Genomic DNA, 54,797 nt, shown 5'->3' on the forward strand with positions numbered 1-54,797 from the left:
ATGGCGTACGAGTCGGGGCTCGTCGCCCCCGGATCGGTGACCTCGGCCTGAGCGCCATCCGAGGGGGGCGGTCCCGTCAGCGGAGTGAGATCGCGGCGGCGACGGCCGGGCCGAAGGCGCCGCCCAGCTGGTAGCAGAGGTCGCGAAGGCGGCCGACGGGCTCCGCCAGGTGATGGAGGCCCTCGGCGACACGGACATCAAGTAGCAGACGTCATCACAGCAGCCCGGCCGTCGCCAGGTGCTTGCCGACCCGTTCGGTCTCCGCCGGTGAGAGCGGGATCTGCGGCTCCGCCGTGGCCGCGCAGTCGATCACCCCGCGCAGTCGCAGCGCCGCCTTGAACGCGCCGAGCGCCGACGAGCTCCCGCCCATCCGCGCCGGATCCCCGGCCGCCACCATCCCGAACAGCCCGCACAGCCGCTCCTGTTCGGCCCGCGCCCGCGCCCAGTCGCCCTCCCGGCACGCCCGGTGTAGGCGCACGTATCCGCCGGGGTCCACGTTTCCGAGGCCGGGCACGACGCCGTCGGCGCCCATCGCGAGCGCCGAGTCGGCCGTCACCTCGGAGCCGGTGAGGACGCTGAACCCGGCGAGCCCCGGCTCCGACCGCTTGCCGAGGACGACGCTCCGGAAGGCGCCCTCGTCGCCGCTGGAGTCCTTCAGGCCCGCGAGGACGCTGTCCCTGGCCAGTTCGAGGACCAGGCCTGCGCCCAGCTTGGTGTGCACCGCCATCGGCAGGTCGTACGCGAAGACCGGCACCGCGCAGCCCTCCGCGACGAGGCGGAAGTGGCGGGCGATCTCGGCCGGGTGGGTCCGCGTGTAGAAGGGCGCGGTGACCACGACCGCGTCCGCGCCCGCCCGGGCGGCGGTGCGGGCGTGGTCCAGGACGCGGGGCGTGGTCATGTCGATCGCTCCGGCGAGGACGGGCAGCCGGCCGCCCACGTGCCGGACGACCGTGTCGACGACGAGGGCCCGCTGCCGGTCCGTCAGGTAAGCGACCTCCGAGGTCGAGCCGAGCACGAACAGGCCGTCGACACCGCCCGCGACCAGGTGGTCGACGAGTCTGGTGAGGGAGGGGGTGTCCACCTCGCGGTCCGGTGTCAGCGGGGTGCAGACGGGCGGGACGACACCGGTCAGCGGAGTGGGAAGGGTCATGGATGCTCCCTCGGTGCGGTGACAGAGGCCGGGCCGGAAGCCGCTCCGGAAGCCGTGGCGGCGGCCGTTCCGGAGGCCGTGGCCGTGGCGGCGGCCTGGGTGACGAGTTCGTGGGTCGACTCTCCCTCGTCGACGGGGTGGAAACAGCGGAACCGGTGCCCCGCGCCCGCCGACCGGGCCTCCGGCATGGCGGTGGCGCACTCCTCGTCCGCCTTCCAGCAGCGGGTGCGGAACGGGCAGCCGCTCGGTGGCCGGGTCGCCGACGGCACGGGACCGGCCAGCGGAATCGGGTCGATGGGGTCGAGCAGGCCGGGCGTCGCGGAGAACAGGGCGCGGGTGTACGGGTGCCGGGCGCGGTCCAGGATCTCCGCGGCCGGCGCCTCCTCGACGATCCGGCCGAGGTACATCGTGACGACCCGGTCGCTCATCCTGCGGACGGTCTGGATGTCGTGGGACACGAACACGAGAGCGAGGCCGAGGCGTTCCTTCAGGTCGAGGAGGAGGTTGAGGATCTGGGCGCGGACGGACACGTCGAGGGCGCTCGTCGGCTCGTCGGCGACCAGCAGGTCGGGTTCGAGCGCGAGGGCGCGGGCGATCGCCACGCGCTGTCTCTGGCCGCCGGACAGCTGGCCGGGCAGCCCGTCCGCGAGGGCCTTCGGCAGACCGACCAGGGCCATCAACTCCCGTACGCGTTCGTCCCGTTCTCTGGGCGTCCCGCGCTTGTGCACGTCGAGAGGGTCACGGAGGATCCGCCCGACCGGCAGCCTGCGGTTCAGGGCGGTCGAGGGGTCCTGGAAGATCATGCCCGTGTGGGAGCCGATGGAACTCCGCCTCTCGGCGGGCGTCATCCTCCACAGGTCGTGGGCGCGGAACGAGACGGTTCCGGCGGTGGGCCGCTGGGCGCCCACGAGGACCTTGGCGAGGGTCGACTTGCCGCAGCCGGACTCTCCTACGATGCCGACGGTTTCGCCTCCGGCGACGGTGAGGGTGGCGCCGGTCAGGGCGTACACCTTGTCCCGGGAGAACAGGCCGCCCGACCTGGCCTTGTGTACTACGTGAACGTCGTCCAACTCGACGATGGGGGTGGTCGTCATTTCGGGTCACGCTCCGTCGTGGCTGGTCGCGCAGTTCCCCGCGCCCCTGGGAGGCGCCCCTGCGGGGCGCTCCCCCCAGGGCGCGTCCGCCGGGTGGTGGCAGGCCGCCGAGTGGGCCGGTGTGCCCGCCAGCTCCGGTGTCGTCGTACGGCACACCTCGCTCGCCAGCGGGCATCTGTCCGCGAACCTGCACCCCTGGGGGAAGTCCGCCGGGGACGGTACGACCCCCTTGATCTGGGTGAGGCGTTGTGCCGCCGACTCCAGGGAGAGCACCGAGCCGAGCAGGCCGCGCGTGTAGTGGTGCGCGGGGGACTCCACGAGGTCCGCCGTCACGCCCGTCTCGACGATCTGCCCGCCGTACATCACCACGACCCGGTCGGTGACGTCGGCGACGAGCGCCAGGTCGTGGGAGACGAGGATCAGCGCGAAGCCCAGCTCCTCGCGCAGCCGCAGCAGCAGCTGGATGATCTGCGCCTGCACGGTGACGTCCAGCGCGGTCGTCGGCTCGTCGGCGACGATCAGTTTCGGGTCGCGGGAGAGGGCCATGGCGATCAGGACGCGCTGGCGCTGGCCGCCGGACAGCTCGTGCGGGTAGCTGCGCAGGGTGCGTTCGGGGTCGAGGCCCACCATGTCGAGGAGTTCGCGCGCGGTGCGGCGGCCACCTCGTCGTACGACCTGTTTGAGCTGGGAGCGGACCGTCATCGCCGGGTTCAGGGACGACAGGGCGTCCTGGTAGATCATCGCCATGTCGTGGCCGAGCAGGCGGCGCCGGGCGCGCGGGGGCAGGACGGTCAGCTCCTGTCCGTCGAAGGTGATGCGGCCGCCGACCCGGGCGCCCTTCGGCTCCAGGCCCATCACTGTCAGCGCGGTCAGTGACTTGCCGCAGCCGGACTCGCCGACGAGGCCGAGTACTTCACCGGGGCGTACGTCGAAGCTGATGCCGTCGACGATGTCCACGCCCTCGTGGCGCTGCGGGAAGGAGATGGTCAGGCCGGTCACGGCGAGGACAGGGGCGCCGGTGGGGAGGGGGCGGGCGCGGGAGCGGAGGCGGTGCGCCGCCTCCGTGAGGCCGGGGAGTTCGAGGACCCGGCCGCTGCCGGGCTCGGGGGTCTCCAGGCGGTCCTGCGTGCGGGCAGGGCCCACGACGTCACGGCCGGACGGGGCCGCCCAGGCGTCCGACACGCCCTCGGAGAGGATGTTCAGGGCGAGGACGGTGAGCAGCATCAGGAGCCCGGGGAAGACCGTCGCCCACCAGCCGCCGATCAGGACCATGTTCTTGCCGTCGGCGATGACGCTGCCCCAGGACGGGTCGGGCGGCCGCACACCGGCGCCGATGAAGGAGAGCGAGGCCTCGAAGACGATGGCCTCGGCGACCTGCACGGTGCAGAAGACCAGGACGGGCGCCGCGCAGTTCACGGCGACGTGGCGGATCAGGATGTGTGGGGTGCGGGCGCCGAGGACCCGTTCGGCGACGACATAGTCCTCGCCGTACTGGTCGAGGACATTGGCCCGTACGACACGGGCGATGGGCGGGGTGAACAGGAAGGCGATGGCGCAGATCAGGACGAGGATGCCGCCGCCGAACACCGCGACGAGCACGGCGGCGAGCGCGATCCCCGGGAACGCCATGACGACGTCCAGGCAACGCATCAGCGTCTCGTCGACGGCCTTGCGGGAGGTGGCCGCGATCGCGCCGATGAGGGCGCCGGCGACGAGGGCGAGCAGGGTGGCGCCGAGCCCGATGGCCAGCGACCAGCGCGCCCCGTACATGAGCCGGCTGAGGATGTCGCGGCCGAGGCTGTCCTGGCCCATCCAGTGGTCGGCGGAGGGGTGCCCCGTGCCGTCGGTCTGGGGCTGCTGGTCGAGCGGGTCGTGCGGGGCGATGAGCGGGGCGAACAGGGCCACCAGGACGACGAGGCCGACGACGCCGACCGCGATCCGGGACAGCACGGGAAGTTTGCGGAAGGAGCGGATCCGCAGGCCGGGCACGGCGAGGCGCTCGGTCAGCTCCTTGCGTGAGGTGAACATCAACTCGACCCCCTCAGGCGTGGGTTGACCAGGAGGTGGAGGACGTCGATGACGAGGTTCACGACGACGAAGCCGACGGCCGTGGTGATGACGACGCCCTGGACGACGGCCGGGTCGCCGTTCTTCACGGCGTCGATCATCAGCTTCCCCATGCCGGGCAGCGAGAAGATCGTCTCGATGACGACGGCGCCGCCGAGCAGATAGCCGACGCGCAGGCCGAGGACGGTGAGCGGGTTGATGAGGGCGTTGCGCAGGACGTTGCGGCCGACGACGACCACCGGGGGGAGGCCGTTGCCGATGGCGGTGCGGACGTAGTCCTTGTCGAGCTCCTCGACCACGGCGGTGCGGATGATGCGGGTGAGACCGGCCGCCACCGGCAGGGAGAGCGCGAGCGCGGGCAGCGTCATGGTCTTCAGCCAGCCGGTGAGGGAGTCGGCGGGGTTGATGTAGCCGCCGGTCGGGAACCAGCCGAGGTCCACGGCCAGGTACTGGATCATCAGCAGCGCCAGCCAGAAGCCGGGCGCCGCGACACCGGTCAGGGAGACGACGCGGATCAGCTGGTCGGGCAGCCGGTCGCGGTAGATCGCCGCGGTGACGCCGAGGGTGAGGGAGAGGACGACCGCGATGCCGAGCCCGAGGAAGGTGAGCTGCATGGTGAGCGGCAGAGCGGTGGTGACCTGGTCGACGACGGGGGAGCGGTTGAGGACGCTGATGCCCATGTCGCCGTGGAGCAGGTCGCCGACGAAGGCGACGTAGCGGACGGGCAGCGGGTCGAGGAGCCCGTTCTCCTCCCGGAACGCGTGCAGTTGCTCGGGTGTCGGGTTGGCGCCCTGGAAGAACGCGGACGCCGGGTCGACGTCCGAGAAGCGCATCACGAGGAACACGAAGAGCACGATGCCGAGCAGCAGCGGGACGAGCAGGGCGACGCGGCGGGCCAGGATTCTGAGGACTGCGGTCAAGGCGTACGACTCCTCACCTCACGTGCCGGTCAAGCCCACTTGGCCTGGAGGAGGTTGATACCGGGATAGGGCTGGGCCTTGACGCCGGTGACCTTCTTCGGGTCCCAGGCGGTCATGAGTTCGTTGTGGACGACGGGGTAGAGGACGGCCTGTTCCGCGACGACGTCGATGTACTCCTGGATCATGGTCTTCTTCCGGCCGGCCTCGGGCTCGCGGGTGGCGGCGGCCATGTCCTTGAAGAGCTTCTTGGCGACGGCGTCGTCGGCCCACCGCGCGTACCCCATCCAGAGGTTCTCGGGGCCGTAGTTGTAATGCATGATCAGGTCGGCGTCGAGCCCGAACTGGTTGGGGTTCGAGGCGGCCGCGACGATCTGGAAGTCCTTCTTCTGGTCCAGTTTGGTGAAGACGGCGGTGGTTTCCTGCGGGTCGAGGGTGACCTCGACGCCGAGCTTCTCCCAGCCGTCCTGGATGGTCGGCAGGCAGTCCACGATCCAGCTCACGTTGACCGCCATGAGGTTGATCTTCAGCGAGCCGACGCCCGCGTCCTTCAGCAGCTTCTTGGCCTTGGCCAGGTCGTATCCGTAGACGGTCTTGGCGGGCCGGTAGGAGGGGTTGGCCTCGTTGAGGAAGGAGGTGGACGCCTTGCCGTGGCCCTTGAGGGCGGCCTGGATCATCTTGTCGCGGTCGATGGCGTAGTGCAGGGCCTGCCGGACACGGACGTCGTCGAACGGCTTGTGGGCCGTGTTGAAGAGCAGGAAGAGATTGTTCATCCCGGCCCCGCCCTCGACGGTCATCCCACCCTTCTTCAGCTGCTCGATGTTGGCGTACGGGATGTTGTCGGCGATCTCCGCGTCCGCGCTGCCGCCGGAGATCTTCGCGACGCGCGGCGCGGCGTCCACGATGGTCAGCCAGTTCATCTTCTTGAAGGCGGCCTTGCGCGGGCCGTTGTAGTCGTCGAAGGCCTCGAAGGTGGTGTTCGACTTCGGGTGGTGCGAGGCCTGCTTGTACGGTCCGGAACCCACCGCCTTCCCCTTGGTCGCGTCGTCCCAGGCGCCGGGTTTCCCGAACACGTGCTTCGGCATGATCTTGGCGAGGGAGAGCCGGGCGGCACCGTCGGGGAAGGGAAACTTCAGCACCAGCTCGACGGAGGTCGCGTCGACCTTCCTGACCTCCTTCAGCCAGCTCGCGAAGAAGCCCTTGGCGAGCGTCTGGGTCTTCGGGTCGAGGATGCGGTCGAAGACGAACACGACGTCGTCGGCGGTGACGGGCTTCCCGTCGTGCCACTTGGCCCCCGGCCGCAGGGTGAACTTCCACGTCGTCGCCTTGAGGTCGTTCGGGATCTCCGTGGCGAGCGCGGCGTACGGCTCACGGGTGATCGGATCGGTCCCGAGCAGCCCCTCGTAGATGTGTTCGTTGCCGGCCATCGCGAAGGCGGACGCGGTCTGGGTCGGGTCCCAGCTGCCGTCGTTCCCGTACCCGATGACGGCCGTGAGCGTCGACCCGCCGCCCTGACCGCCGCCCCCGGTCTCATTGGTCGACTCGGGTCCCGAAGAGCAGGCGGAGAGCGTGGTCGTGACGGCGGCGGCCGCGCTCAGCGCACCCGAGTACTTGAGGAAGGCCCGGCGGTCCGGCAGGACGGCGCGGCGCACGGTCGGAGAGGGCAGATCGGTCACTGTGTCTCCCTTGCCTACCTGAGAGGTCCCACGTCCTACGTCATGGGTGGCGTGGCGACGATAGGAGCGGGCGGGGGGCGGGTCAAGACTCCACGCAGCGCGCCCGCACGGGTGGGAAATCTGGGGTCAGGACGTGCGGTGCCCGCCGGTGCGTCCGCCGCTGCGCCCGCTGGTGCGCCGCCGGTGTGTCCCGGTGTGTCCGCTCACGGGCCGGACGGCGCCGCCGTCGTGCCGCGCCGGTTTGTATCCTCGGCAGGCTTAACCCGACCTGCGAGAGGCGACACCATGACCACCGAGCTGAGCCCCGACGCCCCGGCCCCCGACGCCCCGGCCCTCGCCGGGCTGCTCGAGCGGGCGCGGCGGGACTACGAGGAGCTCGCCGGGCGCGGGCTCTCCCTCGACCTGACGCGGGGCAAGCCGGCGCCGGAGCAGCTCGACCTCGCCGAGGACCTGCTGAGCCTGCCCGGGGGACGGCACACCTCCGCCGACGGCACCGACGTGCGCAACTACGGCGGGCTCCAGGGCCTGCCCGAGCTCCGGGAGATCTTCGCCGAGCTGCTCCAGGTGCCCGCCGGGCAGCTGCTCGCGCTCGGCAACTCCAGCCTGGAGCTGATGCACGACTGCCTCGTGCACGCCCTCCTCGGCGTGCTGCCCGGCGCCGAGTCGCGCTGGGTGGACCAGGGGCGCATCGCGTTCCTCTGCCCGGTGCCCGGCTACGACCGGCACTTCGCGCTCTGCGAGCGGTTCGGCATCGACATGATCCCCGTGCCGATGACCGCCGAAGGCCCCGACATGGACGAGGTCGAGCGGCTCGTAGCCGGGAACCCGGCGGTCAAGGGCATCTGGTGCGTGCCGAAGTACAGCAACCCCGACGGCGTCGTCTACAGCGACGAGACCGTCGCGCGGCTCGCCGCGATGCCCACCGCCGCCCCGGACTTCCGGATCTTCTGGGACAACGCGTACGCCGCCCACCACCTCACCGACGAGCCCGCCGAGATCGCCGACCTGCTCGCCGCCTGCGCCACGGCCGGGCACGAGGACCGCGCCTTCGTCTTCGGCTCCACCTCGAAGATCACGGCGGCGGGCGCGGGCGTCGCCTTCTTCGGCTCGTCGCCCGCCAACGTGAAGTGGCTCCTCGCCAACAACCAGAAGCGCTCGATCGGCCCGGACAAGGTCAACCAGCTGCGGCACGTCATGTTCCTGAAGGACGCGGACGGCGTACGCGCCCACATGGAGCGGCAGCGCGCCCTGCTGCAGCCCAAGTTCGAGACGGTCGCCCGCATCCTGGACGCGGAGCTCGGCTCCACGGGCCTCGCCTCCTGGACGTCGCCCAGGGGCGGCTACTTCGTCACTCTCGAAGTCCCGGACGGCTGCGCCAAGGAGGTCGTGCGCCGCGCCGCCGAGGCGGGGATCGTCCTCACTCCGGCCGGGGCGACGCACCCGTACGGGAACGACCCGCGCGACGCCGTCATCCGCATCGCGCCCAGCTATCCGAGCCTCGCGGAGCTGGAGCAGGCGATCGAGGGGCTTGCTGTGTGCGTGCGCCTCGTCGGCTACGAGAAGCGGGCCGCTCGCTGAGTTCAGGGGGGCGGGCGTGTGGGGACTGTGCGGGTTCGTTGTGGCTGGTCGCGCAGTTCCCCGCGCCCCTTGCGGGGGCGTGTGCCGGTCTGGAGCCCGCGGGTTCGTTGTGGCTGGTCGCGCAGTTCCCCGCGCCCCTTACGGGGCGACCCCGCGGCGGAGCCGCTGGCGATGCCGCCTGCGCCTCTTACGGGGCGCGAGCCTGCGCCCTTACGAGGGCGTGGTGGGGGCCCCTTCCAGGAACGGGGTCAGAAGACCCGGTACCGCCCGCTCCGCGAACACCAGCCCCTCCGCCTCTCCCACGTCGTACGCCGCGTACGCCTGCGCGCCCGCGGCCGTCGTCGCGCTCAGGGTGACCAGGCCCGCCCGGCGCTGGAGCACGGACTGCTTGACGGTCCAGCCGATGACGCCGCCGCGGCGCAGCGCCACCGTGGAGCGGCGCAGCGTGCCGGAGCGTACGACCAGGTAGTCGGCGTCGAGCGCGTGCCCCAGGCTGCGGTACGCGTCGCAGGCGAGCGCCACCGCCACCGGCACCAGGACCACCGCGACGCCCGCCCCCAGATACGTCAGCGTCGGCAGCCCGATGAGCGCCCCGAGCAGCAGCAGGACCAGCGCGGGCGCCAGCGCCGCCGACACCGCCCAGCGGATCCGCCGGGACCGCGCCGCCCGCGGATGGGCCGTGAGCCGCGCGGCGGTGGGCGTCACCGGCTCCCGCAGGACGCGCGCCGCCACCTCGTCGGCGAGCCGGCGCGGCGCGGCGGGCAGCAGGGTGCTGGGGCCCGCCTGGTCCTCCTCGTCACGCCGGGACAGACCCGTGGCGACCGCGTCGACCCGGGCCGCGCCCGACAGCCGCAGGCCCAGCGGCTCCACCACGTCGACACCGCGCAGCCGGGCCTCCTCCAGGGAGACCGAGCGCGTCGTGAGCAGCCCGCGCCGCACCCGCAGCGTCCCGCCGGGCTCCCGTTCGAGGCGGTAGTTCCACCACATCTCGACCCACAGTCCGAGCGCCCCCACCGACCCGGCCGCGAGCGCCCCCGCGACCAGGGCGAGCACGATGCCCGCCACGGACATCCCCCGGAACAGGTCACCCACCCACTCGATGACCTCCTCCTGCACCCCGAACCACTCGCTGACCTGCATCACCGCGCCGCCCGCCGCGGCGGCGAGCGCGGAGGTGACGAAGGACAGCGGGGCGTACCTGATCCAGCGGAAGTCGAGGGCGGCGATCGTGCCCTCCGCGTCCGACGCGGCGTCGGGGGCCGCCCGGCTGAGCAGTTCGCGCCGCAGCCGCTCGCCCTCGGCCCTGCGGACGGGGCGGAGTTCGAGGGTGGCCTCCTGGGCGGAGCTCTGCTCGCCGGTGCCTATCCGGACCTCCACCAGGCCGAGGAGGCGCAGCAGCGGGTGGGCGACGAGGTCGACGGAACGTATCCGCTCGCGGCTCAGGGAGCGGTGCTTGGCGAAGAGGATGCCGCTGCGCAGCTCGGCCCGCTCGGGGCCGACGCGGTAGCGGCTGTGGCGCAGCCGCAGCGCGTCGAGCCAGACGCCGCACGCGATCACCAGCAGACTCAGCCCCACCGCCCAGGCGATCACGGGCCCCATGTCCACCCAGCCCTGGAAGCTGAGGGTGACCGGCAGGCCGATGGCGGTCACCACGCCGCCGGTCATCTGCACGGTGACGAGCAGCGAACGCCGGTCGAGCCGCCGCCAGCCGGGCTCGTCGTGGGCATCGGAGGCGTCACGGACATCGCCGACACCGGGGGCACCGGAGGCCGTGGGGGCACCGGAGGACTCGGCCACGCCGCTCACGTCGCGTCCCCCGGCGTCGCCTGGGTGACGAGGGCGAGCCGCTCGGCCAGTTCGGCGGCGGTCGCGTGGTCGAGCCCCTTGACCTTCAGGGCGCCCTTGGCGGACGCCGTGGTGACCGTCACGGTCGTCAGCCCGAAGACCCGCTGGACGGGCCCGCGCATCGTGTCGACCGTCTGGAGCCGCGACATCGGCGCGATCCGGCCCTCCATCCAGAAGAAGCCGGTCCGCACGTACACCGCGTCCTCGGTGACCTCCCAGCGGTGCACCTTGTACCACCACAGCGGGAGCAGTGCCCCGGCCAGCAGCCCCGGCACCGCGATGACCGCGGCGGGCAGCAGCAGCCAGAAGCGGGCCGGTGCGATGAGCACGGCGAGCAGGACCAGGAGGCCCACCGGGACGGCCGTCGTCAGCAGCAGTTGCGTACGCCACCAGGCGACGGCGCGGCGGTCCAGGGAATGGCGCGGCGGCCGCAGCCGCACACCCGCCCTCTCGTCTCCTTGGTCAACAAGCATGAGACGAAAGGTACTTGCTTGCACAAGACGCCTGCTCACCGGCTGTAGCGGCACTCGGCCGGTTATCGACCGTCACCGTCACCGTCACCGCGTACCGCGTACCGCGTCCGGGGGCTCAGTGCTGCTGCGCCTTCTGCGGCGTCACCTCGCTCGGCCGCACGATGACGTGCCCCTCGCCCTCCAGCTTCAGCTGCACGGCCTCGCCCGAGCCGCCGCGGATCATCGACCCGATGGACTGCGAGCGGTGCAGGGACGTGCTCAGGCCGGCGGTCCAGCCGACCACCGCGTCCGTGTCGACGTACACGGGCTGCTGCGGCGACACGGGGATCACCAGCGGATTCCCGTCGCAGACCAGGCCGAGCCGCCCGCTGCCGGTGAAGACGCTGTTGAACAGCCCGCCCCCGGCGATGCCCGAGCCCTTCACGGTCTTGATCTCGTACGAGAGGGTCGCGTCGAAGCAGAGGACGTTGCGGCCGTTGACCGTGAGGACGTCGCCGGGCTCGATGTCGACGATGAAGCAGTTCTGCGCCTCGTGCGCGAACCACGCCTCGCCCATGCCCCGCACGGCCATCAGTGGCAGCCCCTCGCCGGTCACGGCGCGCTTGAGCATGCCGCCCACGCCCTGCCCCTTGCGTTCGAACTGCAGGTCGCCCCGGTAGGCGATCATGGCGCCCTGCCGGGCGAGCATCTCGCCGTCCACCGCGTACTTGACGGATTTGGCATTCTGGAGCGTCATGCCGGGGGCGAGGGCCGGCTGGGCCATGTGGTCACTGGAGAACAAGTCACTCTTCATGTCCACATTTTGAGCTACGCCTTGTGCGCGCGAAAGCGCAGCGCGCCATTGCGCGGGTGCAGGCCGACCACCACATCCCTGAAGCCCGCGGCCTTCAGGCGGTCGGGGAGCCCTGCCGGCGACACCGTGTTGCTGGTGTCCCGGAGGTGCAGCACCCGGAACGCGAGGCTCGGCTGCCCGTCGCTGCCCGCGAAGACACCGCCGGGGCGCAGCACGCGGAACGCCTCGGCGAAGATGCGGTCCTGGAGTTCGTCCGTCGGGACGTGGTGGAGCATGGTGAAGCAGACGACGGACGAATACGCCGCGTCGGGCAGCGGCATCGCCGCGCCGTCCGCGTGCAGGATCCGCGCGCGGTTCCCCCACTTCCGCTCCAGGAGCCGCGCCGTCTCCCCGTCGATCTCGACGGCGGTGAGGCGGGGCGTCAGGTCGACGAGCGCGCGGAGGTTCGCCCCGTACCCGGGGCCGATCTCCACGACGTCGTCGCCGAGTTCGACGCCTTCGAGCGCCCACGGAAGCACGTGGTCCTTGACCATCCGCGCCCACTTCTCGGAGCTGCAGAATCTGCGGTGAGCCCAGTTCATCGGCATACGGCGACGCTAGGCCGGGCCCGCCCCGGCCGCCACGGGCTAGGCTGCCGACCCATGTCGCGCAACGGACAGCCGACAGCCGACCTCCGGTCCCACGGCACCGCGCTCTTCATCGGCGACTTCCCCATGCCCCGCGGCCACGCCCTCCCCACGCATCACCACACCGAGCACCAACTAGCCTGGCCCGCGCGGGGACTGCTCCGCATCCGCACCGGCCGCGGCTCCTGGCTGCTGCCGCCGTCCCTCGCCCTGTGGATCCCCGCGGGCCTGCCCCACGCGCCGGAGTCGGAGGGCGACGCACTGATGGGCAGCCTGTACCTGCCCCCGGCCCACTGCCCCGCCTCCACCTCCTGGACGGGGCCGACGGTCCTGATGGTCGGCCCGCTGCTCCGCGCGCTCCTCGACCACTTGGTGCGCGACGACCTGACGCCGGAGGCCCGCGCCCGCGCGGAAGCGGTCCTCTTCGACACGCTGCACCCGGTGCCCGTGACGGACGTGTCCGCGCCCGAGCCGACGGATCCGAGGGCCCGAGAGGTCGCGCGGGCGCTGGCCGCCGACCCGGCGGACGGCCGCGAGCTGGCGGCCTGGGGCGCTCAGGTCGGTGCGAGCGCCCGCACCCTGGCCCGCCTCTTCACCACCGAGACGGGCCTCGCCTTCGGCCAGTGGCGCCAACGGATGCGCATGCGTGCCGCGATGCCGCTCCTGGCCGAGGGCCTGCCGCTGGAGGCGGTGGCCCACCGCGTCGGCTACGCCTCCGCGAGCTCCTTCGCCGCCGCCTTCCACCACGTCGTGGGCCTCACGCCCCGCGCATACTTCCCGGTGCGGCAGGAGTGAGGGACTACCGGCCGGCACACTTCGCCCCACGCCGAAACGTCACGCCCTTACGGTCGTGGCATGACGACGCTTCTTCGGTACGAGGAGTTCCGCGACCTGCACCGCGCCGGTGCGCCCCTGCTGCTGCCCAACGCCTGGGACCACGCGTCGGCCGCCGCGCTCGTCGCGGCCGGTTTCCGCGCGGTCGGCACGACCAGTCTGGGCGTGGCGGCCGCGGCGGGCCTGCCTGACGGGGCAGGCGCCACCCGGGCGGAGACGGTCCGGCTGGCCCGCGGCCTGGCCCGCCTCGACGCGCTGATCAGCGTCGACATCGAGGGCGGCTTCAGCGACCACCCCGGGGATGTGGGGTCCCTGGTGGCCGAGTTGGCGACCGCAGGGGTCGTCGGCATCAACATTGAGGACGGCCGCCCGGACGGCTCGCTGCGGGACCTCATGCACCAGTGCGAGATCCTCCACGCCGTACGAGAGGCCGCGACCGGCAGGCTTTTCGTCAACGCCCGCACCGACACGTACTGGTTGCCGGGCGCGGGGAAGGCCCCGGAGACCGGGGAACGACTGGCCGCTTACCGCAGGGCGGGCGCGGACGGGGTGTTCGTCCCGGGCCTGCGCGACCTGCGCGCCATCGCCGAGCTGACCTCGGCCCTCGAAGACACCCCGCTCAACACCCTCCACGCCCCTGAGGGACCTTCCCTGCCGGAACTCGCCGAGGCGGGCGTACGCCGGGTCAGCTGCGGGTCGCTGCTGTTCCGCGCGGCACTGGGCGCGGCGGTGGCGGCGGCGCGGGACCTGTCGGTGAGCGGTGAGATCCCCTCGTACGCGGAGACGCAGGCGCTGTCCGACGCCTTCGCATAATGTCTCGCCGGTGGAGATCAGCGAACTGACCGACGCGGAGCGGCGGGTGTGGGAGGCGTTTCCGCACGGGCGGGACGTCGACTTCCGTACGACATGCGAGGAGGGCCCCGAATTCGGTGCCTACTGGGGGCCCGAGCGCACCGTCCGGGCGGAGGTGCTGCGAGCGCTGCTCCTGAACGGGCCCCGGCGCGACGGGGAGACGCCGGTGCTCCGGCTCGCCGGGGCCCGGATCAGCGAGCGGCTCGATCTCCAGTACGCGGACGTCGCGGGACCCGTGCACATCTGGGCCTGCTACTTCGACGACGTACCCGACCTGTACGGGGCACAGCTGCGGCAGCTCAACCTGAGCCGCTCCGTCCTGCCCGGCCTGCACGCCATCGCACTGCGCGTCGATGGCTCACTGCGCATGTCCAAGTGCCGGGTGCGGGGCCCCGTCCGGCTCGGCGGCGCGCGTATATCGGGGGCGGTCTTCCTCAATGGTGCGCACGTGGGGGAGCAGGGCGTCGCGCACTCCGAGCCCGTCCTCGCCCTGAACCGCGTCACGATCGACGATGACCTCCAGGCCGACGAGGGTTTCACAGCCCACGGCCAGGTCCGCCTCGCGGGGGCAGTCGTCGCCGGGTACGTCTCGTTCGACGACGCGGTGCTCAGCGATCCGGGAGGTACGGCCCTGCACGCGTCGAACCTCAGCGTGGGGACGGACCTGCACGTGGCGCGGCTGAAGGCATCCGGACGGCTCAACATGCCCGGCGCCCGTATCCCCGGCATGATCGATTTCGAGGGCGCCCGCCTCTCCGATCCGGGCGGCACGGCCCTGCGCGCCAGCAACGTGGTCGGGGGTTCCCTCTATCTGGCCGAGGCCGAGCCCATACAGGGTGTCGTCACCTTGCGCGGCTGCCAACTCGACTTCCTCCACATCGCCCCGGAGACCTGGCCGGACCAGGTCCGCCTCGACGGCCTGACGTACGCCAGGCTTGGCCCGCACGAGCCCGCCGAGCGCCGGCTCCAGGTCCTGGAACGGGACACCGACGGCTACGTCCCGTACGCGTACGAACAGCTCACCGCCGCGTACCGCCGCAACGGCGACGACGCGGCCGCCCGCACGGTGCAGCTCGCGAAGCACCGCCGCCACCGGGCGACCCTGCCGTGGTACGCCAGGGCCTGGGGCCACCTCCAGGACGTGACCGTCGGCTACGGCTTCCGGCCCACGCGGGCGGCGGCCTGGCTGCTGTCGCTGCTGCTCGTCGGGTCCGTCACGTTCGCGCTGCGCGAGCCGCCCGCGCTGAAGCCGGACGAGTCCCCGGACTTCAACGCGCTCTTCTACACGCTGGACCTGCTGCTCCCGATCGTCGACTTCGGCCAGGAGAAGGCGTACGCGGCGGAGGGGGCGTACCAGTGGTTCGGGTACACCCTGCTTGTTCTGGGCTGGACCCTGGCGACGACGATCGCGGCGGGCATTACGAGGGCGATCAGTCGTCAGTAGGCGCGACCATCGCCACGAACGCGGACCAGGCACCGGCGCCGATCACCAGGGCGGGGCCCTGGGGGACCTTGCTGTCCCGCACGGGGACGACACCGGGGACTCCGTCGGCGACCTCGACGCAGTTGTCACTTTCATCGCCGCTGCTGTAGCTGCTCTTACGCCAGGGGGTGTTGCTCAGGTCGTACTCGCGCATCGTCTGTAGTCCTCCGACACCGAATCGATCAGGTCCAGGGACGCCTCCGGCGACAATGCGACGGCCCTGAGCAGATCGTAGGACGCTTGTACTCGCTTCACCACTGACGGCTCATCAAGCAGGCTCGACGAATGCACGCCTTCGGTATAGACGGTTGGCGGAGCATCGTCGAACTCCATGAGCTTCATCATCTTGCCCATCCTCGGGTGCGCCCCGGCGGCGAAGGGGACCACCTGAAGCACCACCTTGCGTCCGCGTGACATCGAGCTGAGGTGGGCGAGCTGGCCGGCCATGGTGAGGGGACCGCCGACAGGGATGAGCAGAGCGGTCTCGTGCACGATCACCCAATACACGGGGCGTGTAGCGTCCTTGAGGAGTGCCGTGCGGTCCATGCGTGCCCGGAGCAGTTCCTCGATGTACTCGTCCGTTGCGAACGGGTTGCTTGCTGCGAAGAGTCCCCGCGCGTACTCGGGAGTCTGCAACAACCCGGGGATCAGAGCCGGTTCGAACTCGCAGATCTTGATCGCCAGCCGCTCCAGCTCCGCCGCGTGCGCGAAGTACTCCGTAAAAGGCTGATCCTTGATGAGCTTGCGCCACAACCGTTCGAAAAAGCCACCGGTTTGCAGCACCTCATCAATACGCTGCGCCACATCCAGCTGAGGTTTTCGAATGGCCTGCTCGAACTGGCCGATGTATCCGCCGGATACGAATACCCGTACCCCCAGAGCGGACTGGCTGAGTCCGGCCTCCTCGCGGCGTCGCTTCAGCTCCGCGCCGAAGAACTCCCAGGCCGCCTGCCACGAACCATTGGCCATGGCCAACCGCCTTCCGCTGCCCCGCAGTTGTAGAGGACAGACTGCTGCCGAGTGTAGGTGGCGTGCGTCACTGTGGGGGTGAGAAGAGTGAAATCCGAAGGCGAAGGGGAGCCACGTGAAGGCGGACGGAAAGCACCACGCAGTGGCATGTGTCGAACAGGCGGAGGAAACCGTGAAGGAATTGCGCGCCGCGCTGACGCGAGCGGGAATTGTGCTGCCGTCATTGGGGATCGATCCGACGAGCATCGCCAGGGAGGCCCCGTGTCCGCGGATCGAATTGGGAGGGTGTTCGGTCGACGCGGCGGCCCGCCTCGCGGCCGCGCTGAGGAGCGCGCCATGAACGTGCCGGCGAACCTCCCGGTGGGCGCGTACGTCGTCGACACGCGCAGTGGCCGTGTGGGGCGGGTGATGGGCCACGAGGGCCCGTACGTCCAGCTGCGCCCCTATGGAGGGGGCCGCGAGTGGGACTGCGCCCCGGAGGCGATCCGCACGGCGACGGCGGCGGAGCGGCTGCGCGCGGCGACGGCGTACGCGAACGCGCGAAGCCGGGGCGAGGTGCCCTGACGCTCAGCTGTACTCGGCCACGACGCCGGGCGGAACTCCTTCGGTGAGGTAGCTGTGCGCTCACAGGGTCCTCCGGTGCGGGTGGGACGGCTCTTCGTACGCTACCGCCCCGGTGGCGGAGACAGAGGGCGTACGAGGCGAACCGGACCTGATCGGGCACCCCGGCCCGGAGACCCGGCGCCGTACGCGAGAATGGACCCCATGAGTCTGTTCCGCGACGACGGCATCGTGCTGCGCACCCAGAAGCCGGGTGAAGCGGACCGCATCATGCTGCTGTCTTCCGGGGGGCGACCCCCGTACCCCCGGCGGGACACCCGAGGGGGCGCGCGATGAGTCTCTTCAGGGATGACGGGATCGTCCTGCGCACCCAGAAGCTGGGTGAAGCGGACCGCATCATCACCATACTCACGCGCAGTCACGGGCGCGTGCGTGCCGTCGCCCGCGGGGTGCGGCGGACCAAGTCCAAGTTCGGGGCCCGGCTGGAGCCGTTCTCGCACGTCGACGTGCAGTTCTTCGCGCGCGGAAGTGAGCTCGTCGGGCGCGGGCTGCCGCTCTGCACGCAGAGCGAGACGATCGCTCCGTACGGTAGCGGCATCGTCACCGACTACGCCCGCTACACCGCCGGGACGGCCATGCTGGAGACCGCCGAGCGGTTCACGGACCACGAGGGCGAGCCCGCGGTGCAGCAGTATCTGCTGCTCGTCGGCGCGCTGCGCGTCCTGTCGCGCGGCGAACACGCGCCCCACCTCGTCCTCGACGCCTTCCTGCTCCGCTCCCTCGCCGTGAACGGCTACGCGCCCAGCTTCACCGACTGTGCCAAGTGCGGCCTGCCGGGACCGAATCGCTTCTTCTCCGTCGCGGCGGGCGGCTCGATTTGCGTCGACTGCCGGGTGCCCGGCAGCGTCGTACCGTCCACGGAGACGCTCACGCTGCTCGGCGCGCTGCTCACCGGCGACTGGGAGACGGCGGACACGTGCGAGGCGCGGCACGCCAGGGAGGGCAGCGGGCTTGTTTCCGCCTATCTGCACTGGCACCTGGAGCGCGGACTGCGTTCTTTGCGGTACGTAGAGAAAAGCACGTGAGCACGCGAGTACGTCGCGTGCGGTGAACAAGCTAGGTAGGAGAGAGCCCCCCATGGCACGACGCGGAATCCTCGGACGGTCCCGCCGTGAGTATCAGCTGCCCGAGCCCCACCCCTCGGGCGCGCGACCGCCGAAGATCCCCGGTGAGCTGGTCCCGCAGCACGTGGCGATCGTCATGGACGGGAACGGGCGGTGGGCGAAGGACCGCGGCCTGCCGCGCACCGAGGGGCACAAGGTCGGCGCCGAGCGCGTCCTCGACGTGCTCCAGGGCAGCATCGAGATGGGCGTCGGCGCGATCTCGCTCTACGCCTTCTCCACGGAGAACTGGAAGCGGTCCCCGGACGAGGTGAAGTTCCTGATGAACTTCAACCGCGACTTCATCCGCAAGACCCGCGACCAGCTCGACGACCTCGGCGTGCGGGTGCGCTGGGTGGGCCGGATGCCCAAGCTGTGGAAGTCGGTCGCCAGGGAGCTGGAGATCTCCCAGGAGCAGACCAAGGACAACGACAAGCTGACCCTGTACTTCTGCATGAACTACGGCGGCCGCGCCGAGATCGCGGACGCGGCCCAGGCCATCGCGGAGGACGTGAAGGCGGGCCGGCTCAACCCGGCCAAGGTCAACGAGAAGACCTTCGCGAAGTACCTGTACTACCCGGACATGCCGGACGTCGACCTCTTCCTCCGTCCGTCCGGCGAGCAGCGCACCTCCAACTACCTGCTGTGGCAGAGCGCCTACGCCGAGATGGTCTTCCAGGACGTCCTGTGGCCGGACTTCGACCGCCGCGACCTGTGGCGGGCATGCCTCGAATACGCCTCCCGGGACCGGCGCTTCGGCGGGGCCATTCCCAATGAGGAGCAGATCGCGAACAGTTAGGTCCATGGACCGCGAAGGGGCCCGCACCGTCAGCGCGACGGTGCGGGCCCCTCCACGTACGTACGACTACTTGCTCGCGCACTCCTGGCACGTACCGAAGATCTCCACGGTGTGCGCCACGTTCACGAAGCCGTGCTCGGAGGCGATCGCCTCGGCCCACTTCTCGACCGCGGGGCCCTCGACCTCGACGGCCTTGCCGCAGACGCGGCAGACCAGGTGGTGGTGGTGGTCGCCGGTCGAGCAGCGGCGGTAGACCGTCTCTCCGTCGTTGGTGCGCAGGGCGTCGACCTCGCCGGCGTCGGCGAGGGACTGGAGGGTGCGGTAGACCGTGGTCAGACCGACCGAGTCGCCCTTGTGCTTGAGCATGTCGTGCAGCTCCTGGGCACTGCGGAACTCGTCCACGTCGTCGAGTGCCGCGGCCACCGCCGCACGCTGGCGGGTCGACCTGCCTCGAACCGGGGCTCCCACGGTTGCCTCCTCGCGTCACGCTCTGGTCTGGGCCTTGCCGGGCCATTGTGCCAGGTCGGCCCGGAGCCGGGTCAGGCCTTGGCCACCGGCTGGGCCGGTACCGAGCACTCCGCGGGGTCGCCGGCCGCCTCGGCGGCGGCCGCGGCCCGCGCCCTGCGCCTGGCCAGCGGCGTCGCGAGGACCGTCAGGACGATGAAGACACCGATGGTCAGGAGCACGATCGTCGCGCCGGGCGGCACGTCCTGGTAGTACGAGGTGACGGTGCCGCCGAGCGTCACCGCGACGCCGATCGCCACCGAGCCCGCGAAGGTCACCGCGAAGCTCTTGGTGAGCTGCTGCGCGGCCGCCACCGGCACCACCATCAGCGCGGAGACCAGGAGCAGGCCCACGACCCGCATGGCGACGGTGACCGTGACCGCGGCGGTGACGGCGGTGAGCAGGTTCAGGGCGCGCACCGGCAGGCCCGTGACGCGCGCGAACTCCTCGTCCTGGCTGACCGCGAAGAGCTGGCGGCGCAGCCCGACCGTGACGAGAACCACAAAGGCGGCGAGCAGGCAGATCGCCGAGACGTCCTCCTCGGAGACCGTCGAGAGCGAGCCGAAGAGGTACGACTGGAGGTTCGCGTTCGAGCCGCCGGGGGCGAGGTTGATGAACATGACGCCGCCCGCCATGCCGCCGTAGAAGAGCATCGCCAGGGCGATGTCGCCGCGCGTCTTGCCGTACCAGCGGATCAGCTCCATGACGACGGCGCCGACGATCGCGACCGCCGTCGCCATCCACACGGGCGAGGCCGACAGCAGGAAGCCGAGGCCGACGCCCGTCATCGCCACGTGGCCGATGCCGTCGCCCATCAGGGCCTGCCGGCGCTGGACGAGGTAGATGCCCACGGCGGGCGCGGTGATGCCCACGAGGACGGCGGCGAGCAGCGCCCGCTGCATGAAGGCGTAATCGAGGAGTTCCATGGTTCTTGCTCGCCCTCGGTCAGGTCAGCAGGCCGGTACGGACCGGTTCCGCGTCGGCGGTGTGCGGGTGGACGTGGTCGTGGCCGGGCAGGGCGTGCTGGCCGACGGCGCGCGGGGGCGGGCCGTCGTGCATCACGCAGCCGTCGCGCAGCACCACGGCGCGGTCGATCAGCGGCTCCAGGGGGCCGAGCTCGTGCAGGACGAGAAGGACGGAGGTGCCGGCCGCGACCTGCTGGCGCAGGGTGGCCGCGAGGACCTCCTGGCTCGCGAGGTCGACGCCCGCCATCGGCTCGTCCATGATCAGCAGCTCCGGCTCGGAGGCCAGCGCGCGGGCGATGAGGACCCGCTGGTGCTGGCCGCCGGAGAGCGCGTTGACGGAGTCCTTGGCGCGGTCGGCGAGGCCCACCAGGTCGATGGCGCGGGCGACGGCCTCGCGGTCGGCCTTGCGCAGGATGCCGAGGCGGGCCCGGGAGAGCCGCCCGGAGGCGACGACCTCGGTGATCGTGGCGGGCACGCCGCCCGCGGCGGTGGTGCGCTGCGGGACGTACCCGACGCGGGCCCAGTCGCGGAAGCGGCGGCGCGGGGTGCCGAAGATCTCGACGTCGCCGCCGGTGACGGGGACCTGCCCGATGACCGTGCGGACGGCGGTGGACTTGCCCGAGCCGTTGGCGCCGAGCAGGGCGACGACCTCGCCGCGGCGCACGGTGAGGTCGATGCCGCGCAGCACGGGGCGCGAGCCGAGCTCGGCCGTCACCTTGCGCAGGGATATGACGGCTTCGCCGCTGTCCTCGCCGCTGCCTTCACCGGTGCCGGCGTTCTTGCTCATGGCTCGTGCCTCCGTAACCGCAGGGGGTGTCACTTGGCGCCCAGGGCCTTCTGCAGGGCCTTCAGGTTGGACTCCATGACCTGGATGTAGTCGTCGCCCCTGGAGTCGTCGGTGATGCCCTCGACGGGGTCGAGCACATCGGTCTTCAGGCCGGTGTCCTTGGCGAGGGTCTTCGCCGTCCGGTCGCTGACGAGCGTCTCGTAGAAGACCGTGGTGACGCCGTCGGCCTTCGCCATCTTCTGGAGTTCCCTGACGCGCTTGCCGCTGGGCTCGCCCTCGGGGTCGAGGCCGCTGATGGCCTCCTCGGTGAGGCCGTAGCGCTCGGCGAGGTAGCCGAAGGCGGCGTGGGTGGTGATGAAGACCTTGTTCTTGGTGTTCTTCAGGCCGTTCTCGAAGGACTTGTCCAGGCCGTCGAGGTTCTTCACGAGCTTCGCGGTGTTCTTCTTGTACGCCGCCGCGTTGTCCGGGTCGGCCTTCTGCAGGGCCTTGCCGACGCCCTCGGCGACCTCGGCGTACTTCACCGGGTCGAGCCAGATGTGGGGGTCGGCGCCTTCGTGGGAGTGGCCGTGGCCGTGGCCCTCGTGGCCCTCCTCCTCGTGCTCGTCGGCGTGCCCGCCGACCTCGGTGCCGTGCTTCTCCGTGCTGGTCAGCGAGGCGGCGTCGACCTTGGTCTTGATGCCGGACTGGTCGATCGCGTCGTCGACGGCGGGCTGCAGGCCCTTGAGGTACAGGGCGACGTCGGACTCTTCGAGCTCGCCGCGCTGCTTGGCGGAGACGTCGAGGTCGTGCGGCTCCTGGCCGGGCTCGGTGAGCGTGGTGACGGAGACGTGGTCGCCGCCTATCTGCTCCGCGAGGTACTGCATGGGGTAGAACGACGCCACGACGTCCAGCTTGCCGTCCTTGTCGTCCGCGGCGGAGGTGGAGCAGGCGGTCAGCGCCGTGAGGCCGAGGACCGTGGCGGAGGCAAGGGCGGCGGTGGGTATCAGGCGTCGTACGTTCATGACACTCATTTTCAACAAATGTGGAAACGATTGTCAACAAGGGGTCGGTGAGGGGATGTGCGGGTAACCGATTTGATTAGGGGGGTCGGGCCGCCGGTAACCTGAAGCATTCGCTCCCGAAGCCGCTGCTCCGGCAGCACTTGCTTCGTCCGCCGTCGTAATGAAGAGAGCACCGTGGCCGCCGACAAGATCGACACCATCGTCAGCCTCAGCAAGCGCCGTGGCTTCGTTTTCCCCTGCAGTGAGATCTACGGCGGTCAGCGCGCCGCCTGGGACTACGGACCGCTGGGCGTCGAGCTGAAGGAGAACCTCAAGCGCCAGTGGTGGCGCTACATGGTCACCTCGCGCGAGGACGTTGTCGGTATCGACTCGTCGGTGATCCTGGCGAGCGAGGTCTGGCAGGCCTCCGGCCACGTCGCGACCTTCTCCGACCCGCTCACCGAGTGCCTCTCCTGTCACAAGCGCCACCGCGCCGACCACCTGGAAGAGGCTTACGAGGCCAAGCACAACCGCCCGCCGGCCAACGGCCTCGCGGACATCAACTGCCCCAACTGCGGCACCAAGGGCCAGTTCACCGAGCCCAAGCAGTTCTCCGGCATGCTCGCCACGCACCTCGGCCCCACGCAGGACAGCGGCTCCGTCGCCTACCTGCGCCCCGAGACCGCGCAGGGCATCTTCACCAACTTCGGCCAGGTCCAGCAGACCTCGCGCCGCAAGCCGCCCTTCGGCATCGCGCAGATGGGCAAGTCCTTCCGCAACGAGATCACGCCCGGCAACTTCATCTTCCGCACCCGCGAGTTCGAGCAGATGGAGATGGAGTTCTTCGTCAAGCCGGGCGAGGACGAGAAGTGGCAGGAGTACTGGATGGAGCAGCGCTGGAACTGGTACACCGGCCTGGGCCTGCGCGAGGAGAACATGCGGTGGTACGAGCACCCGAAGGAGAAGCTCTCCCACTACTCCAAGCGCACCGCTGACATCGAGTACCGCTTCCAGTTCGGCGGCAGCGAGTGGGGCGAGCTGGAAGGCGTCGCCAACCGCACGGACTACGACCTGACCGCGCACTCCAAGGCCTCCGGCCAGGACCTGTCGTACTTCGACCAGGAGGCCGGCGAGCGCTGGACTCCGTACGTCATCGAGCCCGCGGCCGGCGTCGGCCGCACGATGCTCGCCTTCCTCCTCGACTCCTACATCGAGGACGAGGCCCCGAACGCCAAGGGCAAGCTGGAGAAGCGGACGGTCATGCGCTTCGACCACCGCATCGCGCCGGTCAAGGTCGCGGTCCTGCCCCTTTCGAGGAACCCGGAGCTCTCCCCGAAGGCCAAGGGCCTGGCGACGGCCCTGCGCCAGAACTGGAACATCGAGTTCGACGACGCGGGCGCCATCGGCCGCCGCTACCGCCGCCAGGACGAGATCGGCACGCCGTACTGCGTGACGGTCGACTTCGACACCCTCGACGACAACGCGGTGACGGTGCGCGAGCGCGACACCATGAAGCAGGAGCGCGTCTCCCTCGACCAGATCGAGGGCTACCTCGCGACGCGTCTCGTGGGCTGCTGACGCACCGACTGACATCGGCTGCGGGAAGCCCCCGGTTCCGGGTTATGGAACCGGGGGCTTCCGTGCACACTGAGGCGCATGCCTACCCCCACGACCACGAGCAGGGTCAGACGATGGGACCAGCACGGGCGGGAGCACGTGGTGCGGGTCCAGAAGGCCGGTGTGCAGCGGCAGTTGAGCTGTGACACCTGCGGGTGGCGCAGGAAGGCGCAGTTCCTGCCGTGGCTCAAGGCCGAGGAGCACCTGACGGTGGAGCATCAGGCGACGGTGGATCCGTCGACTCCGGGAGCGTAGTGGCCGCAGGGGTCATCACGAGGATGGTGGTGTCCTGCGGCTGCGGGGTGAGCAGCAGGTTCATGGCGTACGGGCGGGGCGTCGGGTCGTCTTGCCGCGTGATCCCGACGGTCCGCGGGGCGAAGTCCCCGACGGAGCGGCAGGCCCACCAGTCGTCCAGATCCGGCCGTACGGCCGCGAGGCGGTCGGTGAGCCGCTGAAAGGCCCCGTCGCCGGGGCGGCGGTCCGCACGGGTGCGCAGATGCCGGTAGAGGTCCATGGCGACGGACTCCCAGCCGGGCAGCACCTGTTGGTGCCGTGCGTCCCCGACGAGCAGGAGCAGCAGATTGCGCCGCTCCGCGGGGAGTCCGGCGGGATCGGGCCATACCTCGGCGTACACGCGATTCCAGGCGAGGATGTCGTGGGCAGGGCCCAGGATCAGCGCCGGACTGCCGACCCAACTGTCGAGCATGGCGCGGAGGTTCGGATCGTACGAGGCGTGCGGGGCCGCCGCGCCGGGAGCGAACCCGGCGAGGGCGAGGGCGTGCCGGTGGGAGGCGTCGTCGAGGCGCAGGGCGCGGGCGACGGCGTCGAGCACCTGCCGGGAGGTGTCCACGCGCCCCTGCTCCAGCCAGGTGTACCAGGCGACGGAGACGCCGGACAGCGCGGCGACCTCCTCGCGGCGGAGCCCGGGGGTGCGGCGGCGCGCGGTGTGCGGCAGGCCGACGTCACCGGGGGAGAGCCGCTCGCGGTGGGCGCGCAGGAACCCGCCAAGTTCCTTGCCGAGGGGCTTGGTTGCCGTGCCCGTTGCCGTGGTGGTCGCCGTCGTGGTCGCCATGCGCCCAGCGTATGACCTGGAGTCACCCCCATGAACGCCTGTCTGGCTGCGCTGCCCGCCGGCCCTGAGGCTGAACCCATGACGGAATCCACGACGAAAACCACGAGGGAAACCCCCACCATGTGGCGCCGCCGCAACGACTCCTCCGACCTCGCCGCACCCCGCCCCTTCATCCGCGTCTACACGGGCCCGGGCACGCTGGACGCGCTGGCGGCGTCCTACGAGCGCCTGCTCGGCACGGAACGGGACATGTGGTTCACGTACCCCGAGAAGGGGCTGAACCTGGCGGTGGTCGGAGCGTTCCTCCTGGTCGAGGGCACGGAGGAGACGTTGGCCCCCTTCCGCGTCGTCGACGGCACGCTGCTCGTGGACTCGGCCCAGGCGTACCTGACCCGCCTGGCGGCGGAAGGCGCGGAGATCACGGAGCCCCTGATCAAGGTCCCCACGGGCTCGGGCTTCACGGCCCGCCATCGCGACGGCACGGTCATCGAATACGTGGAACACAGGCCGACGGAGGAGGGGTTGTAGGGACGGACGGGGGGCGGAGGTCGTCCTCGTCGGTCAGCGCGTGCTGCCCGGCAGGGCATGGTCGAGAAGGACCTCAGCCGCTGCCCGCGCGTGCCGTCCGTAGTCCGCGTCGCCCAGCACCATGGCGCGGCTGGCGGCCCCGTCTGCGAGGGTGACGAGTTGCTCGGCGAGTGCGGCGGGCTCGCGGCAGCCGAGTTCCGTGACGAGCGCGGTCACCAACTGCACCATCAGCAGCTTCTGTTCGCGGGCGTAGGAGTGGACCGCGCTCCGCGGGTCGGGGAACTCGGCCGCGGCGTCGATGAACGGACACCCGCGTACGGGGGCCGCGTCCGCCGCGGGCAGGACGAACAGTGCGAGGATCCGCTCTCTGGCCGGGATGTCCTCACGCGTCAGCGCGCTTTCCAGGGTCCCGCCGGACGAGGCGAGGTCGTGAAGGTGGGCGACGACCAGGTCGCTCTTGGTCCGGAAGTGCGCGTAGAGGGTGCGCTTGGACACCGGAGCCTGCTCCGCGACCTGTTCCATACCGGTCGCGTTGATCCCCTGGGTCGCGAACAGGTGGGCGGCGGCGGCCAGGATGCGCTCGCGTCCTCCGCGCCCCTGCCGCCGAGCGGCTGTCGTCACGGTACTCATAAGGGAAGTATACGTTCCCGTTTACTTCGAGGGGAGGGGGTGACTACAGTGGCGCCGCAAGTAAACGAGACCGTTTACTTAATCGGCGCTTCTGGGTCTGAGGAGAGCTCTATGAGCAGGCTGGCCGTTTCCCCCGAGTTGAGCGACTACGCGGAGAAGCTGATACGGGGTCGCCACGCGACGCGCGCGTTCCGCCCCGACGCCGTGCCCGACGACACCATGCGTGCGATCTTCGCCCTCGCCGGCACCGCACCGTCCAACTCCAACGCGCAGCCGTGGCGGGTCGAGGTGGTCAGCGGCACGAAGCGCGAACGCCTGGCGGACGCCTTGCGGGCGGCCCACGCCGAACAGCGCACCTCGGCCGACTTCCCGTACTCCGAGGGCATGTACGCCCCCGTCCACCAGGAGCGGCGGGCGGCGTTCGGCGCGGGACTGTACGGAGCCCTGGGCATCGGCCCCGACGACCACGCGGCACGCGCGGCCTACGACGCGGAGAGCCTGCGCTTCTACGGGGCGCCGCATGCCGCCTTCCTGTTCGTCACCGGCGACGGCGGGCCGCGACTGGCCGCCGACGTCGGCGCCTACCTCCAGACGCTGCTCCTGGCCATGGCCGCATACGGCGTGGACAGCTGCCCGCAGGGTCTGCTCAGCTTCTACGCCGACACCGTCCGGGAGGAACTCGGCTCCACCGAGGGGCGATTGCTCGTGGGCGTCTCCTTCGGCTACGCGGACGAGAGCGCGCCGGTGAACCGGGTCACGACGGGGCGGGCCGCCCTGGAGGCGACGACAGCCTTCCACGCCTAGCGCCCGCCCACGGCGGTCCGTGCTGAATGTCGGAATGTCAGAGGAAGGCCCTAGGGTCCTGCCTCGTGACTGAATCCTCCACCCACCTCAGTACGACGGCAGACGCCTACGACGCCATCGCCACCGTGTACGCGGGACTGCCCCGCGACGACCTCCGCAGCCCTTCCCTGGACCACGCGATGCTCACGGCGTTCGCCGGCCACGTGCGGGCCGATGGCGCGGGCCCCGTCGCGGAGCTGGGCTGCGGCCCCGGCCCGGTGACGGCCCTCCTCCGCGACCTGGGCCTGGATGTTCTCGGCATCGACCTCTCCCCGGCGATGATCGACCTGGCCCGCGAGACCTACCCGGACATCCGGTTCGAGGTCGGCTCCATGGACGCCCTCACCCTGCCCGACGGCGAGCTGCGCGGAGTGGTGTCCTGGTACTCACTGATCCACGCCCCGGAGCGGGATGTAGCCGCGTATTTGACGGAGTTCCACCGAGTCCTCGCCCCCGGTGGCCACCTCCTGCTCGCCTTCTTCGAATCGTCGGGCGACCCGCTCACCCCCTTCGACCACAAGGTGACAACGGCGTACCGCTGGCCGATCGACGCCCTGGCAACCCTCACCCACAAGGCAGGCTTCACCGAACTGGGCCGCCTGCTCCGCGAGCCGGGGGAGGGCGAGCGGTTCCGACGGGGGACTCTGCTGCTGCGCAAGGGGTGAGATCTAGGCTGAACCGTGGTGCCGCGTACCGGGCGGACCGGACGAATCCGAAGGAGTGTGCCCCCGTCGTGAGCAAGGACTGGGAAGTTGATGTTCAGTTGCTGCTGGATGTCTCCGACGACAAGTGGGCGGTTCTTCAGGAGGGGATGCTCGCCGAGATGGTGAGCGAGCCGGAGTACGAGTTCGTGCCGACGGCCACCTCCCATGGGTACGCCGGTGATTTCTTCTCGGTCGGGGCCACGTTGCAGGTCAGGGCCGAGATGCCCGGTGAGGCAGCCGATATTGCTGTTGCCGCTGTGCGGCGTGCTCTCCGGAGTGCTGGAGGAGGGCCGGACAATGGCGTCGTGGAGATCATCGTGCGGCAGGGTGGAGTGGATCCTCGGCTGCTGGGGCGCCGGTAGGCGGCAAGTCAGGCGCGCAGGCCGCGGAGTGTGAGGTCGAGGACCGCTGTGAAGTCGTCCTCGATGCCCGGGCGGGACCAGTGTGCCGCGTACGCCGGGTCGTGGAAGCGGCTCGTCGCGTCGAAGACCGCGCGGGCCGAGACCTCGGGGGAGGGGGACGCGAAGTCCCCCTCCGTCACGCCCTCTTGGATGATCGTCGTGAGTTGGGACGTGAGGTCCGCGATGTGGTCGTCCACCACGTCGCTGTTCTCGCCGACCAAGACGGAGTAGGTGGCGAAGAGTTCGGGGTCGTCGCCGGCCTTGTGCTGTTTGGCGTCGAAGAGGGCCGCCAGCCAGTGGCGGAGCTTCGCCTCGGGGGGCTCCGTGCCGGTGACGATTCCGGAGAGCGTCTCCGACGTACGGTCCAGCCAGCGCCGCGTCACCGCGCCGCGCAGCTCCGTCTTCGTACGGAAGTGGCGGTACACCGTGCCGTGGCTCACCCCGAGGGCGCGGGCCACGTCGACGACCGTGGCCTTGGCCGCGCCGTGCCTGCGCAGCACCTCCTCGGTCGCTTCGAGGATGCGCTCGGGGGTCAGGGGAGCCGCGGTTGCTGCCATGGCTAGACCGTACCCGGGGACGGATCAGCGCTCGCTGTCGAGGTGTGCCATCTGGGAGTCCGGGTAGCGGGCGCCCGCCGCCGCGTCCGCGGGGACGGCCGCTTCGATCGCGGCCAGGTCGGTGGCGTCGAGCGTCACGTCCAGGGCGGCGAGCGCCTCGCCCAGGCGGGTGCGGGTACGAGCGCCCACCAGTGGCACGATCGACGCCCCGTGTCGCGGTCCCTGCGCGAGCACCCACGCGATCGCGGTCTGCGCGACGCTCACGCCCTTCTGGTCGGCGATCTTCCGCAGCGCGTCGACCAGGTCGAGGTTGCGGTCGAGGTTCTCGCCCTGGAAGCGGGGGCTCATCGCGCGGAAGTCGTTCGCGGCCAGCTTGCGGTCGCGGGTGAAGTGGCCGGAGATCAGGCCGCGGGAGAGCACCCCGTACGCCGTCACGCCGATGCCCAGTTCCGCGACCGTCGGCAGGATCTCGGCCTCGATACCGCGCGAGATCAGGGAGTACTCGATCTGGAGGTCCGAGATGGGGGCCGTGGCCGCCGCCCGGCGGATCGTCGCGGCGCCGACCTCGGAGAGGCCGATGTGCCGCACGTACCCCTTCTCGACCAGCTCCGCGATGGCGCCCACCGTCTCCTCGACCGGGACGTCGGGGTCGATGCGGGCGATGCGGTAGACGTCGATGTGGTCGACGCCGAGGCGCTGGAGGGAGTACGCGGCGAAGTTCTTGACCGCCGCCGGGCGGCCGTCGTACCCCGACCAGCCGCCGTCCGGGTCGCGCAGGGCGCCGAACTTGACGCTGGTGAGGGCCTGCTCGCGGTGGGCGGCGGGGGCCGTGCGCAGGGCCTCGCCGATCAGGAGTTCGTTGTGCCCCATGGCGTAGAAGTCGCCGGTGTCGAGGAGGGTCACGCCCGCTTCGAGCGCCGCGTGGATGGTCGCGATGGACTCCGTCCGGTCCGCCTCTCCGTAGAGCGCGGACATGCCCATGCAGCCGAGGCCGAGGGCGGAGGTCAGGGGGCCGGTCGTGCCGAGAGTGAGAGTACGCATGCATCCACCATGACATGACAGATGACAGAATTCAATATCTGTCATCTGTCATCTGTCACCCGTTACCTGTCGTCTGTCACCTGTCATGGGTCATCGCGTATGCGACATCTGTCATGCGTCACCGGCTGGGCGGTGGCCGTCTCCTCCTCCAGCCGCTCCGCCGTCCTCCGCGCCGACTCCCGCGCCCACCGCCCGCTCGTCACCGCCCCGAGCACCAGCACCGCGAGGCCGCAGCCCGCGAGGATCCACCAGGCCGGGCGGCTCGCCTCCGTGAAGTCCTTCGCGTACGAGGAGGACGCGACGCCCGACGCCAGGACCGCGCCGATCACCGCGATGCCGAGGGTCGTGCCGATCTGGCGGCTCGTGGAGGCGACCGCCGCGGCGACGCCCGCCTGGGCGCGCGGCATCCCGGAGACGGCCGTGTTGGTGATCGGCGCGTTCACGAAGCCGAAGCCGAGGCCGAAGAGGAGGTAGCCGGCCAGGCGCGGCCCGCCCGTGGACTCCGCCTCGAACGCGGCGAAGAGGATCCCGGAGGCCGTCATCGTCACCCCCGCGATCAGCAGCGGGACGCGCGGGCCGCGGCTGCCCACCAGGCGGCCCGACAGCGGACCGAAGACCAGCGCCATGGCCGCGATCGGCAGCATCCACAGTCCGGCGTGCAGGGCGTCGAGGTCGCGTACGTCCTGGAGGTAGAGCGTCGACAGGAAGAGGAAGCCGCTGAGGGACGCGAAGGCGCAGACCGCGATCACCGTCGCGCCGCTGAACGGCGCCGAACGGAAGAAGCGCAGGTCGATGAGGGGCTGGGCGCGGCGCGGCTCGTACCGGAGCAGTCCGGCGAGGCCGAGCACCGCGACGCCCGCGGAGCCGAGGATCAGCGGTGACGTCCAGCCGGCGCGCGGCGCCTCGATGATCGCGAACGTCAGCGCGCCGAGCAGCGCGATCACGAGGAGCTGGCCGACCGGGTCCGGGCGGCGCGGCTTCGGGGCGCGCGACTCGGGGACGTACCGCAGGGTGAGGAGGAGCGCGGCGAGGCCCACCGGCAGGTTGACCAGGAAGATCGAGCGCCAGCCGACCGTTTCCACGAGCACCCCGCCGAGCAGCGGGCCCGCCGCCATGGAGATGCCCGCGACGCCGCCCCAGACGCCGATGGCGCGGGCCCGCTCGCGCGGGTCGGTGAAGGTGTTGGTGATGATCGACATCGCGACCGGGTTGAGCATGGAGCCGCCGACCGCCTGCACCATGCGGAAGGCCACGAGGAGTTCGAGGCTGGGCGCGAGCGAGCAGAGCGCCGAGCCGAGGGTGAAGACGACCAGGCCCGCCACGAAGATCTTGCGGCGGCCGATCCGGTCGGCGGTCGAGCCCGCGAGCATGAGGAGCGAGGCGAGGACGAGCGTGTACGCGTCGACCGTCCACTGCATGCCCGAGACGCTCGCGTCGAACTCCTTCTGCAAGGTGGGCAGCGCGACGTTCAGGACCGTGTTGTCGAGCGTGACGATGAGCAGGCTGGTGCAGCAGATCGCGAGGATGAGCATCCGTCGGCGGTGGGGGAGTCCGTCGCGGTGGCTGGTTTCGTCACGGTGGTCCGGCTCGGGCTTGCGGTGGCCTCGCTCGGCGTCGCGGCGGTTCGGCTCGGGCTTACGGTGGCCCCGCTCGGCGTCGCGGTGGTTCGGCTCGGTGTCGCGGTGGTTCGGCTCCGTGTCGCGGTGGTTCGGTTCAGCGGGCATCTTTCGACCGTAAATCGCCGGGCGGCCCCCGGCCCGGACAGGGCCGGGGGAGACGAGCCGGTTCAGGCCAGCCGTCGCGGCAGCCGCAGGCTGAGCAGCGCCAAGCCGAGCAGCCCCGCCAGCTGCACCCCGAGCGCCGTCACGAACGCGCTCCGCATGCCGATGTCGGGGACCAGCGCCAGGAAGAGCGAGCCGATCGTCGCCACGCCCACGGCCAGGCACGACTGCTGCACGGTCGCGGCGAGGCCGCTGCCCGCGCCCGCCCGCGCGGCGGGTACGGCCGCGAGCGCGACGCGATAGTAGAGGGCGAGCTGGACGCCCTGTCCTGCGCCGCACAGGAGCAGCCCGGGAGCGAGGGCCAGGGGGTTCAGACCGGGCCACGGAGCCCACAGCACCGTCGCCGCGAGCACCGCGAGACCCGTGGCGTGGACCAGGGCGGCCCGGGGCATCGCGCGGGTTCCCCAGCGGCGCACCAGGCGCGGCACGAGCATCGACGCGGGGATCTGCGTGAGGCCCATCGGGATCACGGTCAGGCCCGCCTTCAGCGCCCCGTACCCCAGCCCCTGCTGGAGGATGATCGCGAACCCGAACATGAAGCCGCTGAAGCCGATGAAGATCGGCAGGCCCAGGACCAGGCTCCTGCGCACGGCGGGCTCGCGCAGCAGCGACGGCGGCAGCAGCGGGCTGCCGCCGGTGCGTTCGGCACGGCTCTCCACGGCCCCGAAGGCCCAGCCGAGCAGCGGCGCCGCGACCAGCAGGAGCACCGACCAGAGCGGCCAGCCGGTCGCGCGGCCCTCCGTCAGGGGCAGCAGGAGCGCGGTCAGCGCGCCGGCGAACAGGACGGTGCCGAGTACGTCGCCCCGTACGGGCCGCTCGGCGCGGCTGTCCGGCACCGCCCGCACTCCGACAAGCAGCGCCACCACCGCGACCGGCACGTTGACGAGGAACACCGCGCGCCAGCCCGTGCCGCCCAGGTCCGCGGCGACCAGGGCGCCGCCGAGGGCCTGCCCGAGCAGCCCCGCGACGCCGCTCACCGCGCCGTACAGCGCGACGGTCCTGGCCCGCCGCTCGCCCCGCGTCGTCGCGTGGATCGTGCCGAGGACCTGCGGCAGCATCAGCGCGGACGCGGCGCCCTGCGCCACCCGCGCCCCCACCAGCCACCACGCGCCGGGCGCGAGCCCGCAGGCCAGCGAGGTCAGGCCGAAGGCGGCCACGCCCCACAGGAAGAGCTTGCGGCGCCCGTACGTGTCCCCGAGGCGGCCGCCCAGGACGAGCAGTACGGCGTACGCCACCGCGTACCCCGCGACGACCATCTCCAGCGTGGCGGGGGAGGCGCGCAGGTCGCGTTCGATGCTGGGCAGGGCGATGTTGACGATGAAGAAGTCGATGCTGGAGAGGGAGGCGCCGAGGAGGACGGTGAGGAGGCCGAGGGAGGTGAGGGGCGAGGGCGCGGCGGGACCGGCCGCACCGGTGGCGGGGGACTTGTCGGTGTGGGTCGTGAGAGTCACGGATACGACGATGTTCCGGCGCCCAGAGGGGTACCAGAGTGTCCTTATCCTGGTACCAGGCGAACCTGGAAACAGGCTGCGCGATGACGCAGCCTGGAACGGTGACCGCCACCGCCACCGCCACTGCCACCGCCACCGCCACTGCCACCACCGGCGCCGCTGCATCTGCCGCGCCCCTCGCCGCCGACCTCCGCCGCCAAGAGCTCGCCGCCTTCCTCCGCAGCCGCCGCGAACGCGTCACGCCCGAGCAGGTCGGCCTGCCCCGCGGCCCCCGCCGCCGCACGCCGGGCCTGCGCCGCGAGGAGGTCGCGCAGCTGGCCTGCGTCGGCGTCACCTGGTACACGTGGCTGGAGCAGGCACGCTCCATCAAGGTGTCCGCGCAGGTCATCGACGCGATCGCCCGGGCGCTCCTGATGGACCCCAGCGAGCGCGCCCACCTCTTCGCGCTCGCCGGCGCCGTCGACCCGCGCCCGGAGGCGGAGTGCACGGCGCTCTCCGCGGAGGTACGACGGCTGATGCGCCGCCTCGGCCCCTACCCGGCCACCGTGCAGAACGGCCGCTACGACGTCCTCGCGTACAACCGCTCCTGGACCCACGTCTTCGGCGACTTCGACGCGATGGAGCCGCGCGACCGCAACTGCCTGTGGCTCCTCGCCACCAGCCGGAGCTGGCGGGAGACCTTCCTCGACCGGGACGAGATGCTGCGCGACCTGATCGCCAAGTTCCGCGGCGCCATGGCCGAGCACGGCGCGGAACCCGCCTGGAAGGAGCTGCGCGACCGGCTTGCCGGGGCGTCCGCCGAGTTCCGCGAGCTGTGGGAGCGGCACGAGGTGGCGACCATGGCGCCGCACGTCAAGCGCTATCAGCACCCCCGGGTCGGCCTGCTCCGCCTGGAACACCGCATGCTGTGGATGGCCCCGCTCACGCAGGCGTACCGCCTGATCGCGTACATCCCCGCCGACGACGAGACGGAGGAGCGCCTGGAGCGCCTCGCGGAGCTCTCCGAGGAGGGCGGCACGGCCGCCTGAGGAGTGAGGGACAATAGAGGGTCCCGTCGTCCGTCCCGGAGATCATCCATGCCCTCCCAGCCGCAGCCCCTGTCGATCGGCCCGCACACCGTGCAGCCGCCCGTCGTGCTCGCCCCCATGGCGGGCATCACGAACGCGCCGTTCCGGACGCTGTGCCGGGAGTTCAGTGGCGGCAAGGGCCTCTTCGTCAGCGAGATGATCACCACCCGCGCGCTGGTGGAGCGCAACGAGAAGACGATGCAGCTGATCCACTTCGACGAGACGGAGAAGCCCCGCTCGATCCAGCTGTACGGCGTCGACCCGGCGACCGTCGGCAAGGCCGTCCGCATGATCGCGGAGGAGGACCTGGCCGACCACATCGACCTGAACTTCGGCTGCCCCGTCCCCAAGGTCACCCGCAAGGGCGGCGGCTCCGCACTCCCGTACAAGCGCCCGCTGCTCCGCGCCATCCTCCGCGAGGCCGTCAGCGGCGCCGGTGACCTCCCCGTCACCATGAAGATGCGCAAGGGCATCGACGACGACCACATCACCTTCCTGGACGCGGGCCGCATCGCGGTCGAGGAAGGGGTCACGGCGATCGCCCTGCACGGCCGCACGGCCGCCCAGCACTACGGCGGCACGGCCGACTGGGACGCCATCGCCCGCCTCAAGGAGCACGTCCCCGAGATCCCCGTCCTCGGCAACGGCGACATCTGGTCGGCCGCCGACGCGGTCCGCATGATGAACGAGACGGGCTGCGACGGCGTCGTCGTGGGCCGCGGCTGCCTGGGCCGCCCCTGGCTCTTCGGCGACCTGGTCGCCGCCTTCGAGGGCACGGGCGCGCCCAAGGCGCCGGACCTGCGCGAGGTCTCGGCCGTCATGCTGCGCCACGCCGCGCTCCTCGGCGAGTGGATCGGCGACGAGGCGCGCGGCGTCATCGACTTCCGCAAGCACGTGGCGTGGTACCTGAAGGGCTTCGCGGTCGGCTCGGAGATGCGCAAGCGCCTCGCCATCACGTCGTCGCTCGCCGAACTGGAGGACGGTCTCGGCGAGTTGGACCTCGACCAGGAGTGGCCGGCGGGCGCGGACGGCCCGCGCGGCCGCACGTCCGGCAACAACCGCGTGGTGCTGCCGGACGGCTGGCTGAAGGACCCCTACGACTGCGCGGGCGTCGGCGAGGAAGCGGAACTGGACACGTCGGGCGGCTGAACGGCCTCCGCGTACGGGCTGCTTGAGCGTCACGCTAGCTGAGCGTGACCGTCACGGGCAGCTCCTTGATCCCGTTGACGAAGTTGGACCGCACGCGCCGCACCTCACCGGCGACGCGGATGTCCGCGAGCCGCGGCAGCAGCTCCTCGAACATGACCCGCATCTCCAGGCGGGCCAGGGAGTTGCCGAGGCAGAAGTGCGGGCTGCCCTTGCCGAAGGTGACGTGGTCGTTGTTCTCGCGGGTGACGTCGAAGCGGTACGGGTCCGGGAAGACGTCCTCGTCGCGGTTGCCGGAGGCGAACCACAGCACGACCTTGTCGCCCGCCCTGATCCGCTTGCCGCCCAGCTCGACGTCACGGGTCGCCGTCCGCCGGAAGTGGTAGACGGGAGAGGCCCACCGCAGGCACTCCTCGACGGCGCCGGGGATCAGCGAGGGGTCGCCGACGAGTCTGGCGCGCTCCTCGGGGTGCTCGATGAGGGCGAGCATGGAGTGCGAGATGGCGTGCCGGGTGGTCTCGTTCCCGGCGACGACGAGCAGCAGGAAGTAGTTGTCGAAGTCGGTCGCGGAGAGCGGCACCCCGTCCCGGGGCGAGCTGTTCACCAGCGCGCTCACGAGGTCGTCCCCGCCCCCGCCCCGCCGCCGGGCCGCCAACTCCCTCCCGTACGCGAAGACTTCAAGAGCGGCAGGCGACCGAAAAGGCAGGTTCCGATACCGCTCGCTCTCCTCGCTCTCCAGCAGCACGTCCGCGTAATCGGGGTCGGTGTTGCCGATGATGCGGTTGCCCCAGTCGATGAGCCGCTGGGTGTCCTCCTCGGGTACGTCGAGCATGCGCGCGAGCACGTTGATGGGAAAGTCGGCGGACACCTCCCGCACGAAGTCGAAGGTCCCCTTGGGCAGGGCGGCGTCGAGCGTGCGCGCCGTGAGCCCCCGCAGGAACGTCTCGTACGTCGCGACGGCCCGCGGCGTGAACCGCTTCTGCAGGATGAGCCGCATGGCCCGGTGCCGCAGCCCGTCGGTCTCCAACAGCGAACGGCGCAGGGCGATGTGGTCCTCGTCCACCTCCTCCAGGTTGGTGAACCTCTCGGAGGTGAAGGTCTCGGGATCGCGGTCGACCCGCACGATGTCGGCGTGCCGGGTGACCGCCCAGAAACCGGAGTTGGGCGGCGGCTCGGGCTGCCAGTGGACGGGATCCTCGCGACGCAGCACGTCGAACATCCGCCAGGGCAGCGCAGGGTCGGTGAACCGGTCGTTGTCGGCGAGGTCGACGTCGGCGAGGGAAAGGACCCCGGCCGAAGCCCGGTCGGATGAGATCCGGTCGGATGAGTCCCGGTCGGTTGTGTTCCGGTCAAATGAGAAACGCATACTCACCGAACTCCCAGTCAGTCACCGCCAGTTGACACCTCTCGACTTCATTGCGCTTGTACGTCAGGAAGGCGCGGACGAAGCCGTCGCCGAGCAGTCCGGTGAGCGCCTCATCGGCTTCCAGGGCGTCGAGGGCGGCGGGGAGAGTGGCGGGCAGCCGGGCCGCTGAGGTCTCGTCGTAGCCGTAACCCTCCAGCGGGGCGGGCGGTTCGGGCTTGTCGCGCAGCCCGAGCAGCACAGCGGCGACAGCGCCCGCGACCAGGAGGTAGGGGTTGGCGGACGCGTCACCGAGACGCAGCTCCAGCCTGGCCCCCGCGCCGCGCTCGGGCGGTATGCGGACCATGGCGCTGCGGTTGTCGAGACCCCAGTCGATCAGCCAGGGGGCGAGGGTGTCGGGCCCGAAGCGCTTGTAGGAGTTGACGGTCGGATTCAGCAGGGCGGTGAGCGCGGGCGCGTGCCGCAGGACACCGCCGACGGCGTGCCGGGCGGTGGCGGAGAGCCCGCCGTCAGCATGCGGATCATCAAAGATATTCCGCCCGTCGGCGTCGACCAGTGACAGATGCGCGTGGAACCCGGACCCGCCGAGCCCGTTGAAGGGCTTCGCCATGAAGGTCGCGAGCCGCCCCTCGTGGCGGGCGGCCTCCTTGACGGCGGCCTTGAAGAAGAAGGCGCGGTCGGCGGCGTCCAGGGCCCCGGAGTGATCGAGATTGATCTCGAACTGCCCGCCGTCGAACTCGTGGTTCCCCGCGATGACGCCGATGCCGAGCTCGCCCAACAGCCTGAGTGTGCGCAGCAGATGACCGTCGGGGTCGCCGCGCCGCCCGGCGCTGTACACGTTCCCCGTGGCGCCGCCGTAGGGGACCCAGCCGGACGCGGCTGCCGGGGAGGCGTCGCACAGGAAGTACTCCAGCTCGGGTCCGACGACGACGGAGATCCCGTCGTCGCCCACGTACTCGCCCGTCCGGTCGAGGACCCGCCGCAGCAGGGCGCGGGGCGACTCGGCGACGGGCGCTCCCGTGCGCGGATCGAGACTGTCGCCCAGGCACCAGGCGACGCCGGGCTCCCACGGCAGCGGCTTGAGTGTGCGCAGATCCGGTTGTACGCAGATGTCGGGGAGCCCCGCGTCGAGTCCTCCCGCGACGGGGACGACGTCTCCCCTGGGGGTGGTGTGGTAGACGGCGCGGCAGAAGGTCAGGCCGTGCCCGCAGGCTCCCGGCAACTGTCCGACGAGGACGTCGCGTCCGCGGTCCGCCCCGAGGAGGTCGGGGTAGATGACGCGGACGATGTCGGTGCCGGTGGTGCGGAGGGCCTCGACGGTTTCCGTGACGTGGGTGTCCTCGCCGGTGGCCCTACCGGGGTCCCCACACGGGTCCCCACCCTGGGATGGTGCGCTCGCTTCACTCACCCGTGCCCAGCCTTTCTGGGGGTGCGATGTCCGATGCGCGGTTGTTGTTTGACCTCAAACGATAGGAAGGGTGGGGGGTTGCACGCAAGGGGGTGGGGGCGGGTGGGTGGTTGCCCTGCGCTGTCCTGCTGGGGTAGGAGCCCCAAGCCCGCCGCTTCGCGGCGGATGCTTCCCACCCACCCACCCGTTTGCCCCGCGACGTCCTGCGGGGGTAGGGGCGGGGTGGGTGGGGGTCTGCCCGCGCTGTCCCGCTGGGGTAGGAGCGCCGAGCCCGCCGCTTCGCGGCGGATGTTCCCCACCCACCCACCCGTTTGCCCCGCGACGTCCTGCGGGGTAGGGGCACGGCCCCCCACCGGGCCGCAGGCGCAAACGCTCGCGAGGGGACGTGGGGGTATGTGCGAACGGAGCACCGAGCATACTCTGGCGTCTTTGGACTTGAGGCTCGGCGCAGGGATGGCGAGTACGCACATACCCCCGCGGCCCCGCCCCACAGACGAAGCAAAGGCGAACCCCGCCCAAGGCGCCCCCGCCAGAACCCGTGACAGCGCACCACGCCCAGGCGTACCGTACGGGATCAAACGAGTCGCGGAAGGGGCTGGTCATGGCCGGACCCAGGGGATTCCTGCCGCCCAAGAGCGCCACCGGCCGGTCCTCCATCGTGCCCCCACCCCCCTGGCACTACTCCGGCGACCTCCTCACCATCGAGTACCGCACCGACCCGGCCCGCGTCCGCGAACTCCTCCCCGCCCCCCTCGACCCCGCCCCGGACGACCCCGGCGCCGTCGCCCTCATCTGGGCCGACTGGCAGTCCTGCGGCGCCGACAGGGCCGAACTCCTCGACCCCGTCCGCGCCCAGTACAAGGAGTGCTTCGCGGTCGTCCGCTGCGCCTACCGCGGCCGCACCTACTCCCGCTGCGTCTACATCTGGGTCGACAAGGACTTCGCCATCGCCCGCGGCAACCACCAGGGCTACCCGAAGAAGCTCGGCTCCATCCACCTCACCCGCCCCCACCCCTACGGCCCCGCCCCCCGCATCGAACCCGGCGCGGCCTTCGGCGCCACGCTCGCCGCCGCCGACCACCGCCTCGCCCAGGCGGTGGTCACCCTGCGCGCCCCCTCACCCACCAACGGCTTCGTCAACGCCCACCCCATGGCCCACCACCGTCAACTCCCCTCCATCGACGGCAAGGGCCTGGCCCTGGACGAGCTGATCGAGTCGGGCGCCGCGGCCTTCGAGGGCGGCCAGGCCTGGTCGGGCGAGGCCGAACTCGACCTCTTCGAGGCGCCCACGGAGGAGCTGGCCGCGCTCACCGTCGAGGAGCCGATCGGCGCGTACTACCGTCAGGTGGGCGTCACCTGGAACGGCGGGACGCTGCTGGAGCGTGAGCTGTAGACACCTGGCCGGCCCCGCCCGGCCGAGCACGAACCACATGAGCAATGAGGAGACACCGAGTGACGGGCCACCGCACCATCCGCGAGACCGAGAAGGCGGTCCGGGCCAAGCTCGGCGACACAGGAACCCCTGTCCAGTACGCGCAGATGGCCGCCGTCTCGAACATCTACCGCGCGGCGGCGGCCGTACGGCAGCACTTCGAGAACTCCGTGCTCCGCGGCGCCGAACTGACGTGGACCTCCTTCGTGGTCCTCTACGTCGTCTGGATCTGGGGCGAGACGGAGACGCGTCATGTCGCCGAGGAGGCCGGCATCTCCAAGGGCACGCTCACGGGGGTGGCCCGCACCCTCATGGGGCGGGGCCTCGTCGAGCGCCGCGGTCACCCCGACGACGGCCGGCTCGTGCTGCTCCGCCTCACGGACGAGGGCGAGCGCCTCATGGGTGAGGTCTTCCCCGCCTTCAACGCCGAGGAGGCGTTCGTCACGGAGGGGCTGTCGGACGAGGAGTGCGAGACGTTGGCGGATCTGTTGCGCAGGATCGTCGTACGGACGGAGGAGGAGGGGGACGGGCGTCGGCAGCGCCTCCTGGGTGGGGCGCCGCCCGTTCCCCGGCGCAGCGGCCGCAGACCCAAACGATCCGCTTAGCCCCGGCCCCCGCGCCCCGTGGCTGGCGCCCCGCCTCGTGCGTTCGCTGCGGGTTGTGGGGGTTGGTCGCGCAGTTCCCCGCGCCCCTGGGGGTGGTTGCGGTGCGTGGTTCTCTGCCGGGTCGTGGGGGCTGGGCGCGCAGTTCCTCGCGCCCCTGAACGGGCGCTTGTGGGTGGGGGTTACTCAGTTTGGGGTGCGGCTGCTCGGATCAGGGACTCGAATAAGCCCTGCTGGCCCGCATCCTTCTCCGCCGTATCCTCCGGGTGCCACTGCACCGCGGTGAACCACCCACGTCCACCCACAAGTTCCAGCGCCTCGATGGTTCCGTCGGCCGCCCACGCGGCGGCGGTGAGGCCCCGCGCGAGGCGGTCCACGCACTGGTGGTGGTAGCAGGAGACCACCACCTCACCGGAACCCACCCCACCCGCACCCGCACCTGCCCCCGCACCCGCACCCATCGCCCGCGCCACCGTCGACCCGGCCGCCACCCGCACCGGGTGCAGCACATGGCGGTGCTCCGCGCCGGGGCCGCCCATGTCCTGGCACAACGTGCCGCCGAGGGCGACGTTCACCGCCTGCAGCCCGCGGCACACCGCCAGGGTGGGCAGGCCAGCGGCCAACGCGCAGTCGACCAGGGCGAGATCGAAGTCGTCCTGCGCGTCATCGACGTCGTACACCGCACTGTGCACTCGCGGTCCCCCTTCAGGGGGCGATCCCCGCCCCACCCCGTACCGCCACGGCGCGATGTCCCCGCCGCCCGGCAGCAGCAGTCCGGCGCAGCGCGACAGCCGTTCGGCGGCCTCCTCCGGGGGGCCGGGGAGCATCATGAACGGCTCGCCGCCCGCGCGGAACACGGCCTCGGCGAGGGCGCGGGCGGTGACGACGGCGGCGTAGCGGAGGGCGGAGGTCGTCGCGGCGTACCGCTGGGGGAGGGCGATCAGTGGCCGGCGGCATGGCATGGAGACCTCCCCACGGCCGGGATGGAGCGGTGCTCGTTTGGTCCCAAACGGTAGAGCAATAAGGCGTCCCTTACGAGGGGTTGACCCCCGTCTGCTCCCGCTCGTACGTTGTTTGGGTTCAAACGAACTGGAGGCAGTGATGGCTCAGGCTCCTCCCACCGCGACCCCCGAGGACGCACCCGCGACCCCCAAGGACGCACTCGCGATCGTCGAAGGCGTGCCCATCGACACCCGCCACTGGATCGACGGCACCCGCGTGCCCTCCGCCTCCACCTTCACCGACCACTCGCCCATGGGCATGGGCATGGACATGGGCATGGGCATGGACGGCGCCCCGCTCGCCCGCATCGCACGTGGCGGCCCCGGCGAGGCACGTGCCGCCGTGGTCGCCGCCCGTACCGCGTTCCCCGGCTGGGCGGCGACGCCGCCCGCCGAGCGGGCCCGGCTCCTGCACGCCGTCGCCGACGGCGTCGACGCCCGCGCCGAGGACCTCGCGGCGGTCGAGACCGCCGACAACGGCGCGCTGCTGCGCTCGCACCGCCGCGGCGTCATGCCGCGCGTCGCCCACAACTTCCGCTACTTCGCCGACCGGCTCCTCGCCCTCGGCCACGAGGACTTCGACACGAGGGGCCACACGAACCACGTCAGCTGGGACCCGGCGGGCCCGGCCGTGCTCATCACCCCGTGGAACGCCCCCCTGATGCTGGCCAGTTGGAAGGTCGCGCCGGCGCTCGCGGCGGGCTCCACCGTCGTGCTCAAACCCGCCGAGTGGACCCCCCTCACCGCTTCCCTCCTCGCCGACATCACGCATGAGGCGGGGCTGCCGCCGGGCGTCTTCAACCTCGTGCAGGGGTACGGCGACGAGGCCGGGGCGGCCCTCACCGCCGACCCCGACGTGCGCCGCGTCAGCTTCACCGGCTCCGTGCCCACCGCCCGCCGCGTCGCCGGGGCCGCCGCCGCCCACCTCGTGCCCTGCAGCTTCGAGCTCGGCGGCAAGTCGCCGCTGCTCGTCCTCGCCGACGCCGACCTGGAGCTTGCCGCCGACCTCGCCGTGGAGCAGTACGACAACGCGGGGCAGGTCTGTCTCGCCGCCACCCGCATCCTCGTCGAGGAGCCCGTGCGCGACGCCTTCCTCGACCGCTTCCTCGACCGGGTCTCGAAGCTGACGCAGGGGGATCCGCGCGACGAGGCCACCGACATCGGGCCCAACATCCACCCCCGGCACGTGGAGCGCGTCGACGGGTTCGTCCGCCGTGCCGTCGAGGCGGGCGCGAAGGCCGTCACCGGGGGCGGCCGCAACACAGCGCTCGGCGGGAACTATTACCTCCCCACCCTCCTCACCGACGTCGCCCAGGACTCCGAGATCGTCCAGGAGGAGGTCTTCGGGCCGGTCCTCACCCTCCAGACGTTTCCCGAAGGCGACGACGACGAAGCCGTGCGCCTCGCCAACGGCACCCGGTTCGGCCTCGCCGCCACCCTCGTCGCCGGCGACCGCGACCGTGCCGCCCGGATCGGCGCACGGCTCGTGGCGGGCACGGTCTGGGTCAACTGCTTCTTCGTACGCGACCTCTCCGCGCCCTTCGGCGGCTCGCGCGATTCCGGCATCGGGCGCGAGGGCGGCGACTGGTCCTTCGACTTCTACTGCGACCTCAAGAACACCGTGACCGCGCCGAGTGGGTGGGCCCGCCATGGATGAGGCCAGGGGGGACGTCAGGGGCGAGGCCATGGGTGAGGCCAGGGAGGACGTCAGGGGTGAGGCCATGGGTGAGGCCAGGGAGGACGTCAGGGGTGAGGCCATGGGTGAGGCCAGGGGCGAGATCGTCGGGGCCGGGCTCCTCGCCCACGTACCGACCATCGTGCTGCCCGAGGAGACGCGCAGGGAGCTCAACGAAGGCCGCGAGATCAGCCTCGTCCCCGGCCTGCGCACCCTGCGTGCCGACGTCTTCGAGGCGCTCGACTACGACACCGTCGTCGTCCTCGACTCGCACTGGGCGACGACCGTCGAGTTCGTGGTCTCCGCACACCACCGCCGCGCCGGGCTCTTCACCTCCGAAGAGCTGCCGCGCGGCATGTGCCGCATGCCGTACGACTACCCGGGCGACCCCGAACTCGCCCACTCCGTCGCGCGGTTCGCGGAGAAGCACGACACCTGGATCACCCCGATCGACGACCCCTTCCTGCCCGTGTACTACGCCACGATCAACCTGTGGACGTACCTGGGCCACGGCCTCCCCGAGAAGAAGTGGGTCTCGATCGGGGTCTGCCAGACCGGTGACGTCGAGGACCACCTGCGGCTCGGCCGCGCGATCGCCGAAGGCATCGGCGCGCTGCCCGGCCGCAAGGTCCTGCTCATCGCGTCCGGCGCCCTCTCGCACACGTTCTGGCCGCTGCGCGAACTGCGCGCCCACGAGGCGAGCGACCCCTCCCACATCCGGACGCCCGAGGCGCGCGCCGCCGACCGGCAGCGCATCGAGTGGTTCGAGCGCGGCGACCACGCCCAAGTCCTGCGCACCATGCCGGAGTTCCTGGCGCACCGGCCCGAAGCCCGATTCGGGCATTACCTCATGATGATCGGGGCCCTCGGCGAGGAGCGCTGCACCGCCCCCGGGCGCCCCTACAGCGCGTACGAGAACTCCGTCGGGACCGGGCAGATCCACCTCTGGTTCGACCGCCCGTCCGACGGCTGGACCGGAACCGAGCAGAAGGAGGCAGCCGCATGAGGGCGGCGAGCACCATCGAGTACCGCCGCGTCCTCCTCGACGGAGCCGCTGTCCAGGTCGTGCGCGACGGCGACGAACTCGTGGCCCCGGACGGGCGCCGCGTCAAGGCCTCCGAGGCGCACCACCTCCCTCCCGTGCGACCCTCCAAGGTGATCGCCGTGCACCTCAACCACCGCAGCCGGGTGGCGGAGTTCGGGGTCGCGCTGCCGCCCGCGCCCACCTACTTCCACAAGCCCGTCTCCGCCCTCAACGCCCACGGCGGTGCGGTCGTACGGCCCGAGGGCTGCAAGTACCTGAACTACGAGGGCGAGATCGGCATCGTCATCGGCCGCACCTGCCGCAACATCGCTCCCGCGCAGGCCGGTTCGTACATCGCGGGCTATACCGTCGCCGACGACTTCGGCCTGCACGACTTCCGCGACACCGACGCCGGGTCGATGCTCCGCGTCAAGGGCTCCGACACGCTCTGCCCGCTCGGCCCCGGCCTCGTCACCGGCTGGGACTTCCGCGGCAAGTACCTGCGGACGTACGTCAACGGCGTGCTCGTGCAGGACGGTTCGACGGACGAGATGGCCTGGGACATGCACTACCTCGTCGCCGACATCGCCCGCACGATCACCCTGGAGCCGGGCGACGTACTGCTCTCCGGGACGCCCGCGGGGTCCCGCCCCGTCCGCCCCGGGGACGTCGTCGAGGTCGAGGCCGAGGGCCTCGGACGGCTCACCAACCACGTCGTCACCGGGCCGACGGCGATCCGCACCGACGTCGGCGCCCAGCCCACCGCGTCCGAGGAGGTCCTCTCCACGGCGCTGGGCGGCGACTGGGAGTACCGCGGCATCCGCCCACCGCGCCGCTGAGGCTTTTCGAACCCCCCGTACTGGCAGAGGAGTTGAAATGGGCCGAGTCATCGTCACCGTGGACCTGGACGTCTGTCAGGACCACGGGCAGTGCGTGTTCGCCGCGCCGGACATCTTCCGGCTCGACGGCGAAGGGCACCTCGCGTACGTCGACTCGCCCGACGAATCGCTGCGCGCCGACGCGGAGGACGCGGCCGACGTCTGCCCGCTGCAGGCCATCCGGGTCGAGGGCTGAGGCCCGAGCATGGCGGCAGCGGCAGCGGCAGCGGCAGCGGCAGCGGCAGCGGCGGCGGTGGGGATCGCCGTCGTGGGCGCCTCCCTGGGCGGGCTGCGCGCGGCGGAGCAGCTGCGGGCCGCGGGCTGGCGGGGAGCGATCACCGTGTTCGGTGACGAGCCCCACCTCCCGTACAACAGGCCGCCGTTGTCCAAGCAAGTCCTCGCGGGCGAGGTGCCCGCCGGTGCCACCCGATTGCGCCGCCGCCCCAGCGTCGAGGACGTCGAATGGCGTCTGGGCGTGGCGGTCGCGTCCGCCGATCTGGCCGCGCGCACGCTGACGCTGGCCGACGGTTCGGCGTACGTGTACGAGGGTCTCGTGGCCGCGACGGGGGTGCGGCCACGACGACTCCCGCTCACCGGGGGCCCGCCCCGGCACGTCCTCCGCACGCTGGAGGACTCGGCGGCTCTGGCCGCCGGGCTGGTGGCGGGCGCCCGGGTGCTGGTGATCGGCTCCGGGTTCATCGGCTGCGAGGTGGCGGCGACAGCGCGTACGGCGGGCTGTGACGTGACGGTCGTCGCGCCGGAGGCCGAGCCGATGCTCCTCGCGGTCGGCGAGGACCTCGCCCGGGCGCTGCGGCGCCGCCACGAGGCGCGGGGCGTACGCTTCCTGATGGGCCGCCTGGTGACCGAACTCGCGCCCCACACGGCCGTGTTGGACGACGGCACCGAGGTCCCGGCAGACCTGGTGGTCGAGGCGGTCGGCTCACTGCCCAACACCGAATGGCTGGCGGCGACCCCCGGACTGGATCTGACCGACGGGGTGCTCTGCGACGCCCACCTGCGCGTCGGAGGCCTCCCGCACGCGGTAGCCGTCGGCGACGTCGCCCGCTTCCCGAACCCGCGCTACGGCCCCGTGCCGCGCCGCGTCGAACACTGGTCGGTTCCCGGCGACACCGCCCGCCACGCGGCCCGCACCCTGGTCGCGGGCCTGACCGGCACCGCCCGGCCCGACCCCGCCCCCTTCGCCCCGCTCCCGTCTTTCTGGAGCGACCAGTACGCACTGCGCCTGCAGTCCTTCGGCCAGCCCTCCCTCGCCGACCACTGCCACCTCCTGCAAGGCGACCCGACCGCCCCCGAAGGCGACCTGCTCTACGCCTACTACCAAAACGAACACCTGATCGCCATAACCGCCCTGGGCGGCCCCACAGCAACGACAGCGGCATCCCACCACCGCGCCCACCTGCTACCACTCCCCGAACCAGCACCCTGACCCAACACCCCGCCCACCGCCACACAGGCGACCCGGCTCCTCAGCGGAGCGCCGGTGGCAGCCGGCCCACCCAGTGGCGCAGCAGCAGGCGAGGCGCCTGGCGGGTGAGCCACGCCGTGGTGAGGCCGATCGTGGCGCCGGCGGCGACGTCGGTCGGGTAGTGGGCGCCGGACTGCACGCGTTCGACGGCGACCATGGCGGCCGGTACCGCGCACAGCCCGCCGGCGAGCGGCCAGCTCGGGATGACGGCGGCGGTGAAGGCCACGGCGGCGGCGGTGTGTCCGGAGGGGAAGGACGAGGACTCGGAGCGGTCTTCGACGTCGTCGTGGGGGATCCACTCCTTGGGCGGCCGGGGTCTGTCGACGAGCTGCTTGCCCACGCCGTTGGAGACGAGCTGCGCCACGGCCATGGACGCGAGGCCCGCGACGGCGGCCGTGCGGCCCCGGCGGCCGCCCGTGCAGGCCATCACCGCGGCCGCACCCCACCACAGCTTCGTGCTCTCCGCCATCTCCTCCACCGCCGACAGCGCCCGGTGAAGGCCGGGCGGCGCACCGGCGGCGATCCGCTTGGTCAGGTGACGGTCTACCTGGTGTGTTTTTGCCAGCAAGCCCATGACCAGTGAGTATCCCGTTGATCATCAGCCATGCCCGCGCGAAACGGGAACGGGACGGGAAACGGAAAGGCAGCACCCCCGCACGGGTGCTGCCTCTCCATCGCGAACCGGAACCGCCGCCGCATCGGTACTGAGGGTCGGGGACGCGGCGACGGTCCCGGGGTCGGGCCGGGGCCCGTACGGACCCCGGAAACTGCGGGCTACCGGTGGTCGCTGCCCACCGAGTGGGACGCCGCGCGGCCGGCCTCCAGGCGGGCCACCGGGATGCGGAACGGCGAGCAGGAGACGTAGTCCAGGCCCACCTCGTGGAAGAAGTGCACGGACTCCGGGTCGCCGCCGTGCTCGCCGCAGACGCCGAGCTTGAGGTCGGGGCGCGTGGCGCGGCCGGCCTCGACCGCGTCCTTCACCAGCTTGCCGACGCCGTCCTTGTCGATCGTCTCGAAGGGGGAGACACCGAAGATGCCCTTTTCCAGGTACGCCGTGAAGAAGCTCGCCTCCACGTCGTCCCGCGAGAAGCCCCAGACGGTCTGCGTGAGGTCGTTCGTGCCGAAGGAGAAGAACTCGGCGGCCTCCGCGATCTGGTCGGCCGTCAGCGCGGCGCGCGGCAGCTCGATCATCGTGCCGAGGGCCAGCTTCAGCTCGACGCCGGTGGTCTCCTGGACCTCCGCGATGACCTGCTCGGCCTCCTCGCGGACGATCTCCAGCTCCTGGACGGTGCCGACGAGCGGAATCATGATCTCCGCGCGCGGGTCGCCCTTGGCGGTCTTCCGCTCGGCCGCGGCCTCCGCGATCGCACGGACCTGCATGGTGAACAGACCCGGGATGACGAGGCCGAGGCGCACGCCGCGCAGGCCCAGCATCGGGTTCTGCTCGTGCAGGCGGTGCACGGCTTGGAGGAGGCGCAGGTCGTTCTCGTTGGCGTCCTTGCGGGACTCGGCGAGCGCGACGCGGACGGACAGCTCCGTGATGTCGGGCAGGAACTCGTGCAGCGGCGGGTCGAGCAGCCGGACCGTCACCGGCAGGCCGTCCATCGCCTCGAAGAGCTCCACGAAGTCGCGCTTCTGCAGCGGCAGAAGCTCCTTCAGGGCGTCCTCGCGCTCCTCGTCGGCGTCGGCGAGGATGAGCCGCTCGACCATCTCGCGGCGCTCACCGAGGAACATGTGCTCGGTGCGGCACAGGCCGATGCCCTGCGCGCCGAAGCGGCGGGCCCGCAGCGCGTCTTCCGCGTTGTCCGCGTTGGCGCGGACCCGGAGCCGGCGCACCCGGTCCGCGTACGCCATGATCCGGTGCACGGCGGCGACCAGCTCGTCGGCGTCGTCGGCGCCCGCGTGCATGCGGCCCTCGAAGTACTCGACGACGGGGGAGGGGACCACCGGCACCTCGCCGAGGTAGACCTTGCCCGTCGAGCCGTCGATGGAGACGACGTCGCCCTCCTCGACGACGGTGTCGCCCACCGTCATCCGGCGGCGCTTGGTGTCGACCTCCAGCTCCTCGGCGCCGCAGACACAGGTCTTGCCCATGCCGCGCGCCACGACCGCCGCGTGCGAGGTCTTGCCGCCGCGCGAGGTCAGGATGCCCTCGGCGGCGATCATGCCGTCGAGGTCGTCGGGGTTGGTCTCGCGGCGGATCAGGATGACCTTCTCGCCGGAGCGCGACCACTTGATGGCGGTGTACGAGTCGAAGACGGCCTTGCCGACCGCGGCACCCGGCGACGCGGCGATGCCGCGACCCAGCTGCTCGACCTTGGCGCTCTCGTCGAAGCGGGGGAACATCAGCTGCGCGAGCTGCGCGCCGTTGACGCGCTGGAGCGCCTCGGCCTCGTCGATCAGCCCCTGGTCGACGAGCTGCGTCGCGATGCGGAAGGCGGCACCGGCGGTGCGCTTGCCGACGCGGGTCTGGAGCATCCACAGCTGGCCGCGCTCGATGGTGAACTCGATGTCGCACAGGTCCTTGTAGTGCGTCTCGAGGGTCTCCATGATCTGCATGAGCTGGTCGTACGACTTCTTGTCGATCTGCTCCAGATCGGCGAGCGGCACGGTGTTGCGGATGCCCGCGACGACGTCCTCGCCCTGCGCGTTCTGGAGGTAGTCGCCGTACACGCCCTGGTGGCCGCTGGCCGGGTCGCGGGTGAACGCGACGCCCGTGCCGGAGTCGGGGCCGAGGTTGCCGAAGACCATCGAGCAGACGTTGACGGCCGTGCCGAGGTCGTGCGGGATGCGCTCCTGGCGGCGGTAGAGCTTGGCGCGGTCGGTGTTCCACGACTCGAAGACCGAACGGATCGCGAGGTCCATCTGCTCGCGCGGGTCCTGCGGGAAGTCCCGCCCGGCCTCCGTCTTGACGATCTTCTTGAACTTGGTGACCAGCTTCTTGAGGTCGGCGGCCTCCAGGTCGGTGTCGACCGTGACCTTCTTGGCCTCCTTGGCCTTCTCCAGCGCGTCCTCGAAGAGGTCGCCGTCGACGCCGAGGACGGTCTTGCCGAACATCTGGATGAGCCGGCGGTACGAGTCCCACGCGAAGCGGTCGTCGCCGGACTGCTTGGCGAGGCCGGTCACGGACTTGTCGGAGAGCCCGATGTTCAGGACGGTGTCCATCATGCCGGGCATCGAGAACTTGGCGCCCGAGCGCACCGAGACGAGCAGCGGGTCGTCGGCCTGGCCGAGCTTCTTGCCCATCTTCTTCTCGAGGGCGTCGAGGTGCGCACTCACCTCGTCGCGCAGCTCGACGGGCTCCTCGCCGCTGTCGAGGTACGTCTTGCAGGCCTCGGTGGTGATGGTGAAGCCCGGGGGGACGGGCAGCCCGAGGTTGGTCATCTCGGCGAGGTTCGCGCCCTTCCCGCCGAGCAGGTCCTTGAGGTCCTTGTTGCCTTCGGTGAAGTCGTAAACGAACTTAACGCCCTCACTCGTGTGAGCTACGTGGGGATCTTTGTTTTCCGACACGGGTCTCGGCTCCTCGAGGACTCGGTGGCTGCCCTGACGGCCAGGAACATACCCAGATCGAAGGCACCTGGGTACGTCCACTTGTGCGTCATACGGCCGTAACCACCCGTCCGCCGCTAGATCGAAAGTGACTCGGGAGTAGCGGGGGAGGGAAACGTGTCTTCAAGACTTGAACTCGCGACCCGCGTAGAACCCATAAAACGCTCAGGTGAGCGGAGTAAACTCAGATGTGAGTTCACCTCATGAATGATCGAGCAGTGGCACTGAGTGCCACCCCTTGGAGAAGTGCAGTCGGCCATGAAGCGCTCATCTGAGCGCAAGGCCTATCAGGGGTGGCGAGAATCACGCCGTTTGAAGGGGCTGAATGTCAGCATCCGGACCTCCGCGGAGGGGGCGGGGCCGCCTTCGCGGGCGATTCGCGCGCCGCGCTACACGCCGAGCGCGACGAGCCGGTCCTCCACCCGTTCCGGGGCGTACAGGTGCTCGACCACGAGCTTTCCCGCGCCGATGAGCGCCGCGTGCTCGCCCAGGCGCGAGGTGACCACCTCCAGGTGGGCCGTGGAGCGCGGCAGCGCGCGCTGGTAGAGCAGCTCGCGGACGCCCGTCAGGAAGGGGGTTCCGGCCAGATCTCCGGCGATCATCAAAACGCCCGGGTTCAGCAGCGTCACGACCGTCGCCAGGACCTCCCCGACGTGCCGCCCGGCCTCCCGCGCGAACCCCACGGCGACCGGGTTCCCCGCCTCCAGGAGGCGTCGCACGTCCGAGCCGGACGCCGCGGGTACGCCCGCCTCCGTCAGTCGGCGGGCCACGGCGCGGCCGCTGGCCACGGCGGCCAGACAGCCGTACGAGCCACACTTGCAGAGCGCGCCCGCCCCCTCGGGCACCCGAATATGCCCGATGTCGCCGGCACCCCCGTCGATGCCCCGGTAGACCTCACCGCCGACGACGACCCCGGCCCCGATGCCCGTGGACACCTTGACCAACGCGAAGGCCGAACAGTCCGGGTAGTGGGTGCGCTGCTCCCCGTACGCCATGAGGTTGGCATCATTGTCGACAACCACCGGCACCTCGGCGTCCACCCCGACGGTCCCCCTACCGGCCCCGCCGCCCGCCCGCTCGACGAGCCCACCACCCCCCACCCCCTCGACGAACGCCCGGCGCAGTCGCCCCCTTATGTCGTAGCCGTCCCAGCCCGGCATGATCGGTGGCTGGACGACGCGGCCCGTGGCGCTGTCCACGGGGCCCGGTACGGCGAGGCCCATGCCGCATGCCGAAGCGGGCGAGTGTCCCGTTTCGCGCAGGAGTTCGCCGAAGCGGATGCCGAGTTCGCCGAGGACCACGTCGGGGCCGGCCTCGATGGCGAGGGGCGTCGACCGTTCGGCGAGGATCTCGCCGCCGAGGGTCAGCAGGGCGGTGCGGGCGTGCCGGGTCTCCAGGGCGGCGGCGAGGACGACGGCGTGCGTGTCGTCGAACTCCAGCCGGCTCGCGGGCCGCCCCCCGAGCGGCGAGTCCACCGGCGCTCCGGCCCCCTCCCGCAGCCACCCCGCGCGGAAGAGCCGGTCGAGCCGCTGTCCGACGGTGGCCCGGGACAGCCCGGTGACCTGCTGGAGGGCGCCCCGGGTGGTGGCGCGGCCGCTGCGCACGAGGTGCAGCAGGTCTCCGGCGCCGCCGGAGGTGGCGCCGGTTCGCATCCGTCCGCGGCCTGCCGTGTGCATGCGCCCTCCCGCGCTCGTCCGCTCCTTGTGCGCCCCAACTCCACGTTACATAGTGGGTTTTGCGTGCTGAGTAGACGTAACTCTAGGCTGAAGTGAACTGAACTGACAGGGCGTCGAGTCTTCCCGGGAGGACCGCGTGGACCGCAGTACGACCACCTGGCCCGCCGCTCACCGTGCCGCCGCCCGGCGGCGGATGCTGCGGGAGCGGGCGGCCGAGGTGCTGCGGGCCAACTGGACGGGCACGTCGACCGTCCCGTCCCGCGCCCTCTACCCCCACCAGTGGTCCTGGGACTCGGCCTTCATCGCGATCGGCCTGCGCCACCTCTCGCCGCTGCGGGCCCAGTCCGAGCTGGAGACGCTCCTCGCCGCCCAGTGGGGCGACGGCCGCGTCCCGCACATCGTGTTCGACGACGCCGTCCCGCTCGACGCGTACTTCCCGAGCCCCGACTTCTGGCGCTCCACGACGGCGGGCCGCCCGGCCGGCGCACCCCGTGACGTGCAGACCTCCGGCCTCGTGCAGCCGCCGGTGCACGCGCTCGCCGCCTGGCTGGTGCACCGCGCGGATCCCGGACTGTCCAGGGCCCGCTCCTTCCTCGCCCGCCTCCATCCGCGCCTGGCCGCCTGGCACCGCTATCTGCTGTCCGCCAGGGACGCGGGTGGCGCGGGCCTCGCTGCCGTGCTGCACCCCTGGGAACAGGGCATGGACAACAGCCCCTGCTGGGACGGCCCGTTGAGCCGCGTCGAGCCCGCAGAACCGGGCGCCTACCGCCGCGCGGACCTGGCCCATGGGGCGCCCGAGGACCGGCCGACGGACCTGGACTACGGCAGGTACGTGCGGCTGGCGGCCGACTATCGGGACCGGCGGTACGCGGACGACGCGGGCCCCGGCGCCTTCTCGGTCGAGGACCCCGCCTTCAACGCGCTGCTCATCACGTCCGAGTACGCGCTCGCTCGGATCGAGGAGGAACTGGCTGCCGAAGGCGCCGTGTTGACGGATGACCCGGACGAGCGACGGGCCCGTGCGAAGGTGCTGACCGGGACCCTCGTGAGCCGTCTCTGGGACCCGTGCCGTGAGCTCTTCCTCTGCCGCGACCTGCGCGCCCCCGGCCCGCACGGGGAACTCGTCGTCGAGCGCGGCGTCGCCGGTCTCGTCCCCCTCGTCCTGCCCGCGCTGCCGCCCGGCATCGCCGCGGCCCTGGTGCGCACCGCGTGCGGCCCGCACTTCGGGCTCGGCGGCCCGGCACGGCTCGTGCCGAGCTACGACCTCACGGGGCACGCCTTCGACCCGCGGCGGTACTGGCGCGGGCCCGCCTGGTTCAACACCAACTGGCTCCTGGTGAAGGGGCTGCGGCTGCACGGCGCACACGTGCGGGCCGACGCACTGCGGGACGCACTGCTCGACGCGGCGCTCACCTCCGGGTTCGCCGAGTACGCCGACCCGTACACCGCCCGGGGGAGCGGCGCCCGCGGCTTCGGCTGGACCGCGGCGCTCGCGCTGGATCTGCTGCTCGACGACGTCCGGGGCGAGCGGGCCGGGCCCTCCGGAGGAGAGGTGTGGGCATGAGTGATCGGCATCGGCTGCTGGTGCGGGGGCGGACGTTCGCGGCCGTCGGCACGGGCGGCGACATCAGCGGCGTCGGCGCCGCGCGCGGCGGCGGCGCGGGGCCGGACGGCCTGTTCGTGCGGGACGCGCGGCATCTCAGCCGCTGGCAGCTGACCGTCGACGGGGCCGTCCCCGAGGTCCTCACGCCCGTGGACACGTCCGGCGCGGCGGGCGGCACGGCGCGCTGTGTCCTGGTGCCGCGCGGCAGCCGCCTGGAACCTCCCGCGTACACCGTCTTCCGTGAACAGGCCGTCGCGGACGGCGTGTTCGTCGAGACCCTGCGGGTCCTGAGCAACCGCCCGGTGCCGACCCGGGTGGGGCTCGCGCTGACCGTGGACGCCGACTTCACCGACCAGTTCGAGCTGCGCGCCGATCACCGCACGTACGCGAAGCCGGGCGCCGTCAGGTCACGGCGGCCGCTCGACGCGGGCGAGGGCGTCGAGTTCACCTACCGGCGGGGCGAGTGGCGCTCCCGTACGACGGTGACGGCCGACCCGGCACCCGACGGCATCGAGGAGACCGGGACCGGTGCGCGGCGCCTCGTATGGACGCTGGAGCTCGACCCGCACGCCTCGGCGGAGGTGGCACTGCGTGCCGCCGCACAGCCGCACGGAGAGCCCCCGCCGCACGCGCCCCCGTCCGCCGCCGAGGCCGGGCGCCAACTCGCCGCGATCGAGGCGGAGTACGCGTCCGGCGTCGCGCTGCCCACCGCCTGGCCGGAGCTCGCGGCGGCCTGCGCGCGCGGCCTCGCGGACCTCGCCGTGCTCCAGGTCCCGGCGAAGGGCCCCGACGGCGAGGACCTCCAGGTGCCCGGCGCCGGAGTGCCCTGGTTCCTCACGCTCCTGGGCCGCGACGCCCTGCTGACCTCCCTCTTCGCGCTGCCCTACCTGCCGCGCCTGGCCGCCGCGACGCTGCCCGCGCTCGCCGCGGCGCAGGCCACGGAGGCCGTGGCCGACGCGGTCGCCCAGCCGGGCAAGATCGTCCACGAGGTGCGGCACGGCGAGCTCGCGCACTTCGGACAGGTGCCGTTCGGCCGCTACTACGGCTCGGTCGACGCGACCCCGCTCTTCCTGGTGCTCCTCGGCGCCTACACGGAACAGACCGGCGACGGCACGCTCGCCCGCCGCCTGGAGCCGCACGCCAGGGCCGCCGTCGGCTGGCTGCTCGACCACGGCGGGCTCACCTCGCGCGGCTACCTCGTCTACCGCGCGGACGAGGGCGGCCTCGCCAACCAGAACTGGAAGGACTCGCCCGGCGCGATCTGCTCCGCCGACGGCAGCGGGGCGACGGGACCCGTCATGGCGGCGGGCGCGCAGGGCTACGCGTACGACGCCCTGCGGCGCACCGCCCGCCTCGCGCGGACCGTCTGGGACGACAAGGTGTACGCGGACCTGCTCACACAGGCGGCGGCCGACCTGCGGGACCGCTTCCAGCGGGACTTCTGGATGCCGGACCGCGACTTCCCCGCGCTCGCCCTCGACGGCGAAGGGCACCGGCTCGACGCGCTCGCCTCGGACGCGGGCCACCTGCTCTGGTCCGGGCTGCTCGACAAGGAGTACGGCGAGACGGTGGGCCGCCGCCTCCTGGAGCCCGACTTCTTCTCCGGGTGGGGCGTACGGACCCTCGCGGCCGGACAGCCCGCGTTCCACCCCCTCTCCTACCACCGCGGCTCGGTGTGGCCGCACGACAACGCCCTGATCGCGCTGGGCCTCGCCCGCTACGGCCTGCACGACGAGGCCCGCACGGTGGCCCGCGCCCTGGTCTCCGCGGCCACCACGGCGAACGGCCGCCTCCCGGAGGTCCTCGCCGGCTACGACAAGCACACCCACCCGACCCCGGTCCCGTACCCCCACTCCTGCATCCCGGAATCCCGCTCGGCGGCGGCCCCTCTGGCCCTGCTGACGGCCGTGGGCGGTGCGTGACCTCAGTCGTCGATCCCCGACCGCTCCACCCCCGCCACGATCCACCGCTGGAAGAACAGGAACACCACCAGCAGCGGGACGATCGAGACCGCTGCCGCGACGAACAGTTCGTGCAGGCGGATGACCTGGGACGTCGTGAAGGTGGCGAGGGCGACCTGGACCGTCCACGCGTCGCGGTCCTGGCCGATGACCAGGGGCCACAGGAAGGAGTTCCACGCGCCGATGAA

Annotated in this window: 54 protein-coding genes and 1 pseudogene (2 of these 55 running past the window's edge); 27 read left to right on the forward strand and 28 right to left on the reverse strand. The window is 71.6% G+C overall.

Annotated elements, in window-relative coordinates; genetic code table 11:
* Positions 1-51 carry the 3' end of a response regulator transcription factor gene (locus tag ACZ7LU_RS31665; protein ID WP_471918677.1) on the forward strand. It extends 633 nt beyond the left edge of the window, so the window shows 51 of its 684 coding nt (coding positions 634-684); the start codon falls outside the window, past its left edge; the stop codon is at positions 49-51.
* Between the two features lie 163 nt (positions 52-214).
* Here the strand turns inward: ACZ7LU_RS31665 and ACZ7LU_RS31670 are convergent, their stop codons facing one another.
* Genes ACZ7LU_RS31670 through ACZ7LU_RS31690 form a run of 5 tightly spaced genes read right to left on the reverse strand, consistent with a single transcriptional unit; the run spans position 215 to position 6,904 of the window.
* Positions 215-1,150 (reverse strand): dihydrodipicolinate synthase family protein, encoded by a 936-nt coding sequence (locus ACZ7LU_RS31670; protein ID WP_471918678.1) that lies wholly within the window; start codon positions 1,148-1,150, stop codon positions 215-217.
* On the reverse strand, positions 1,147-2,244 hold the full coding sequence (locus tag ACZ7LU_RS31675; protein WP_471918679.1) for an oligopeptide/dipeptide ABC transporter ATP-binding protein: 1,098 nt from the start codon (positions 2,242-2,244) through the stop codon (positions 1,147-1,149). The genes ACZ7LU_RS31670 and ACZ7LU_RS31675 overlap by 4 nt, the downstream gene beginning before the upstream one ends.
* 6 nt (positions 2,245-2,250) lie before the next feature.
* On the reverse strand, positions 2,251-4,272 hold the full coding sequence (locus ACZ7LU_RS31680) for a dipeptide/oligopeptide/nickel ABC transporter permease/ATP-binding protein (protein WP_471918680.1): 2,022 nt from the start codon (positions 4,270-4,272) through the stop codon (positions 2,251-2,253).
* Positions 4,272-5,231: an ABC transporter permease gene (locus ACZ7LU_RS31685; protein ID WP_398297606.1), complete on the reverse strand. Its 960-nt coding sequence runs from the start codon at positions 5,229-5,231 to the stop codon at positions 4,272-4,274. The genes ACZ7LU_RS31680 and ACZ7LU_RS31685 overlap by 1 nt, the downstream gene beginning before the upstream one ends.
* Before the next feature lie 29 nt (positions 5,232-5,260).
* The gene (locus ACZ7LU_RS31690) at positions 5,261-6,904 is read right to left on the reverse strand and encodes an ABC transporter substrate-binding protein (RefSeq protein ID WP_468083055.1); all 1,644 of its coding nucleotides are present in this window, start codon (positions 6,902-6,904) and stop codon (positions 5,261-5,263) included.
* Positions 6,905-7,189: 285 nt separating this feature from the next.
* Here ACZ7LU_RS31690 and ACZ7LU_RS31695 point away from each other — a divergent pair, with 285 nt between their 5' ends.
* Complete coding sequence (locus ACZ7LU_RS31695) at positions 7,190-8,482, forward strand: aspartate aminotransferase type Ic (RefSeq protein WP_471918681.1); 1,293 nt, start codon at positions 7,190-7,192, stop codon at positions 8,480-8,482.
* Positions 8,483-8,692: 210 nt separating this feature from the next.
* On the opposite strand, the gene ACZ7LU_RS31700 is transcribed toward ACZ7LU_RS31695, so the two are convergent.
* The 4 genes from ACZ7LU_RS31700 to ACZ7LU_RS31715 form a co-directional block, all read right to left on the reverse strand.
* Complete coding sequence (locus ACZ7LU_RS31700; RefSeq protein ID WP_471918841.1) at positions 8,693-10,153, reverse strand: PH domain-containing protein; 1,461 nt, start codon at positions 10,151-10,153, stop codon at positions 8,693-8,695.
* Positions 10,154-10,284: 131 nt separating this feature from the next.
* Positions 10,285-10,800 (reverse strand): PH domain-containing protein, encoded by a 516-nt coding sequence (locus tag ACZ7LU_RS31705; protein WP_471918682.1) that lies wholly within the window; start codon positions 10,798-10,800, stop codon positions 10,285-10,287.
* Positions 10,801-10,915: 115 nt separating this feature from the next.
* Complete coding sequence (locus ACZ7LU_RS31710; RefSeq protein ID WP_471918683.1) at positions 10,916-11,593, reverse strand: AIM24 family protein; 678 nt, start codon at positions 11,591-11,593, stop codon at positions 10,916-10,918.
* Positions 11,594-11,607: 14 nt separating this feature from the next.
* Positions 11,608-12,180 carry a class I SAM-dependent methyltransferase gene (locus tag ACZ7LU_RS31715; protein WP_471918684.1) on the reverse strand — a complete coding sequence of 191 codons (573 nt, stop codon included), beginning with the start codon at positions 12,178-12,180 and terminating at the stop codon, positions 11,608-11,610.
* Positions 12,181-12,234: 54 nt separating this feature from the next.
* On the opposite strand from ACZ7LU_RS31715, the gene ACZ7LU_RS31720 reads away from it, so the two are divergent.
* From ACZ7LU_RS31720 to ACZ7LU_RS31730, 3 genes are read left to right on the forward strand one after another with little or no spacing between them, the layout of a single operon-like run.
* The gene (locus ACZ7LU_RS31720) at positions 12,235-13,014 is read left to right on the forward strand and encodes an AraC family transcriptional regulator (protein ID WP_471918685.1); all 780 of its coding nucleotides are present in this window, start codon (positions 12,235-12,237) and stop codon (positions 13,012-13,014) included.
* A gap of 60 nt (positions 13,015-13,074) precedes the next feature.
* Positions 13,075-13,866, forward strand: coding sequence for an isocitrate lyase/PEP mutase family protein (locus ACZ7LU_RS31725; RefSeq protein WP_471918686.1), 792 nt, complete (start codon positions 13,075-13,077; stop codon positions 13,864-13,866).
* A gap of 10 nt (positions 13,867-13,876) precedes the next feature.
* Entirely contained in the window at positions 13,877-15,349 is a 1,473-nt protein-coding gene (locus tag ACZ7LU_RS31730; RefSeq protein WP_471918687.1) for a membrane-associated oxidoreductase, read from the forward strand.
* Here ACZ7LU_RS31730 and ACZ7LU_RS31735 read toward each other — a convergent pair.
* Entirely contained in the window at positions 15,336-15,542 is a 207-nt protein-coding gene (locus tag ACZ7LU_RS31735; RefSeq protein ID WP_471918688.1) for a DUF397 domain-containing protein, read from the reverse strand. The genes ACZ7LU_RS31730 and ACZ7LU_RS31735 overlap by 14 nt on opposite strands.
* On the reverse strand, positions 15,524-16,357 hold the full coding sequence (locus ACZ7LU_RS31740) for a helix-turn-helix domain-containing protein (protein ID WP_471918689.1): 834 nt from the start codon (positions 16,355-16,357) through the stop codon (positions 15,524-15,526). Before ACZ7LU_RS31740 ends, ACZ7LU_RS31735 begins: the two co-directional genes overlap by 19 nt.
* A gap of 115 nt (positions 16,358-16,472) precedes the next feature.
* Between ACZ7LU_RS31740 and ACZ7LU_RS31745 the strand changes: the two genes are divergently transcribed.
* From ACZ7LU_RS31745 to ACZ7LU_RS31765, 5 genes and pseudogenes are all read left to right on the forward strand, one after another.
* The gene (locus ACZ7LU_RS31745; RefSeq protein ID WP_471918690.1) at positions 16,473-16,697 is read left to right on the forward strand and encodes a hypothetical protein; all 225 of its coding nucleotides are present in this window, start codon (positions 16,473-16,475) and stop codon (positions 16,695-16,697) included.
* On the forward strand, positions 16,694-16,921 hold the full coding sequence (locus ACZ7LU_RS31750) for a hypothetical protein (protein ID WP_468083067.1): 228 nt from the start codon (positions 16,694-16,696) through the stop codon (positions 16,919-16,921). The genes ACZ7LU_RS31745 and ACZ7LU_RS31750 overlap by 4 nt, the downstream gene beginning before the upstream one ends.
* A 201-nt stretch (positions 16,922-17,122) precedes the next feature.
* Positions 17,123-17,209: pseudogene (locus ACZ7LU_RS31755) on the forward strand (DNA repair protein RecO); the annotation flags it as partial.
* A gap of 41 nt (positions 17,210-17,250) precedes the next feature.
* Positions 17,251-18,003 carry a DNA repair protein RecO gene (gene recO, locus ACZ7LU_RS31760; protein WP_471918691.1) on the forward strand — a complete coding sequence of 251 codons (753 nt, stop codon included), beginning with the start codon at positions 17,251-17,253 and terminating at the stop codon, positions 18,001-18,003.
* A gap of 52 nt (positions 18,004-18,055) precedes the next feature.
* Complete coding sequence (locus ACZ7LU_RS31765) at positions 18,056-18,877, forward strand: isoprenyl transferase (protein WP_398297574.1); 822 nt, start codon at positions 18,056-18,058, stop codon at positions 18,875-18,877.
* Between the two features lie 66 nt (positions 18,878-18,943).
* On the opposite strand, the gene ACZ7LU_RS31770 is transcribed toward ACZ7LU_RS31765, so the two are convergent.
* The 4 genes from ACZ7LU_RS31770 to ACZ7LU_RS31785 form a co-directional block, all read right to left on the reverse strand.
* Positions 18,944-19,345 (reverse strand): Fur family transcriptional regulator, encoded by a 402-nt coding sequence (locus ACZ7LU_RS31770; protein ID WP_398297572.1) that lies wholly within the window; start codon positions 19,343-19,345, stop codon positions 18,944-18,946.
* 71 nt (positions 19,346-19,416) lie between these two features.
* Positions 19,417-20,307, reverse strand: coding sequence for a metal ABC transporter permease (locus tag ACZ7LU_RS31775; RefSeq protein WP_398297571.1), 891 nt, complete (start codon positions 20,305-20,307; stop codon positions 19,417-19,419).
* Positions 20,308-20,326: 19 nt separating this feature from the next.
* Entirely contained in the window at positions 20,327-21,133 is an 807-nt protein-coding gene (locus tag ACZ7LU_RS31780; RefSeq protein ID WP_470976207.1) for a metal ABC transporter ATP-binding protein, read from the reverse strand.
* A gap of 29 nt (positions 21,134-21,162) precedes the next feature.
* Complete coding sequence (locus ACZ7LU_RS31785; protein ID WP_398297567.1) at positions 21,163-22,134, reverse strand: metal ABC transporter substrate-binding protein; 972 nt, start codon at positions 22,132-22,134, stop codon at positions 21,163-21,165.
* Positions 22,135-22,308: 174 nt separating this feature from the next.
* On the opposite strand from ACZ7LU_RS31785, the gene ACZ7LU_RS31790 reads away from it, so the two are divergent.
* On the forward strand, positions 22,309-23,691 hold the full coding sequence (locus tag ACZ7LU_RS31790; protein ID WP_362999753.1) for a glycine--tRNA ligase: 1,383 nt from the start codon (positions 22,309-22,311) through the stop codon (positions 23,689-23,691).
* A 78-nt stretch (positions 23,692-23,769) separates the two neighbouring features.
* Entirely contained in the window at positions 23,770-23,985 is a 216-nt protein-coding gene (locus ACZ7LU_RS31795; RefSeq protein WP_398297565.1) for a hypothetical protein, read from the forward strand.
* On the opposite strand, the gene ACZ7LU_RS31800 is transcribed toward ACZ7LU_RS31795, so the two are convergent.
* Positions 23,918-24,802 (reverse strand): helix-turn-helix transcriptional regulator, encoded by an 885-nt coding sequence (locus ACZ7LU_RS31800; protein ID WP_471918692.1) that lies wholly within the window; start codon positions 24,800-24,802, stop codon positions 23,918-23,920. The genes ACZ7LU_RS31795 and ACZ7LU_RS31800 overlap by 68 nt on opposite strands.
* A gap of 78 nt (positions 24,803-24,880) precedes the next feature.
* Between ACZ7LU_RS31800 and ACZ7LU_RS31805 the strand changes: the two genes are divergently transcribed.
* Positions 24,881-25,330 carry a VOC family protein gene (locus ACZ7LU_RS31805; RefSeq protein WP_471918693.1) on the forward strand — a complete coding sequence of 150 codons (450 nt, stop codon included), beginning with the start codon at positions 24,881-24,883 and terminating at the stop codon, positions 25,328-25,330.
* A gap of 33 nt (positions 25,331-25,363) precedes the next feature.
* On the opposite strand, the gene ACZ7LU_RS31810 is transcribed toward ACZ7LU_RS31805, so the two are convergent.
* Positions 25,364-25,960, reverse strand: a complete 597-nt coding sequence (locus tag ACZ7LU_RS31810; protein WP_471918694.1) for a TetR/AcrR family transcriptional regulator — start codon at positions 25,958-25,960, stop codon at positions 25,364-25,366.
* 111 nt (positions 25,961-26,071) lie between these two features.
* On the opposite strand from ACZ7LU_RS31810, the gene ACZ7LU_RS31815 reads away from it, so the two are divergent.
* From ACZ7LU_RS31815 to ACZ7LU_RS31825, 3 genes are all read left to right on the forward strand, one after another.
* The gene (locus ACZ7LU_RS31815; protein WP_471918695.1) at positions 26,072-26,764 is read left to right on the forward strand and encodes a nitroreductase; all 693 of its coding nucleotides are present in this window, start codon (positions 26,072-26,074) and stop codon (positions 26,762-26,764) included.
* Positions 26,765-26,829: 65 nt separating this feature from the next.
* Entirely contained in the window at positions 26,830-27,468 is a 639-nt protein-coding gene (locus ACZ7LU_RS31820; RefSeq protein ID WP_471918696.1) for a class I SAM-dependent DNA methyltransferase, read from the forward strand.
* A gap of 68 nt (positions 27,469-27,536) precedes the next feature.
* Positions 27,537-27,869, forward strand: a complete 333-nt coding sequence (locus ACZ7LU_RS31825; RefSeq protein ID WP_471918697.1) for a hypothetical protein — start codon at positions 27,537-27,539, stop codon at positions 27,867-27,869.
* Positions 27,870-27,877: 8 nt separating this feature from the next.
* Here the strand turns inward: ACZ7LU_RS31825 and ACZ7LU_RS31830 are convergent, their stop codons facing one another.
* The 4 genes from ACZ7LU_RS31830 to ACZ7LU_RS31845 form a co-directional block, all read right to left on the reverse strand.
* Complete coding sequence (locus ACZ7LU_RS31830; protein ID WP_471112594.1) at positions 27,878-28,465, reverse strand: TetR/AcrR family transcriptional regulator; 588 nt, start codon at positions 28,463-28,465, stop codon at positions 27,878-27,880.
* Between the two features lie 24 nt (positions 28,466-28,489).
* Positions 28,490-29,506 (reverse strand): aldo/keto reductase, encoded by a 1,017-nt coding sequence (locus ACZ7LU_RS31835; RefSeq protein ID WP_471144879.1) that lies wholly within the window; start codon positions 29,504-29,506, stop codon positions 28,490-28,492.
* An 83-nt stretch (positions 29,507-29,589) separates the two neighbouring features.
* Entirely contained in the window at positions 29,590-31,038 is a 1,449-nt protein-coding gene (locus ACZ7LU_RS31840; protein ID WP_471918842.1) for an MFS transporter, read from the reverse strand.
* Positions 31,039-31,292: 254 nt separating this feature from the next.
* A complete protein-coding gene (locus ACZ7LU_RS31845) occupies positions 31,293-32,738 on the reverse strand; it encodes an MFS transporter (RefSeq protein WP_471918698.1) in 1,446 nt (481 codons plus the stop codon).
* A 101-nt stretch (positions 32,739-32,839) separates the two neighbouring features.
* On the opposite strand from ACZ7LU_RS31845, the gene ACZ7LU_RS31850 reads away from it, so the two are divergent.
* Positions 32,840-33,766, forward strand: a complete 927-nt coding sequence (locus ACZ7LU_RS31850; protein ID WP_471918699.1) for a helix-turn-helix transcriptional regulator — start codon at positions 32,840-32,842, stop codon at positions 33,764-33,766.
* A gap of 48 nt (positions 33,767-33,814) precedes the next feature.
* On the forward strand, positions 33,815-34,954 hold the full coding sequence (gene dusB / locus ACZ7LU_RS31855; protein WP_468083092.1) for a tRNA dihydrouridine synthase DusB: 1,140 nt from the start codon (positions 33,815-33,817) through the stop codon (positions 34,952-34,954).
* Between the two features lie 34 nt (positions 34,955-34,988).
* On the opposite strand, the gene ACZ7LU_RS31860 is transcribed toward dusB, so the two are convergent.
* Complete coding sequence (locus tag ACZ7LU_RS31860; protein WP_471918700.1) at positions 34,989-36,317, reverse strand: cytochrome P450; 1,329 nt, start codon at positions 36,315-36,317, stop codon at positions 34,989-34,991.
* Complete coding sequence (locus ACZ7LU_RS31865; protein ID WP_471918843.1) at positions 36,301-37,602, reverse strand: glutamine synthetase family protein; 1,302 nt, start codon at positions 37,600-37,602, stop codon at positions 36,301-36,303. Before ACZ7LU_RS31865 ends, ACZ7LU_RS31860 begins: the two co-directional genes overlap by 17 nt.
* Positions 37,603-38,323: 721 nt before the next feature.
* On the opposite strand from ACZ7LU_RS31865, the gene ACZ7LU_RS31870 reads away from it, so the two are divergent.
* Positions 38,324-39,115 carry an acetoacetate decarboxylase family protein gene (locus ACZ7LU_RS31870; protein WP_471918701.1) on the forward strand — a complete coding sequence of 264 codons (792 nt, stop codon included), beginning with the start codon at positions 38,324-38,326 and terminating at the stop codon, positions 39,113-39,115.
* A gap of 59 nt (positions 39,116-39,174) precedes the next feature.
* Positions 39,175-39,759, forward strand: a complete 585-nt coding sequence (locus ACZ7LU_RS31875; RefSeq protein WP_468083097.1) for a MarR family winged helix-turn-helix transcriptional regulator — start codon at positions 39,175-39,177, stop codon at positions 39,757-39,759.
* A 179-nt stretch (positions 39,760-39,938) separates the two neighbouring features.
* Here ACZ7LU_RS31875 and ACZ7LU_RS31880 read toward each other — a convergent pair whose 3' ends face one another.
* Positions 39,939-40,718: a gamma-glutamyl-gamma-aminobutyrate hydrolase family protein gene (locus tag ACZ7LU_RS31880; protein WP_471918702.1), complete on the reverse strand. Its 780-nt coding sequence runs from the start codon at positions 40,716-40,718 to the stop codon at positions 39,939-39,941.
* 139 nt (positions 40,719-40,857) lie between these two features.
* On the opposite strand from ACZ7LU_RS31880, the gene ACZ7LU_RS31885 reads away from it, so the two are divergent.
* From ACZ7LU_RS31885 to ACZ7LU_RS31905, 5 genes are all read left to right on the forward strand, one after another.
* On the forward strand, positions 40,858-42,414 hold the full coding sequence (locus ACZ7LU_RS31885) for an aldehyde dehydrogenase (RefSeq protein WP_471918703.1): 1,557 nt from the start codon (positions 40,858-40,860) through the stop codon (positions 42,412-42,414).
* Positions 42,415-42,514: 100 nt separating this feature from the next.
* Positions 42,515-43,438 carry a 3,4-dihydroxyphenylacetate 2,3-dioxygenase gene (locus tag ACZ7LU_RS31890; protein ID WP_471918844.1) on the forward strand — a complete coding sequence of 308 codons (924 nt, stop codon included), beginning with the start codon at positions 42,515-42,517 and terminating at the stop codon, positions 43,436-43,438.
* The gene (locus ACZ7LU_RS31895) at positions 43,435-44,295 is read left to right on the forward strand and encodes a fumarylacetoacetate hydrolase family protein (protein WP_470976149.1); all 861 of its coding nucleotides are present in this window, start codon (positions 43,435-43,437) and stop codon (positions 44,293-44,295) included. The genes ACZ7LU_RS31890 and ACZ7LU_RS31895 overlap by 4 nt, the downstream gene beginning before the upstream one ends.
* Positions 44,296-44,332: 37 nt before the next feature.
* Positions 44,333-44,530, forward strand: coding sequence for a ferredoxin (locus ACZ7LU_RS31900; RefSeq protein WP_362996863.1), 198 nt, complete (start codon positions 44,333-44,335; stop codon positions 44,528-44,530).
* Positions 44,531-44,539: 9 nt separating this feature from the next.
* A complete protein-coding gene (locus ACZ7LU_RS31905) occupies positions 44,540-45,781 on the forward strand; it encodes an NAD(P)/FAD-dependent oxidoreductase (protein WP_471918704.1) in 1,242 nt (413 codons plus the stop codon).
* A 40-nt stretch (positions 45,782-45,821) separates the two neighbouring features.
* Here ACZ7LU_RS31905 and ACZ7LU_RS31910 read toward each other — a convergent pair whose 3' ends face one another.
* The 3 genes from ACZ7LU_RS31910 to ACZ7LU_RS31920 all read right to left on the reverse strand — a co-directional run bounded on the left by ACZ7LU_RS31910 (position 45,822) and on the right by ACZ7LU_RS31920 (position 51,045).
* Positions 45,822-46,394, reverse strand: a complete 573-nt coding sequence (locus tag ACZ7LU_RS31910; protein WP_471918705.1) for a phosphatase PAP2 family protein — start codon at positions 46,392-46,394, stop codon at positions 45,822-45,824.
* Positions 46,395-46,594: 200 nt separating this feature from the next.
* Positions 46,595-49,330, reverse strand: a complete 2,736-nt coding sequence (gene ppdK, locus ACZ7LU_RS31915) for a pyruvate, phosphate dikinase (protein WP_398297525.1) — start codon at positions 49,328-49,330, stop codon at positions 46,595-46,597.
* A 428-nt stretch (positions 49,331-49,758) separates the two neighbouring features.
* Positions 49,759-51,045, reverse strand: coding sequence for an ROK family protein (locus ACZ7LU_RS31920; protein WP_471918706.1), 1,287 nt, complete (start codon positions 51,043-51,045; stop codon positions 49,759-49,761).
* A gap of 193 nt (positions 51,046-51,238) precedes the next feature.
* Between ACZ7LU_RS31920 and ACZ7LU_RS31925 the strand changes: the two genes are divergently transcribed.
* Complete coding sequence (locus tag ACZ7LU_RS31925; protein ID WP_471918845.1) at positions 51,239-52,609, forward strand: MGH1-like glycoside hydrolase domain-containing protein; 1,371 nt, start codon at positions 51,239-51,241, stop codon at positions 52,607-52,609.
* Complete coding sequence (locus tag ACZ7LU_RS31930; RefSeq protein WP_471918707.1) at positions 52,606-54,570, forward strand: amylo-alpha-1,6-glucosidase; 1,965 nt, start codon at positions 52,606-52,608, stop codon at positions 54,568-54,570. Before ACZ7LU_RS31925 ends, ACZ7LU_RS31930 begins: the two co-directional genes overlap by 4 nt.
* A gap of 2 nt (positions 54,571-54,572) precedes the next feature.
* On the opposite strand, the gene ACZ7LU_RS31935 is transcribed toward ACZ7LU_RS31930, so the two are convergent.
* Positions 54,573-54,797, reverse strand: partial view of a carbohydrate ABC transporter permease gene (locus ACZ7LU_RS31935; protein WP_398297519.1) — the final stretch only. Its footprint extends 612 nt past the window's final position; only the last 225 of its 837 coding nucleotides appear in the window; the start codon falls outside the window, past its right edge; it ends in the stop codon at positions 54,573-54,575.

Source organism: Streptomyces sp. NPDC039462 (genome assembly GCF_055639375.1).

Bases quoted from the DNA above. Each gene is read 5' to 3' on its own strand.
- ACZ7LU_RS31860 (WP_471918700.1), bottom strand. From the start codon at position 36,317: ATGCGTTTCTCATTTGACCGGAACACAACCGACCGGGACTCATCCGAC.
- ACZ7LU_RS31910 (WP_471918705.1), bottom strand. From the start codon at position 46,394: ATGGGCTTGCTGGCAAAAACACACCAGGTAGACCGTCACCTGACCAAG.
- ACZ7LU_RS31765 (WP_398297574.1), top strand. From the start codon at position 18,056: ATGGCACGACGCGGAATCCTCGGACGGTCCCGCCGTGAGTATCAGCTG.
- ACZ7LU_RS31870 (WP_471918701.1), top strand. From the start codon at position 38,324: ATGGCCGGACCCAGGGGATTCCTGCCGCCCAAGAGCGCCACCGGCCGG.
- ACZ7LU_RS31715 (WP_471918684.1), bottom strand. From the start codon at position 12,180: ATGCCGATGAACTGGGCTCACCGCAGATTCTGCAGCTCCGAGAAGTGG.
- ACZ7LU_RS31675 (WP_471918679.1), bottom strand. From the start codon at position 2,244: ATGACGACCACCCCCATCGTCGAGTTGGACGACGTTCACGTAGTACAC.
- ACZ7LU_RS31890 (WP_471918844.1), top strand. From the start codon at position 42,515: ATGGGTGAGGCCAGGGGCGAGATCGTCGGGGCCGGGCTCCTCGCCCAC.
- ACZ7LU_RS31840 (WP_471918842.1), bottom strand. From the start codon at position 31,038: ATGCTCATCCTCGCGATCTGCTGCACCAGCCTGCTCATCGTCACGCTC.
- ACZ7LU_RS31780 (WP_470976207.1), bottom strand. From the start codon at position 21,133: ATGAGCAAGAACGCCGGCACCGGTGAAGGCAGCGGCGAGGACAGCGGC.
- ACZ7LU_RS31740 (WP_471918689.1), bottom strand. From the start codon at position 16,357: ATGGCCAATGGTTCGTGGCAGGCGGCCTGGGAGTTCTTCGGCGCGGAG.
- ACZ7LU_RS31800 (WP_471918692.1), bottom strand. From the start codon at position 24,802: ATGGCGACCACGACGGCGACCACCACGGCAACGGGCACGGCAACCAAG.
- ACZ7LU_RS31930 (WP_471918707.1), top strand. From the start codon at position 52,606: ATGAGTGATCGGCATCGGCTGCTGGTGCGGGGGCGGACGTTCGCGGCC.
- ACZ7LU_RS31830 (WP_471112594.1), bottom strand. From the start codon at position 28,465: ATGGCAGCAACCGCGGCTCCCCTGACCCCCGAGCGCATCCTCGAAGCG.
- ACZ7LU_RS31775 (WP_398297571.1), bottom strand. From the start codon at position 20,307: ATGGAACTCCTCGATTACGCCTTCATGCAGCGGGCGCTGCTCGCCGCC.
- ACZ7LU_RS31920 (WP_471918706.1), bottom strand. From the start codon at position 51,045: ATGCACACGGCAGGCCGCGGACGGATGCGAACCGGCGCCACCTCCGGC.
- ACZ7LU_RS31750 (WP_468083067.1), top strand. From the start codon at position 16,694: ATGAACGTGCCGGCGAACCTCCCGGTGGGCGCGTACGTCGTCGACACG.
- dusB (WP_468083092.1), top strand. From the start codon at position 33,815: ATGCCCTCCCAGCCGCAGCCCCTGTCGATCGGCCCGCACACCGTGCAG.
- ACZ7LU_RS31885 (WP_471918703.1), top strand. From the start codon at position 40,858: ATGGCTCAGGCTCCTCCCACCGCGACCCCCGAGGACGCACCCGCGACC.
- ACZ7LU_RS31810 (WP_471918694.1), bottom strand. From the start codon at position 25,960: ATGAGTACCGTGACGACAGCCGCTCGGCGGCAGGGGCGCGGAGGACGC.
- ACZ7LU_RS31705 (WP_471918682.1), bottom strand. From the start codon at position 10,800: ATGCTTGTTGACCAAGGAGACGAGAGGGCGGGTGTGCGGCTGCGGCCG.
- ACZ7LU_RS31720 (WP_471918685.1), top strand. From the start codon at position 12,235: ATGTCGCGCAACGGACAGCCGACAGCCGACCTCCGGTCCCACGGCACC.
- ACZ7LU_RS31695 (WP_471918681.1), top strand. From the start codon at position 7,190: ATGACCACCGAGCTGAGCCCCGACGCCCCGGCCCCCGACGCCCCGGCC.
- ACZ7LU_RS31895 (WP_470976149.1), top strand. From the start codon at position 43,435: ATGAGGGCGGCGAGCACCATCGAGTACCGCCGCGTCCTCCTCGACGGA.
- ACZ7LU_RS31710 (WP_471918683.1), bottom strand. From the start codon at position 11,593: ATGAAGAGTGACTTGTTCTCCAGTGACCACATGGCCCAGCCGGCCCTC.
- ACZ7LU_RS31880 (WP_471918702.1), bottom strand. From the start codon at position 40,718: ATGCCATGCCGCCGGCCACTGATCGCCCTCCCCCAGCGGTACGCCGCG.
- ACZ7LU_RS31835 (WP_471144879.1), bottom strand. From the start codon at position 29,506: ATGCGTACTCTCACTCTCGGCACGACCGGCCCCCTGACCTCCGCCCTC.
- ACZ7LU_RS31735 (WP_471918688.1), bottom strand. From the start codon at position 15,542: ATGCGCGAGTACGACCTGAGCAACACCCCCTGGCGTAAGAGCAGCTAC.
- ACZ7LU_RS31785 (WP_398297567.1), bottom strand. From the start codon at position 22,134: ATGAACGTACGACGCCTGATACCCACCGCCGCCCTTGCCTCCGCCACG.
- ACZ7LU_RS31680 (WP_471918680.1), bottom strand. From the start codon at position 4,272: ATGTTCACCTCACGCAAGGAGCTGACCGAGCGCCTCGCCGTGCCCGGC.
- ACZ7LU_RS31815 (WP_471918695.1), top strand. From the start codon at position 26,072: ATGAGCAGGCTGGCCGTTTCCCCCGAGTTGAGCGACTACGCGGAGAAG.
- ACZ7LU_RS31805 (WP_471918693.1), top strand. From the start codon at position 24,881: ATGACGGAATCCACGACGAAAACCACGAGGGAAACCCCCACCATGTGG.
- ACZ7LU_RS31900 (WP_362996863.1), top strand. From the start codon at position 44,333: ATGGGCCGAGTCATCGTCACCGTGGACCTGGACGTCTGTCAGGACCAC.
- recO (WP_471918691.1), top strand. From the start codon at position 17,251: ATGAGTCTCTTCAGGGATGACGGGATCGTCCTGCGCACCCAGAAGCTG.
- ACZ7LU_RS31925 (WP_471918845.1), top strand. From the start codon at position 51,239: ATGCTGCGGGAGCGGGCGGCCGAGGTGCTGCGGGCCAACTGGACGGGC.
- ACZ7LU_RS31905 (WP_471918704.1), top strand. From the start codon at position 44,540: ATGGCGGCAGCGGCAGCGGCAGCGGCAGCGGCAGCGGCAGCGGCGGCG.
- ACZ7LU_RS31670 (WP_471918678.1), bottom strand. From the start codon at position 1,150: ATGACCCTTCCCACTCCGCTGACCGGTGTCGTCCCGCCCGTCTGCACC.
- ACZ7LU_RS31725 (WP_471918686.1), top strand. From the start codon at position 13,075: ATGACGACGCTTCTTCGGTACGAGGAGTTCCGCGACCTGCACCGCGCC.
- ACZ7LU_RS31795 (WP_398297565.1), top strand. From the start codon at position 23,770: ATGCCTACCCCCACGACCACGAGCAGGGTCAGACGATGGGACCAGCAC.